Source organism: Micromonospora sp. NPDC004551 (assembly GCF_040609975.1).
Lineage (GTDB): Bacteria > Actinomycetota > Actinomycetes > Mycobacteriales > Micromonosporaceae > Micromonospora.
In genome coordinates this window covers 1-54,590 of sequence record NZ_JBEXLM010000036.1, presented here as the reverse complement: position 1 = coordinate 54,590, position 54,590 = coordinate 1, and the positions used below count along the sequence as shown (strand labels likewise).

The window sequence follows — 54,590 nt, the reverse complement described above, 5'->3', positions numbered from 1 at the left end:
CGGAAACCGGAGCCGGCGAGAGGTGGCCGTCGGCGAGCCCGACCGACGACACGCCAGCGACCGCGGCCGACGATCCGGGTGGGAGGCCGCGTTCGCTGGCGTCCCGGCTGCCCGGTCCGGGCGCCTTCGATCCCGGCCGGCGCGGCGTGCGGGCCCTCGCCGTGGTGGCCGCCGTGGTGGTCCTGGTCGCCGGGCTCTGGGCCTGGCGCTCGCGGCCGCACGCCGAGCCGGTCCGCCCGGTCGCCGCCGTCAGCGCACCGGAGACCTCCGAGCCCGCGCCCACCGGCTCCACCGGTCAGGTGGTCGTCGCGCTGGGGGGCAAGGTCCGTCGGCCCGGCCTCGTCCGCCTCCCGGCCGGTGCGCGGGTCGCCGACGCCATCGAGGCGGCCGGCGGGGCCCTGCCCGGCGTCGACGTCGCCCTGCTCAACCCGGCCCGCAAGGTCACCGACGGCGAGCTGATCCTCGTCGGCGTCACCGCCGCGCCCGGCCAGGCCGCCCCCGCCGGGCCGGCGACCGGCGGTGGCGGACCTGCGGCCGGTGGCGCCGCGCCGGGAGGCGGCCCGGTCAACCTGAACACGGCCACCCTGGCCCAGCTCGACGCCCTGCCCGGGGTGGGTCCGGTGCTCGCGCAGCGGATCCTCGACCACCGCGAGCAGCACGGCGGCTTCCGGTCGGTCTCCGACCTGCGCCAGGTCGACGGCATCGGCGACGCCCGCTACGAGCAGCTCAAGGACCTGGTGACGGTGTGAACACCGGCGAGCCGGCCCGCGATGTCGACGACAGCGAGACCGGCGGGGGAGTGCCCGACCTGCGGCTGGCCGGGCTGGCCGTGGCCGCCTGGCTCGCCGCGCTGGCCGGCCTGCACACCACCGCGACGGCCGGCGCCACGCTGGCCGCCGTCGCCGCCGGCCTGGCGCTTCTCACCGGCGCTCACCTGTGCGGCCTGCTGGGCCGCCCGGCCGCCCCGGTCCGCCGCTACGGCTGGATCGCGGTCGCCGTGCTGCTCGGGGTGGTCTGCGGCGCGACCGCCACCGCCGCCCGCGTCGCGGTCCGCGACGCCGGCCCGGTGCGGGCGCTCCTCGCCGAACGGGCCCTGGTCACCGCCGACCTGGTGCTGCGCGACGACCCCCGTCCGATCCGGGGCGTGGCCGGCCGCCCGGCCACCCTGCTGGTCCGCGCCGACCTGATCCGCCTCACCGACCCCGCCGGCCGGCAGGTCACCGGCACGGTCCGCGGCCTGGTTCTGGCGACCGATCCGGCGTGGCGCGCGCTGCTGCCGGGACAGCGGGCGACGGCCCGGGGTCGGCTGTCGGCCCCGCGGGGCGGGGACCTCACGGCCGCCGTGCTCTCGGCCACCGGGCCACCGGCGCGGCACGGTCCGGCCCCGTGGCCGCAACGGGCGGCCGGCGCGCTGCGAGCCGGGCTGCAACGGGCGTGCGCGCCGCTGCCCGACGAGCCGGGTGGCCTGCTGCCCGGCCTCGTGGTGGGGGACACCAGCCGGCTGCCGCCCGAGGTGGAGGAGGACTTCCGGGCCACCGGCATGACGCATCTCAACGCCGTGTCGGGGTCCAACGTGGCCATCGTCGTCGGGGCGGTGCTGCTGCTCGCCCGTTGGGCGCGGGCCGGTCCGCGGACGGCCGCCGCGCTGTGCGTACTGGCCCTGGTCGGGTTCGTGATCCTGGTGCGGCCCTCGCCCAGCGTGGTCCGGGCCGCCGCCATGGGGGCGATCGGGTTGGCCGCGCTCGCCACCGGGCGGTCCCGGGCCGCGCTGCCCGCCCTGGCCGCCGCGGTGACCGTGCTGGTGCTGGTCGACCCGGAGCTGGCCGGGGACCCGGGGTTCGCGCTGTCGGTCTGTGCCACCGGCGGGTTGCTGCTGCTCGCCCCCGGCTGGCGGGACGCGCTGCGCCGGCGGGGCGTACCGCCCGGGTTGGCTGAGGCGCTCGCGGTTCCGGCTGCCGCGCAGCTCGCCTGCGGCCCGGTGATCGCCGGTATCTCGGGGACGGTGAGCCTGGTCGCGGTGCCGGCGAACCTGCTGGCCGTGCCGGTGGTCGCACCCGCCACCGTGCTGGGCGTGACGGCGGCGGTGCTGTCGCCGGTCTGGCCGGCCGGTGCCGAGTTCGCCGCCTGGCTGGCGAGCTGGCCGGCCCGCTGGCTCGTGGCGGTGGCCGCGCAGGGTGCCCGGCTGCCCGCCGGGACGCTGCCCTGGCCGGGCGGGGTGACCGGCGCCCTGCTGCTGGCTGCCGTCAGCGTGGCGCTGCTCGTGGCCGTGCGGCGGCCGGTCATCCGACGGCTGGTCACCGTCGTCGTGGTCGCGGTGGTGCTCGGCACGCTGCCCGTCCGGCTGCTCGCGGCCGGTTGGCCACCACGGGGCTGGGTGGTCGTGGCGTGCGCGGTGGGGCAGGGGGACGCAGTGGTGCTGCCGGTCGCGGCCGGCCGGGCGGTGGTGGTCGACGCCGGTCCGGATCCGTCCGGCGTGGACGGGTGCCTGCGCCGGCTCGGCGTACGCGAGGTGTCCCTGCTGGTGGTCAGCCACTTCCACGTCGACCATGTGGGCGGGATCGCCGGGGTGTTCCGGGGCCGGCGGGTGGCGGCGGTGGCGACCCCGCAGTGGTCCGAGCCGCCCTACGGTGTCGCCCAGGTACGCGACGCGGCGCGCCGGGGCGGGAGCGTGCTGGCGCCGGTGCCGGCCGGCTGGCGCTGGCGGGCCGGGGCGGTGGAGCTGGTCGCCATCGGGCCGCCGTACCCGCTGCGCGGCAGCCGGTCGGACCCGAACAACAACTCGCTGGTGCTGGCCGCCACGGTGGGCGGGGTGCGGATCCTGCTGCCCGGCGACGCCGAGACCGAGGAGCAGCGGGCGTTGCTGGAAACGGTGCCGGCCGCCGTCATCCGGGCCGACGTGCTGAAGGTCGCCCACCACGGGTCGGCGTACCAGGATCCGGAGTTCCTCGCCGCGGTCCGCCCGGCGGTCGCGCTGGTCTGCGTCGGCGCCGACAACGACTACGGGCATCCCAACCCGGGTCTGCTGGCGCGGCTGACCCGGGCGGGCGCCCGGGTGCTGCGCACCGACACCGACGGCGATGTCGCCGCCGTCCGCAGCGGCGCCGGGCTGGCCGTGGTGGCCCGCGGGACCGGCCCGGGGCGGCGGCGGTGAGAGCGGTTCGGACGGCGCCCCGGCGATCGAGGGGGCTTGTTGGGATAGTTGGTAGATCGGCGCGAATGTCGGGATTTGCGCTGACTGCGGGCTGCGGCGTCACAGTCCTCGATGAGCAGGCACGATCCGGTCGGGGGCCGTGCGAATATGGGCGGCGTGACCCCCGCCAGCCTGCCCCCTATTCTGCTCGTTCTCGGCGACGAGGAGCTGCTCGCCACGCGAGCCGTCTCCGAAGCCGTCGCCCGGGCCCGCAGCGTCGACCCCGACGTGGACGTCCGGGAGTACCAGGCGGGCTCGCTGATGGTCGGGGAGATCGCCGAGATGCTCAGCCCGTCGCTGTTCGGCGGGCGGCGGGTGCTCGTGCTCCGCGCCGGCCAGGACGCCCGCAAGGACCTGGTCACCGCCCTGCTGGGCTACGCGAAGAACCCGGACCCGGACGTGCAGCTCGTGGTGCTGCACCTGGGCGCGGCCAAGGGCAAGGCGTTCGCCGACGGTCTGCGGGCGGCGGGCGCCACGGTGGTACCGGCGGCGAAGCTCAAGGGCCACCGGGAGCGGGTCGCCTTCGTCCGGGACGAGATCCGCCGCCTCGGCGGGAAGTGCACGGAGGACGCGGCCGAGACGCTGATCGCGGCGGTCGGCACCGACCTGCGGGAGCTGGCCGCCGCCTGCTCGCAGCTCGTGGCCGACACCGACGGGCGGATCGGGGCGGACACGGTGTCCCGCTACTACCGGGGGCGGGTGGAGGTGTCCGGCTTCACCGTGGCCGACGCGACGATGGTCGGCGACGTTCCGGGGGCGCTGGAGGCGCTGCGCTGGGCCCTGCACGTCGGTGTCGACCCGGTGCCGATCGCCGACGCGCTCGCCGACGGGGTGCGGACCGTGGCCCGGGTCGCGTCGGCCGGGCGGGGCAGCCCCTACCAGCTGGCCAGCAGCCTGGGCATGCCGGCGTGGAAGATCGAGCGGGCCCAGCGGCAGGGCCGGGGCTGGACGCCGGAGGGTCTGGTGGAGGCCATGCGGGCGACCGCCGAGTGCAACGCCGCGGTCAAGGGCGGCGCCGACGACCGGGCGTACGCGCTGGAGCGGGCCGTGTTCTCCGTGGCCGCGGCGCGGCAGGGTGGCGGCCGGTGACCCGAACGTGGTCGACGGTCCCCACGGGCGAGGAGCGCTACCGGCCGCTCTACGCCCGGGTCCTCGGACTGCGTTTCGTCAACCCCGGCGGGGTGCTCTGCTTCCTCTTCTTCGAGGGCGCCGTGGCGCTGGCCGTGCTGCTCGCCCTCGCCGAGCTGGTGACCTGGTGGGCGGTGCTGCTGCTGCCGGCGGCGGTGGCGGCCATGGTGAAGCTGAACGACATGGTCGCCGAGATCGTGATCCGCAGCGCGGCGCAGGTGCCGGAGCAGGAGCGGGACCGCTTCCGCCGGCAGATGGAGCCGGTGGTCGGCCGGGCCAGCGTGCCGTCCACGGCCCGGGCGCTGCCGGGCGGGGTGACGCTGGCCGGCGACCCGACGCTGCGGGCGGCCCGCCCCGTCGACCCGTCCGGGCAGGTCGGACGCCCGTCGGCCCCGATCCGGCCCGACCCCTACCGCTGACCGCGGGAGTGGGCCGCCACTGACCGCGGGAGTGGGCCGCCGCAGGAGCGGGCGCCGGAGAACGCAGACAGCCGGAAGCCCCGGGGCGTACCCCCGGGGCTTCCGGTCAGGTCTGAGGCGCTCGTCAGGCCGAGAACGAGGCGACGCGCTTGGCGATCGCCGACTTCCGGTTGGCCGCCTGGTTGGCGTGGATGACACCCTTGCTGGCAGCCTTGTCCAGCTTGCGGGTGGCCTCACGCATCAGGGTGGTGGCCTTCTCGGTGTCGCCCGCCTCGGCAGCCTCGTGGAACTTCCGAACGGCGGTCTTCAGCGACGACTTGACCGACTTGTTACGCAGCCGGCGCTTCTCGTTCTGCCGGTTGCGCTTGATCTGGGACTTGATGTTCGCCACGCGACAGCCTCGTCTTGATAGCTCGGGTTGGTCTGCATTCGCGCACGACGAGCATGCGTCATCGCCGCGCGAAAAGCCAGGTTACCAGGTCACCCCTGGACGAGCCAAAACGCCTCGGTCGCCCCGGGCGGGCCAGGGCGGGATCACGCCCAGCCCTGGCGGGTGGCGAGCCAGGCCAGGGCCTGTTCGCCGCTCCAGCGCTGGTGCGCCCGGAGGTGCGGGGAGGCGGTGGACGGGACCGCGGCGGCGCCGGTGAGGAAGTAGCCGGAGAGTGCGGCGAGGGTCACGTCCAGTGCGTCGGCGGGGGCGCCCGCCGCGGCCGGGTGGCCGGCGAAGGCCGCGTCCGCGTCGAGGCCGCTGGCGTACCCGGTGATCAGCAGGGTCACCAGGTCGAACCAGGCCGGCCCGTGGCAGAGCCAGTTCCAGTCGCAGATCCAGGCCCGGCCGACGGCGTCCAGCAGCAGGTTGTCCACCCGCAGGTCGCAGTGGGCCAGGCCGGGCGCGGCGGCGGCGTAGCCGGGGAGACGGGACTCCAGCGCGGCCAGCTCGGGCAGCGGGGCCCAGGGCGGCAGCGCCGGCGCCGGTTCGCGGCCGGCGACCACCTCGCCCCACCAGAGGATGTCGTCCCGGGCCAGGTCGGCGAGGCGCGGGAGCCCGAGCGCGGCGAGCTCCGCGGGCGGCGCGGCGAGCGCGGCCGCCACCTGGGCGTACGCGGTGAGGGCGGCGTCCAGCTCGGCCGCGTCCCAGGGCAGCCGGGGCGTGTGCCCGTCGACCGCGTCCAGGGCGAGCGCGTACCAGCCGGCCTGGGTGAGCGCCCAGCGCGGGCGGGGGACCGGCAGGCCGGCGGGGAGATGGGCCAGGACGGCGGCCTCGTGGGCGTACCAGTCGACCAGGTGCCGCTGCTCGGCCAGGGCCGCCCCCTTCACGAACACCGGCTCGCCGGCCGAGCCGTGGAGCACGGCGGCGAAGCCGCGGGTGAAGCCCGCCCCGGCCGGGCGGACCGTCACCGGGGCGCCGCCGAGCCGGTCGGCCAGCGCGTCGCGCAGCCCGGCCGGCAGCTCGGCCCACGCCGGCGGTCGGCTGTCGCCTCGTACGGCACTGGGGGCAGGGAAATCGCGCGCACCCGCCCATGCTGCCGCACCGGGACGTCGGTGTGCTCTGCCAGACTGCGAGGCCATGAGGACCGACGAGTTCTGGCAGTTGATCGACAGCGCCCGGGCCGGGGGCGGGGGCGAGGCCGCGGCGGTCGCCGCCCGCGCGGTCGCCCTGCTCGCCGAGCGGGACCCGGAGGAGATCGTCGGGTACGCCCACCACCAGCAGCGGGTGCTCGCCGCCTCCTACAAGGTCGACCTCTGGGGCGCGGCCTACCTGATCAACGGGGGCGCCTCGGACGACGGCTTCGAATACTTCCGGGGCTGGCTCATGACGCAGGGCCGGGCGGTGTTCGCCCGGGCGGTCGGCGACCCGGATTCCCTCGCGGAGCTGCCGCAGGTGCGGGCCGCCGCCCTCAGCGGCGAGGAGTTCGAGTGCGAGGACATGCTGGCGGTGCCCTGGGAGGCCTACCGGAAGGCCACCGCGGCCGAGTTGCCGGCGGACCGGGACCCGGTCCGGGCGCCGGATCTGAACGACTTCTGGGACTTCGACGACGAGGACGAGGCACGGCGGCGCCTGCCGAAGCTCGCCGCCCTCTTCGTCGAGCCGCCCGAGGAGTGACCGGAGGAGTGCCGGGGGAGCACCGGCGCGCCCCGGGCGACGTGGGAGCATAGAGGGGGCCGGCGGCGCGCCGGCCCGCTCACGTCAGCCGACCAGAACGGACCGCTGTGCCACCGACGCTCGATCCCGGCGCGAACGCTCCTGGTGCCACCGACCCGGCGCGCATCAGGAACTTCTGCATCATCGCTCACATCGACCACGGGAAGTCGACCCTGGCCGACCGGATGCTGCAGCTCACCGGCGTGGTCGACCCTCGGCAGATGCGCGCCCAGTACCTCGACCGGATGGACATCGAGCGCGAGCGCGGCATCACCATCAAGAGCCAGGCCGTGCGGATGCCGTGGACGATCCGCGAGGGCGACCGGGCCGGCGAGACCGCCGTCCTCAACATGATCGACACCCCGGGCCACGTCGACTTCACCTACGAGGTGTCCCGGTCCCTGGCGGCCTGCGAGGGCGCCATCCTGCTGGTCGACGCCGCCCAGGGCATCGAGGCGCAGACGCTGGCCAACCTCTACCTGGCGCTCGAGAACGACCTGCACATCATCCCGGTGCTCAACAAGATCGACCTGCCGGCCGCCCAGCCGGAGAAGTACGCCGAGGAGCTGGCCCACCTGATCGGCGGTGACCCGGCGGACTGCATCAAGGTCTCCGGCAAGACCGGTGAGGGCGTGCCGCACCTGCTCGACGAGATCGTCCGGCAGTTCGTGCCGCCCGTGGGCAAGGCCGACGCCCCCGCCCGCGCCATGATCTTCGACTCGGTCTACGACGTCTACCGCGGCGTGGTCACCTACGTCCGGGTCGTCGACGGGAAGATCAGCGCGCGGGACCGGATCAAGATGATGTCCACCGGCGCCGTCCACGAGCTGCTGGAGATCGGCGTCATCTCCCCGGAGATGGTCAAGGCCGACGCGCTCGGCGTCGGCGAGGTGGGCTACCTGATCACCGGCGTGAAGGACGTCCGCCAGTCCCGGGTCGGCGATACGGTCACCATCAACGCCAACCCGGCCAAGGAGGCGCTCGGCGGCTACAAGGACCCGAAGCCGATGGTCTACTCGGGCCTCTACCCGATCGACGGGTCCGACTACCCCAACCTCCGCGAGGCGCTGGACAAGCTCAAGCTGAACGACGCCGCCCTGGTCTACGAGCCGGAGACGTCGGGCGCGCTCGGCTTCGGCTTCCGCTGCGGCTTCCTCGGCCTGCTGCACCTGGAGATCATCCGGGAGCGGCTGGAGCGCGAGTTCAACCTCGACCTCATCTCCACGGCGCCGAACGTGGTCTACCGGGCCATCCAGGAGGACGGCCAGGAGATCGTGGTGACCAACCCGAGCGAGTACCCGACCGGCAAGATCGCCGAGGTGTACGAGCCGACGGTGCGGGCCACCGTGCTCACCCCGAACGACTACGTAGGCGCGGTGATGGAGCTGTGCCAGGGCCGGCGGGGCAGCCTGCTCGGCATGGACTACCTCTCCGCCGACCGGGTGGAGCTGCGGTACACGCTGCCGCTGGCCGAGATCATCTTCGACTTCTTCGACCAGCTCAAGAGCCGCACCAAGGGCTACGCCTCACTGGACTACGAGCCGTCCGGCGAGCAGGCGTCCGACCTCGTGAAGGTCGACATCCTGCTGCACGGCGAGCCGGTGGACGCGTTCAGCGCGATCGTGCACAAGGACAAGGCCTACACCTACGGCACGACGATCGCGGCGAAGCTGCGCACACTGATCCCACGCCAGCAGTTCGAGGTGCCGATCCAGGCCGCCATCGGCAGCCGGGTGATCGCCCGGGAGACGATCCGCGCCATCCGCAAGGACGTGCTCGCCAAGTGCTACGGCGGTGACATCAGCCGGAAGCGCAAGCTGCTGGAGAAGCAGAAGGAGGGCAAGAAGCGGATGAAGATGGTGGGCCGGGTGGAGGTCCCCCAGGAGGCCTTCATCGCCGCGCTCTCCTCCGACTCCGGCGACGGCAAGGCCCCCGGTAAGAAGTAGCCCCAGTCGGTCGGAACGGCCGGTGTCCCGCTCGCCCGGGGTGCCGGCCGTTTCGCGTACCCGATGAAGATTTTTCCTCGCCGGCCGGAACCGCTCCCACCTGCGTGATCACCGGCGGGCGGGCGCGTGCCCGGCGGGCGGCGCGGGAAGTGGGGCGGTTTGGGTTTTCGGCGGGTCGGGCACTTACCGGTCACGACAGGAACCACACAGACCGTGTGAAACTTCTTAGAAGGAGAAGGACCGTGGATCTCACCGTCTGGGGCATCATCACCGCGCTCGTCGTTGGTCTGATCGTCGGCGCGCTGGGCCGCCTGGTCGTTCCGGGCCGCCAGAACATGCCGATTTGGCTGCACATGCTGATCGGCGTCGGCGCCGCGCTGCTGGGCACCGTCCTGGCCCGCGCCATGGGCATCGCCACCGAGACCGCCGGTATCGACTGGATGGAGCTGCTGGTCCAGGTCGTGCTGGCCGCCATCGCCGTGGCCCTGGTGGCCGGCGTGGGTCGCCGCCGCAGCGTCTCGCGCTACTGACGCACCTCGCCACGCGCCTCAGCGGGCGCCCGACCGGCCGGTCGGGCGCCCGCTGGCGTTTGCGCATTGAACGCGGTCAGGCTGCCAATGGTCGGACGGCCGCTTTCCGTGCGCCCGAATAAGGCAAAGAAAGCCCAGCTCAGAGCCGTTGCGCGTAATTCGTCACCGGAGTCGGTTTGGATTTTCGGCGGGTCGGGAACTTAGCGGTCACGACAGGAACCACACGACATCGTGTGACTCATTCAAGAGAAGGAGGGCGACCGTGGAGCTCACCGTTTGGGGCATCATCACCGCGCTCATCGTTGGTCTGATCGTCGGCGCTCTGGGCCGCCTGGTCGTCCCGGGCCGCCAGAACATGCCGATGTGGCTGCACATGCTGATCGGCGTCGGCGCCGCGCTGCTGGGCACGATCGTCGCCCGGGCCTCGGGCTTCGCCGACACCGCCGGCATCGACTGGCGGGAGCTGCTGCTGCAGGTCCTGTTCGCCGCCATCGGCGTGGCGCTGGTGGCCGGTGTGGGTCGCCGCCGCGGCGTCTCGCGCTACTGACCCCCGGCACCGAAACGCTGCAGCGGGCGCCCGACCGACCGGTCGGGCGCCCGCTTCCATCTCCCTGAGCTGCCCGGACGGCACCCCTGCCGTCCGGGCCTTCGGCTGTTGTACGGTCGCCACGGCCGCCCGCCGCGACTACCCCCTGTTGTAAAGGAAATTTTCCTACTAAGGTGCGGCGGAGAAGGTTAGTGCCAAACGGCCCCGAGGGAGATATGGCGTGAACAGGTGGAAGCGGCTGGCCCCGGTCACCGCCATCGTGGCCTCGGCCGCGATGGTGCTGTCCGGGTGCGGTGGCTCCGGCGACGACGACAAGGCCGCGGACAACAGCAAGCTGACGGTCTGGATGATGGGTGAGGGCGGCGACGCCCAGACCAAGTTCCTCGACGGCGTCGAGGCGGAGTTCAAGAAGAAGCACCCCGAGACCGACGTCGTGGTGCAGTACATCCCCTGGCTCGAGGCGCCGAAGAAGTTCCAGGCCGCCCTCGCCGGCGGGGAGGGCCCGGACGTCACCGAGCTGGGCAACACCGAGACCCAGGGCTGGGCGGCGCAGGAGGCCCTCGCCGACGTCACGGAGAAGTTCAACGGCTGGTCCGAGGGCAAGGACATCCTTCCCGACCTGGTGAAGAACGCCCAGCTCGACGGCAAGCAGTACGGCGTCCCGTGGTACGCCGGCGTGCGCGCCATCTACTACCGCACCGACTGGTTCGCCGAGGCGGGCGTGAAGCCGCCGACCACCTGGGACGAGCTGGTCACCGCCGCGAAGACCGTCCAGGCCAAGAAGCCGGGCACCTACGGCATCGCCCTGCCCGGCAACTCCGAGCTGCCGTTCTACTCGTTCCTCTGGGCGGCCGGCGCGGAGATCGCCACCAAGGACGGCGACAGCTGGAAGTCCGGCTACAACACGCCGGAGGCGCAGAAGGCCGTCAAGTTCTGGACCGACCTGGTGACCGTGCACAAGGTGGCCCCGCCGGCCGCCGCCGCCTGGAACGAGGTCGACGCCCGCACCCAGTTCGCGACCGGCAAGGCCGCCATGGCGTTCGCCGGTAGCTGGCAGGGCGGCGCGATGAAGAAGGACAACCCGGACATCGAGAAGGTGTGGGGCACGTTCCCCATCCCCGGTCCGGACGGCAAGGCCGCGCCGGCCTTCGCCGGCGGTTCCGACATCGCCCTCTGGAAGGACAGCAAGCGGCAGGCTCTCGCCTGGGACTACCTGACCGTGCTGCTGAGCAAGCAGAAGGACCAGGAGTTCGCCAGCAGCCTCGGCTTCTTCCCGGTCTACAAGGACCTGGTCAGCGGCGGCAACTACGCCAACGACAAGGTGATGGCGGCGTTCGCCACCGCCATGCAGAACACCAAGCTGACCCCGCTCACCCCGAAGTGGGTGGAGGTGAGCCGGACCAAGACGGTGACCCAGGCCATGAACAGCTCGGTCATCAAGGGCCAGAAGACGGTCGAGAAGGCCACCGCCGACGCGGCCACCGAGATGGAAAGCATCCTCAACGCCAAGTGACCACGCTGACCGAGGCCACCGGCGAAGCCGTCGCGCGGGAGACCCCCGCGCGGCGGCGCCGCCGTGTGGACCGCCTCCCGTACCTGTTGCTCCTGCCCTGCCTGGCGATCATCGCGGTGCTGCTGCTCTGGCCGCTCGGCCAGGTCGTGATGATGTCCTTCTACAAGCTGGACAGCGTCCGGCAGCTGCGGGGGGACCGCGAGTGGCCGTGGGTGGGCCTGGCCAACTACGCGCAGATCCTCGGCGACCCGTTCTTCCGGACGGTGCTGCGCAACACCGTGCTCTTCGCCGTGGCCAACGTGGTGCTCACGATGATCCTCGGCACCCTGGTCGGGCTGCTGCTCAACAAGCTCGGCAAGAAGATGGCCACGTTCGTGGCGAGCTGCGTGATGCTGGCCTGGGCCACCCCGGCGCTGACCGGCACCATCGTCTGGAAGTGGATCTTCGACGACACCAGCGGCCTGGTGACCTGGCTGTTCAACAAGCTTCCGGACGGGCTCTCCACGGCCGTGTTCGGGCGTAGCGACTGGACCGGCTACGGCTGGTTCAACGATCCGCTGCTGTTCTTCGGCATCCTGACCCTCGTGGTGGTCTGGCACTCGTTCCCGTTCATCGCGGTCAGCGTGCTGGCCGGGCTGAAAAGCGTGCCGAGCGAGCTCCAGGAGGCCGCCCGGGTGGACGGCGCCGGCCCGTGGCGGGTCTTCTGGTCGGTGACCTTCCCGATGCTGCGGCCGGTCTTCGGCATCCTCGTGGTGCTCTCCACGATCTGGGACTTCAAGGTCTTCACCCAGCAGTTCGTGCTGGCCGGCGGCACCCAGGACCGGTCGACGTTCATGCTGTCGATCTACTCGTACGCGGAGGCGTTCTCGCCGCCGCCGAAGTACGGCCTGGGCTCCGCGATCGCCGTCATCCTCACCCTGATCCTGCTGGTGGTGACCGGCGTGTACGTCCGTATGGTGCTCCGGCAGGAGGACGAGTCGTGAAGAAGATCGCCCTCAACGGGGCCGGCCTGCTGGTCGCGCTCTTCGCGGCCTTCCCGGTCTACTGGATGGTCGCCACCTCGCTGAAGCCCAACAAGGAGATCTTCTCGGCCACGCCGCGCCCCGTGCCGGCGGAGCCGACCCTGGAGCACTACCGGGAGATCCTCACCGGCAACCTGATCCCGGGCGTGACCTTCACGGACTTCTTCCTCAACAGCGCGCTGGTCGCGGTGGCCACCGTGCTGCTGAGCGGACTGGTCGCGCTGCTCGCCGCGACGGCGGTGGCCCGGTTCCGCTTCAAGCTGCGCACCACCTTCCTGATCCTGCTGCTGGTGGTGCAGATGATCCCGCTGGAGGCGCTGGTCATCCCGCTGTTCCTGATGATCCAGCGGCTCGGGCTCTACAACACCCTGCCCAGCCTGATCCTGACCTACCTCGGCTTCTCGCTGCCGTTCGCGGTCTGGATGCTGCGCGGCTTCGTGGCCGCGGTGCCCAAGGAACTGGAGGAGGCGGCGGCGATCGACGGGGCCAGCCGGGCCCAGACCTTCCGCAAGGTGCTCTTCCCGCTGGTCGCCCCCGGCCTGGTGGCCACCAGCATCTTCTCCTTCATCACCGCCTGGAACGAGCTGATCTTCGCGTTGACCTTCATCAACGACCAGCACAAGTACACGCTTCCGGTGGCCATGACGTTCTTCTTCGGGCGGGACGACACCGCCTGGGGCTCGGTGATGGCCGCCTCGACGCTGTTCACGCTGCCGGTGGTCGTCTTCTTCCTGCTGGTCCAGCGCCGGATGGTCTCCGGCCTGGTCGCCGGGGCGGTCAAGGGCTGAGCGGTCCACCCGGCGCCGGGCGGAACCCGTTTCCCGGCGCCCGGTGGCGGCCCCTAGGCTGACCGCCATGACGGGCAGGCTGGCGGCGGTGAACATCGGCGGGGTGACCGAGGCGGCATGGGCGGGCGACCCGAGCGGCCGCAGCGGCATCGACAAGCGGCCGGTCGACGGCCGGGTGGCGATCCGGTTCGGCGGGGTCACCGGTGACTTCATCGGCGAGCGGGCCCACCACGGCGGCCCCGACCAGGCGGTCTACGCGTACGCCGAGGAGGACGCCGGCTGGTGGGCCGGCGAGCTGGGCCGGGCGCTGCGGCCGGGCGCCTTCGGCGAGAACCTCACCACCTGGGCGGTGGACGTCACCGGCGCCGTGATCGGCGAGTGCTGGGCGGTGGGCTCCGCCGTCCTCCAGGTCACCAAGCCACGTACGCCGTGCCGCACCTTCGCCGGCTTCTGGGGCATGCCCGACCTGATCAAGCGGTTCACCGAGCACCGGGCGCCCGGGGCGTACCTGCGGGTGCTGCGCGAGGGCGACGTGGGCGCGGGCGATCCCGTCGAGGTGGTCGACCGGCCGGCGCACGGTGTGACGATCGGCGAGGTGTTCCGGGCGACCACGCTGGAGCCGGAGCTGCTGCCGCGCCTGCTCGACGTGCCGGACCTGCCGGAGTCGCTGCAGGCGAAGGTGCGCCGCCGGCTGGGGCGGGTCGCCTGACCGACGGGTCAGGCCGCGGCGAAGACCTCGGCCAGCACCTGGGTCGCGGGATCGCCCTTCACCCGGGCCCAGGTGCCCTGCTCGGCCGTCCACTCCAGGCCGCCGAAGCGGACCCGCTTCACCCCGTGGTCGTCGGCGTGGGAGACCAGCCAGTGGGCGTACCGCCAGCCGTTGCGGGTGTCGGCGGCCGGCACGGTCAGCCCGGTCAGGTCGGTGCCCGAGTTCAGCTCCGGGAGACCCCAGTCCAGGGCCAGGCTCTGCATCAGGGCGCTGGCGGCGGCCGGGCCGCGCATCGTCGGCGTCGGGCCGACCGTGCACGCCACCGCCCCGGTCGCGTTGCCGAGCAGGGCCCGGGTGAGCACCTGCGACTCGTCCGCCCACTTCTCGTACGCCTCGGGGTAGGCCGACCGCTGCACCCGCTGGGCGGCCTCGGTGACCCGCAGCTTCTCCCAGCCCTTGACCTTCTTCAGCGCGGCGTAGAACTTCGTCGCCGCGTAGCGCGGGTCGCGGATCTCCTCGGGGGTGCCCCAGCCCTGGCTCGGGCGCTGCTGGAACAGGCCGAGCGAGTCCCGGTCGCCATGCGCGATGTTGCGCAGGTGTGACTCCTGGTAGGCCGTCGCCAGCGCCACGACCACGGCCCGCTCAGGCATCTTGCGCTGCACGCCGATCGCCGCGATGGTGGCCGCGTTGGCCATCTGGTCGGCGCTGAGCACGACCTCGCCGTCGGCCTGGACGGTGCAGGTCCGGCTCGCCGTCGGCAGCCGCAGGTGGTGCCCGAACTGCTTCGCGACGAACCACACGCCGAGCAGGGCCAGCACCGCCACCACCACACCCGATGCCACGATCGCCGCTCGCGCTCGCACCCGCACCCCCTGTCCCGACAGCCCGCCAAGCGTACGTCGTTCACTCCCGTGTCCGGGTCGGCCGACCGGACGGCTCCCGCTGCGTCACCGCCCCGGCACGCGCCGCTTCCGGGGGCCCCGACCTCAGTCTCCGGCGGGCACCCAGGCCGCGGGCCGCTTCTCCCGGAACGCGAGTACGCCCTCCCGGCCCTCCTCGGAGAGGAAGTACCCGGTCGAGAGGGTCGCCAACTCGGCGATCTCGGCCCGCAGGTCGGTGGCGGCCGGCCGCCGCAGCAGCTCCTTGGCCCCGGCGAGGGCCTTCGGGGCGCCCTTCACGAGCGAGGCGCAGTAGCGCTCCACCGCGGCGTCCAGCCCGTCCGCCGGCACGGCCGCGGTGACCAGGCCGATCTCGGCGGCCCGCCGGCCGTCGAAGGTGTCGCCGGTCAGGTACAGCTCGGCGGCGGCCCGGGGGTGCAGCCGCGGCAGCACGGTCGCTGAGATCACCGCGGGGATCACCCCGATCCGGACCTCGGTGAAGGCGAACGTGGCCTCCTCGGCGCAGACCGCCAGGTCCGCGGCGGCGATCAGGCCCAGCCCGCCGGCCCGCGCCGGCCCGGCCACCCTCGCGAGCACCGGCTTCGGGCACTCCCGCACCGCGACCAGCACGTCGCCCAGCATCCCGGCCGGCACCGACCCGCTGGCGTACGCGGCGGCGGTCTCCTTCAGGTCGGCGCCGGAGCAGAACACCGGGCCGGTGTGGTCCAGCACGATCGCCCGGACCGCGTCGTCGGCCACCGCCGCGGCCAGCCCGGCCAGCAGCTCGGTCATCAGCGGGGTGGAGAGCGCGTTGCGGTTGTGCGGGCTGTCCAGGGTGAGGGTGGTCACCCCACGGGCCGTGGCGACCCGCACGAGAGCGTCCGGAGAGGTCATGCCGGGCACACTAGTGGCCATGCCCGGCGTCCTTCCAGAAGGCGAACCCATCCCGCGCGACGGGGCGCTGCCCGCTGCCGCCCGCCGCGCCGTCGGCGCGCGCGGCTTCGGCGTGTACGTGCACGTCCCGTTCTGCGCCAGCCGGTGCGGCTACTGCGACTTCAACACCTACACGGCGGCCGAGCTGGGCGGCGGTGCCAGCCGCGAGACCTACGCCGACACCGTGCTGGCCGAGCTGGCCCTCGCCGGCCGGGTGCTCGGCGACTCCCCGCCGCCCCGGGTCGACACCGTCTTCGTGGGCGGGGGCACCCCCACCCTGCTCGCGGCCGACGACCTGGCCCGGATCCTCGACGGCATCGACCGGACCTGGGGGCTGGCCGCCGACGCCGAGGTGACCACCGAGGCCAACCCCGAGACGGTCACCCCGGAGTCGCTCAAGACGCTGCGGGCCGCCGGCTACACCCGGATCTCGCTGGGCATGCAGTCCGCGGCCCCCGGGGTGCTGGCGATCCTCGACCGGCAGCACAGCGCCGGCCGGGCCACCGCCGCCGCGCTGGAGGCGCGGGACGCCGGGTTCGACCACGTGAACCTGGATCTGATCTACGGCACCCCGGGGGAGAGCGCCGAGGACTTCGCCGCCTCGCTGGACCAGGTGGTCGCGGCGGGGGTGGACCACGTCAGCGCGTACGCCCTGATCGTGGAGGACGGCACCCGGCTGGCCGCGCGGATGCGCCGCGGCGAGCTGCCGTACCCCAGCGACGACGTGGCGGCGGACCGCTACCTCGCGGCGGAGGCGGCCCTCGGCGCGGCCGGCTTCTCCTGGTACGAGGTCTCCAACTGGGCCCGCTCCGACGCGGCCCGGTGCCGGCACAACCTGCTCTACTGGACCGGTGCCGACTGGTGGGGCCTGGGCCCGGGGGCGCACAGCCATGTCGGCGGGGTGCGCTGGTGGAACGTGAAGCACCCGACCGCGTACGCCCAGCGGCTGGCCGCCGGGGAGTCCCCGGGCCTGGCCCGGGAGGTGCTCACGCCGGACGAGGCGCACATGGAGGACGTGATGCTGCGGCTGCGGCTCGCCACGGGTCTGCCCCTGTCCGGGCTCGACGAGGCGGGCCGGGCGGGCGCCGAACGGGCTCGCGCCGACGGCCTGCTGGACCCCGGGGCGTACGCCGCGGGACGGGCGGTGCTCACCCTGCGCGGCCGGCTGCTCGCTGACGCGGTCGTGCGCGACCTGCTGCCCTGACCGGACCGGCCGGCCCCCCGGGAGGGAGCCGGCCGGGGCGGGTCACTTGATCAGGCTGGCCGACATCGGGTAGCGGTAGAGCTGCCCCTCGTTGGCCTTCACCCCGGCCAGGATGCCGAAGATGATGCCGACGAGCATCGCGCCGAAACCGATCACGAAACCGATCAGGATGCAGGCGAGGATCCAGCCGACCAGCGCGATGATCGACCAGATGAGCTGGAAGTTCAGCGCGGCGATCGCGTGCGCGCGGACGGTCGGCGACTGGTTGCCGCGGGCGAGCAGGGCGATCAGCGGGGCCACCCAGCCCAGTACGCCGCCGCCGACGAACATCCCGGCCGCCCCGCCGAAGTGCGCGACGAGGGCCCAGGTCTTGTCGTCGTTGTTGGCGTAGCCGGCGGGCGGCCCGTAGGCCCCGCCGCCCGGGTAGCCGGCGCCCGGCGCCCCGTAGCCGCCCGGCGGGGGATAGCCGCCCGGGGGCGGGTAGCCGCCCGACGGCGGCTGGCCTCCGGGAGGCGGCGGATAGCCACCGGGCGGGGGATAGTCGCCCCCCGCCGGTGCCCCGGACAGTGGTGCGGTGGGAGGCTCGGCGGCCGACGACGAGCCGAACGGCGCCGACGGCGGGGTCGGCTCCGGCGGCGGTGCGCCGGAGTCCCCCGCTCCGGGAGGGCGAGGAGGTTCAGTCATGGACGTCACGGTAGGTCCCGGAGGCAAGAGCGCACCAGAGCGAGATCGCCCGGGATGTCCGGCTGTTCGGCTCTGGCGGGCCGACTGTGCGGCGGGCCGCACCCGCGGTGCGCCGCTGATCATCGCGTCGGCGGGCCCGCCGACGTAGACTGGCACTCGCTACAGTCGAGTGCCAGACGCCCGGCGGATGCCGCGCGCCGGGGCGGACGAGGTGCGTCAGGAGGTGTGGAGATGGGTCTCGACGACCGCAAACTCGCCGTGCTGCGCGCGATCGTCGAGGACTACGTCGCCACGCAGGAGCCGGTCGGCAGCAAGGCCCTGGTCGAGCGCCACCAGCTGGGCGTCTCCCCGGCGACCGTCCGCAACGACATGGCGGTGCTGGAGGAGGAGGGCTACATCCGGCAGCCGCACACCAGCGCCGGCCGGGTGCCCACCGACCGCGGCTACCGCCTCTTCGTCGACCGGCTCTCCCGGGTCAAGCCGCTCAGCCCGGCCGAGCGCCGGGCGATCGAGCGCTTCCTGGTCGGCGCCGTCGACCTGGACGACGTGGTGCACCGCACGGTCCGCCTGCTCGCCCAGCTCACCCGGCAGGTCGCCGTGGTGCAGTACCCGAGCCTGGCCCGTTCCAAGGTGCGCCACCTGGAACTGGTGCCGATCTCCACCACCCGGCTGATGGTCGTCATGATCGCCGATACCGGCCGGGTCGAGCAGCGGCTGGTCGAGCTGCCCGGGCCGGTGGCCGCCGAGGACGTGACCGACCTGCGCCGGGTGGTCAACGAGAAGCTGGTCGGCAGCCGGCTCTCGGACACCCCGCCACTCGTGCAGGCCCTCGTCGACGAGTCCACCCCGCAGCTGCGCCCGGCCATGGCCACCCTCTCCAGCGTGCTGCTGGAGACGCTGGTCGAGCGGCACGAGGAGCGCATCGCGCTGGCCGGCACGGCCAACCTGACCCGGGGCGGCCTGCTCGACTTCCAGGGTTCGCTGCGACCGATCCTCGAGGCGCTCGAGGAGGAGGTCGTGCTGCTCAAGCTGATCGGGGAGGCCGAGCCGAGCACCACCCGGGTGCTCATCGGCGACGAGAACGAGATCGACAACCTGCGCGCCGCCTCGGTGGTCAGCACCGGGTACGGCCCGGGCAGCACCATCGTGGGTGGTCTCGGCGTGCTCGGCCCGACCCGGATGGACTACCCCGGCACCATCGCCACGGTGAGGGCCGTGGCACGCTACGTGGGCGAACTGCTGGCCCAGAACTGACCAGTCAGGGCCGTCGGCCGGCTCCGGCCGACGACCGGCGCAACGCGAGACGAACATGAGGACACCGAACGCAGTGGCCAGGGACTACTACGGCATTCTCGGCGTGAGCCGGGACGCCTCCGACGACGAGATCAAGCGCGCCTACCGCAAGCTGGCGCGGCAGTTCCACCCGGACGTCAATCCGGACCCGGAGGCACAGGAGAAGTTCAAGGACATCAACGCCGCGTACGAGGTCCTCTCGGACGATCGGAAACGGCAGATCGTCGACCTGGGCGGCGACCCGCTCGCCCCGGGCGGCGGTGGCGCGGGTGCGGGTGGTCCGGGCGGGGCCGGCCCGTTCGTCGGCTTCCAGGACATCATGGACGCCTTCTTCGGCGGGGCGGCCGGCGGCAGCCGCGGCCCGCGGCCGCGCACCCGGCCGGGCGCCGACGCCATCCTGCGGCTGGAGCTGGACCTGAACGAGACGGCGTTCGGCGTCGAGGCGCCGATCACCGTCGACACCGCGGTGCTGTGCACCACCTGCTCCGGCGCCGGCACCGCGGCCGGCACCCACCTGGCCACCTGCGAGGCGTGCGGCGGCCGGGGCGAGGTGCAGTCGGTGCAGCGGACCTTCCTCGGCCAGGTGGTCTCCGCCCGGCCGTGCACGGTCTGCCAGGGCTACGGCACGACCATCCCGCACCCCTGCCCGACCTGCGCGGGCGACGGCCGGGTGCGCACCCGGCGCTCGCTCACCGTGAAGATCCCGGCGGGCGTCGAGGACGGCATGCGGATCCGGCTGGCCCAGCAGGGCGAGGTCGGCCCCGGTGGCGGCACCGCCGGCGACCTCTACGTCGAGATCCACGAGCGGCCGCACGACGTCTACTCCCGCAAGGGCGACGACCTGCACTGCCGGGTCACCGTGCCGATGACGGCGGCCGCGCTCGGCACCCGCCTGACCATCAAGACCCTCGACAGCGAGGAGACGGTCGACGTCAAGCCGGGCACCCAGCCGGGCAGCACGCTGCGGCTGCGTGCCCGGGGCGTGCCGCACCTGCGCGGCACCGGCCGGGGCGACCTCTACGTCCACCTCGACGTGCGGACCCCGACCAAGCTCGACGCCGACCAGGAGCGGATGCTGCGCGACTTCGCCAAGACCCGTGGTGAGGAGGTCGCCGAGCTGACCAAGCAGGGCGGCTTCTTCTCCCGGATGCGCGACGCCTTCAACGGGCACGCCTGAGGTGTCGGCGCCGCTGTTCCTGGTCGAGGCGCTGCCCACCGGTGACACGCTGACGCTGGACGGCCCCGAGGGGCATCACGCGGCCACCGTGCAGCGGCTGCGCGTCGGCGAGGAGCTGCTGCTGGCCGACGGGCGGGGCGGCACGGCCGGCGCGGTGGTCACCGCCGTCGGCCGGGGCACCCTCGATCTCCGGGTCACCTCCCGGGGGTACGCCGACGCGTCCGTCCCCCGGCTCGTCGTGGTGCAGGGCATCGCCAAGGGCGACCGGGGCGAGCTGGCCGTGCAGGCGATGACCGAGGTCGGGGTGGACGAGATCGTCCCGTGGGCGGCGTCCCGCTCGGTGACCCAGTGGCGGGGTGACCGGGGCGCACGCGCCCGGGAGAAGTGGGCGGCGACCGCCCGGGAGGCGGCCAAGCAGGCCCGGCGCCCGTGGCTGCCGGTGGTGGCGGGCACGCCCGACGAGTCCACCGCCACGGTGGCGCGGCGGATCGCCGGCGCGGCCGCCGCGTTCGTCCTGCACGAGGAGGCCGAGGAGCGGCTGACCACCGCCGCGCTGCCCGAGACCGGCGAGATCGTGCTGGTGGTGGGCCCGGAGGGCGGTATCGCCGACACCGAGCTGTCCGCCTTCGAGGAGGCCGGTGCCCGTCCGGTCCGCCTGGGCCCGTCGGTGCTCCGTACGTCGACGGCCGGCGTGGCCGCCCTGAGCGTCCTGTCCACCCGCCTGTCCCGCTGGTGAACGGAACGCCGCCTGCACTCTCGTTGTTGATCAAGAGGTTTGCGTCAGGATCCGGCCGGATTCCGACGCAAACCTCTTGATCAACTCGGACGGGCGGCCCGGGCGGCCCGGGCGGCCCGGGCGGTGGGCGCGGTGGGCCGTCAGGTGCGGAGGTAGGACGCGCCGTTCAGGTCGACGATGGTGCCGGAGGCCCATTCCGCCTCGGGGCTGGCCAGCCAGTGCACCGCCGCGGCGATCTCCTCGGGGCGGGCCACCCTGTTGAACGGGGACTGGGCGCGGATCGCGTCGCCCCGCTCGCCGCTGAGGTGGGTGGTGGTCATGTCGGTCGCCACGAAGCCCGGCGCGACCGTGGCCACCGCGATGCCGTACGGGGCCAGGGCCAGCGCCAGCGACTGGCCGAGCGCGTTCAGCCCCGCCTTGCTCGCCCCGTACGCGGGCTGCTCCGGCTCACCCCGGAAGGCGCCCCGGGACGACACGTTCACGATCCGGCCGCCCCGCTCGCGCATGTGCTGCGCAGCGCACCACGTGACGTTCGCGGCGCCGGTCAGGTTGGTCTCCAGGACCAGCCGCCACTGCTCCCGCCACTGGTCGTAGGTGTTGCCGAACACCGGGTGCGGCAGGTCGCGGGGGCCGTAGACGCCGGCGTTGTTGACCAGGACGTCGAGGCCGCCCAGGCGCTGCGCCGCCTCGTCCACCATGGCCCGGACGGCCTCCGGGTCGGCCAGGTCGGCGCGGACCACCACGTGCCCGTCGCCGGGCAGGTCCGCCCGCAGCGCCTCGGCCAGGTCGGCGGAGTCCCGGTGGTGGATCGCCACCCGGTCCCCGCCCGCCGCGAACGCCCGCGCCACCGCGCTCCCGATGCCCCGCGAGGCCCCCGTCACCAGCACCGCCCGAGAAGTCACGCGGCACATCATGCCTCAGCCGGTACGGGACGACTTACCATGCCCCGATGGGAACCGACTGCCTGTTCTGCCGGATCGTCGCCGGGGAGATCCCGGCCACCATCGTCCGTGAGACCGCCACCACCCTGGCCTTCCGGGACATCGACCCGAAAGCGCCCACGCACGTGCTGGTGATCCCGAAGGAGCACTACGCGGACGTGGTCACCCTGGCCGAGGGCGACCCGGCGCTCGCCGGTGAGCTGCTGGGCACGGCCGCCGTGGTGGCCGAGGAGGAGGGCCTCACGGTGGACGGCTTCCGGCTCATGTTCAACACCGGACCGTACGGCGGCCAGGAGGTCTTCCACGTGCACGCGCACCTGCTCGGCGGGGGACCGCTCGGCCCGATGCTCTGCCGCTGACGCGCTGCCTAGACTGCCCTCATGATCACGGTGCATGACCGGCTCGGCCGGATGGTGCGGCAGGCGCAGGCCCACGGGCGGATCCCGGCGGTCTCGGTCGCCCTGCACCGGGCCGACCGGCCGCTCTGGACCTGCGCGGCCGGCGGGACCGGCAACGACACCCCGCTCGGGGCGGACACGGTCTTCCGGATCGGCTCGGTCACCAAGACCTTCACGGCCGTGCTGGTCATGCAGTGCCGCGACGACGGGCTGCTCGACCTGGACGACCCGATCGGGCGGCACCTCGACCTGCCGGCGCACGGCGAGCTGACCGTACGCCGGCTGCTGTCGCACACCGCGGGCCTCCAGCGCGAGCCGCACGGTGACGTCTGGGACAGCCTGCGCGCGCCCGACGTCAGCGAGCTGCTCGCCGACCTGGCCCGGGTGGAGCGGGTGCTGCCCACCGGTCGGCGCTACCACTACTCCAACCTCGGCATGGCCCTGCTCGGCGAGATGGCGGCCCGGCTGCGCGGCGGCACCTGGGCCGAGGTGCTGGCCGAGCGGGTGCTCGCCCCGCTCGGGCTGACCGCCACGGGCACCACGCCCGGCGACCGGGCGGCGACCGGGTTCCTGGTCGACGCGTACTCCGACGAGGCCCGGCCGGAGCCGCCGACCGACTTCGGCGCGGTGGCCCCCGCCGCGCAGCTGTGGAGCACCGCACCGGACATGGCGCGCTGGGCGGCCTTCCTGGCCGACCCGGCCGCGCTCGACCCGGCCGGCGCGGTGCTCGCGCCGGCCACCCTCGACGAGATGCGCTGGCCGCTGACCACCACCGACGAGACGCTCTGGACCGGCGGCTTCGGCCTCGGGCTGATCCTGGTGCCGCAGCCGGGGCGGGTGCTGCACGTGGGGCACGACGGGGCGATGCCCGGCTTCCTGGCCGCCGTCTACGGCCGGCGCGGCGGGGACGGCACCGCCGGCGCGATGGGCTGCGCGGTGCTGGGCTCCTCCGGCACCGGCGTGGAGGTCTTCGAGCTGACCCACCGGCTGCTCGCCGCCGCCGCCGAGCACGACCCGGCCGACATCGAGCCGTGGCGCCCCGGCGCGCCCGCCCCGGAGCACCTGCGCGGCCTGCTGGGCCGCTGGTGGGGCGAGGGTTTCGAGTACGTCTTCTCCTGGCACGACGGGACGCTGCGGGCCCGGGGCGCGGACGACCCGGCCGGCAAGCCGCCCGCCGTGTTCGCGCCGCTGCCGGACCGGCCGGACGTGTTCCGCACGGTCGCCGGCCGGGAGGTCGGCGAGCTGCTCCGGCTGACCCGGGACGAGCGCGGCGCGGTGGTGCGGATGCACTGGGCCACCTACCGCTTCAGCCGGCACCAGGAGACCTTCGAGGGGTACGACTTCCGCGCCGGTGACTGATCTTCCAGCGCCGGAAATGGGCACGGTGCCGCGGGTGTTGACCCGATACGATGGGAGTCACGACCGCCGCGCCAGCAGGGCCCGGCGCCGAGTTCGAGAGCAGGTGGCGTAGGGCCCGACGGCCCGATCTATGACCGGCACCCCACCTCCCGGCCCGCCCCGGGTGCAGACCAGGATCACGGTTCCCGACCAGAAGATCATGGTGAACCTGCTCGGCGCGGGCGACGAGATCCTGCGGCTCGTCGAACGCTCGGTCAACAGTGACGTCCACGTGCGGGGCAACGAGATCACCATCACCGGCGCGCCCGCCGACAACGCCCTCGCCGAGCGCCTCTTCAGCGAGCTGCTCGAACTGATCGAGAAAGGCGAGACCCTGACCACTGACGCCGTCCGGCGTACCGTCGGCATGCTCGAGCAGGGCGGCACCGAGCGGCCCGCCGAGGTCCTGACGCTCAACATCCTCTCCCGGCGCGGCCGCACCATCCGTCCCAAGACGCTGGGGCAGAAGCGCTACGTCGACGCCATCGACGCGCACACCATCGTCTTCGGCATCGGCCCGGCCGGCACGGGCAAGACCTACCTGGCCATGGCGAAGGCCGTCCAGGCGCTCCAGGCCAAGCAGGTCAACCGGATCATCCTGACTCGGCCGGCGGTCGAGGCGGGGGAGCGGCTGGGCTTCCTGCCCGGCACCCTGAACGAGAAGATCGACCCCTACCTGCGGCCGCTCTACGACGCGCTGCACGACATGCTCGACCCGGAGTCGATCCCGAAGCTGATGGCCGCGGGCACGATCGAGGTCGCGCCGCTGGCGTACATGCGGGGCCGCACCCTGAACGACGCGTTCATCATTCTCGACGAGGCGCAGAACACCACGCCCGAGCAGATGAAGATGTTCCTCACCCGGCTCGGCTTCAATTCCAAGATCGTGGTCACCGGTGACGTCACCCAGGTGGACCTTCCCGGCGGCACGACGAGCGGCCTGCGGGTGGTCCGGGAGATCCTGGGCAACGTCGAGGACGTGCACTTCGCCCAGCTGTCCAGCTCCGACGTGGTCCGCCACAAGCTGGTGGGCGAGATCGTCGACGCGTACGCCCGCTGGGACGCCGAGCGGGAGAGCCAGCAGGCGCAGAGCGTGCACGCCGTGCCCGGGCGGACCGCCCAGGGCGGCCGGGCCGGCCGGCGCCGCTAATCCACCAGAGGAAGACAGTTGTCCATCGAGATCGCCAACGAGTCCGGCGCCGACGTCGACACCGACGCCGTGCTCGCCGTCGCCCGGCACGCCCTCGACGAGATGGGGGTCAACCCCCTCGCCGAGCTCTCCGTGCTGCTGGTCGACATCGAATACATGTCGGAGCTGAACCACCGCTGGATGGGTGGCGACGGCCCGACCGACGTGCTCGCCTTCCCCATGGACGAGGGCAGCGTCGACCACGGCCCGGGGGAGACCGCCCCGGCCGGCGGTGAGCCGGCCCTGCTCGGCGACATCGTGCTCTGCCCGGAGGTGGCGGCCAAGCAGGCGGCCACCGCCGGGCACTCCACCGCCGACGAGCTGCACCTGCTCACCGTGCACGGTGTGCTGCACCTGCTCGGCTACGACCACGCCGAGCCGGAGGAGGAGCGGGAGATGTTCGATCTCCAGGCCCGACTGCTGGCCAGCTGGCGGTCGACCCGGTCGCAGTGATGACCACCCTGGCGGCCGGCGGCGCGCCCGCCGGCCTGCCCGACCTCACACTCCTCGCCGTCGCGGCGGGGCTGGTGGTGCTCGCCGGCCTCATCGCGATGACCGAGGCCGCGCTGGCCGCCGTCTCACCGGCCCGGGCCGCCGAGCTGGCCCGGGACGGCGCGCGCGGCGCGCGTACCCTCCAGGCGGTCGCCGGCGACGTGGTCCGCCACCTCAACCTGCTGCTCCTGCTCCGGCTGCTGGCCGAGCTGACCGCCACCACGCTGGTCGCGCTGGTGGCGGTGGACACCTTCGGCGCCGGCTGGCGGGCCGCCCTGGTCACCGCCGGGGCGATGACCGTGGTCAGCTTCGTGGTGGTCGGCGTCGCGCCGCGCACCCTCGGCCGGCAGCACGCCTACGCGGTGGGCCGCGCGGTCGCGCCGCTGGTGCGCTGGCTGGGCCGGGCGCTCAACCCGCTGGCCTCGCTGCTCATCCTGATCGGCAACGCGGTCACCCCGGGGCGCGGCTTCCGGGAGGGGCCGTTCGCCACCCAGGTCGAGCTGCGTGAGCTGGTGGACCTGGCCGAGCAGCGCGGCGTGGTCGAGCACGGCGAGCGGCAGATGATCCACTCGGTCTTCGCGCTCGGCGACACCATCGCCCGCGAGGTGATGGTGCCGCGGACCGAGATGGTGTGGATAGAGGAGGGCAAAACCCTCGCGCAGGCGCTGGCGCTCTTCCTGCGGTCCGGCTTCTCCCGGATCCCGGTGATCGGCGAGAACGTCGACGACGTGCTCGGCGTGCTCTACCTCAAGGACCTGATCCGGCGGATCCAGGGCGCCCCGGAGGCCCGGCAGATGCCGGTGGCCGAGCTGATGCGGCCGGCGACCTTCGTGCCCGAGTCCAAGCCGGTCGACGACCTGCTCTCGGAGATGCAGGCGGCCCGCAACCACCTGGTCATCGTCGTCGACGAGTACGGCGGCACCGGCGGCCTGGTCACCATCGAGGACATCCTGGAGGAGATCGTCGGTGAGATCACCGACGAGTACGATGTCGAACGCCCGCCGGTCGAGCGCCTGGCGGACGGTGCCGTGCGGGTGACCGCCCGGCTGCCGGTGGAGAATCTGGGCGAGCTGTTCGACACCGAACTGCCCACCGACGAGGTGGAGACGGTCGGTGGCCTGCTCGCCCAGGCGCTCGGCCGGGTGCCGATCCCCGGCTCCGGGGCCGAGGTGGCCGGCCTGCGGCTGATCGCCGAGGGCACCACCGGGCGGCGCAACCGGATCGACACCGTGCTGGTCAGCCGGGTCGAGCCGGGCGGCGCGCCGGACAGCGCGGGGCGCGGCGAGCAGGCCGATCCCCGCGGCAACCAGAACCGTTCCGAGGAGAGGCAACCCGCCGATGCCTGAGTCACCCGCCGTGCCGGCGGCCCGGCCCACCCCGTCCGACCCGGCCGAGCTGAGCGCCGAGGACGGCAAGCTGGTCGTCCTGGCCCGGGGCGCGCGGGGCCGGGTCGGCGCCGTGGAGGGCGCGGCGGTCCGTGACCAGGACGGCCGGACGTACGCGGCGGCCAGCGTGGCGCTGCCGTCGCTGACCCTGACCGCGCTCCAGCTCGCGGTCGCCTCGGCGGTGGCCGCCGGCGCGAGCCGGCTGGAGGCCGCCGTGGTGGTGACCGAGGCGTCGACGCTGGACGGCGCGGGGCACGCCGCCGTCCGCGACCTCGCCGCCGACGCGCCGATCCACGTGGCCGCGCCGGACGGCACCGTCCTGGGCACGGTGGTCGAGTGAGCGACGAGCAGCGTCCCTACCGGGCCGGTTTCGGCTGCTTCGTCGGGCGGCCGAACGCGGGCAAGTCGACGCTGACCAACGCGATCGTCGGCACCAAGATCGCCATCACCTCGAACAAGCCGCAGACCACCCGGCACATCATCCGGGCCGTGCTGCACCGTCCCGAGTCGCAGCTCGTCCTGGTCGACACCCCGGGCCTGCACCGTCCCCGCACGCTGCTCGGCGAGCGGCTCAACGACCTGGTGCGCGAGACCTGGAGCGAGGTCGACGTGATCGGGCTCTGCATCCCGGCGAACGAGCCGATCGGGCGGGGCGACCGGTTCATCACCGGCGAGCTGGCCGAGCTGCGGGCCACCGTGCTGGCCGTGGTCACCAAGACCGACCTGGTGGACAAGAAGCGGCTGGCCGAGCAGCTGCTCGCCGTGAGCGAGCTGGGCGAGTTCGCCGACGTGGTGCCGGTGAGCGCCGTCTCCGGGCACCAGGTGGACACCCTGGTCGACGTGATGACCGGCTACCTCCCGGAGTCGCCGCAGCTCTACCCGGACGACATGCTCACCGACGACCCGGAGCAGGTGCTCGTGGCCGAGCTGGTCCGCGAGGCCGCCCTGGAGGGCGTCCGGGACGAGCTGCCGCACTCCATCGCCGTGGTCGTCGAGGAGATGATCGCCGAGGGCGGCCTCACGAAGATCTACGCGGACGTGTACGTGGAGCGACCGAGCCAGAAGGCGATCGTGATCGGTCACCGCGGCAGCCGGCTCAAGCACGTCGGCACCACGGCCCGCCGGCAGATCGAGGAGCTGCTCGGCACCCGGGTCTACCTGGACCTGCACGTCCGGGTCGCGAAGGACTGGCAGCGCGACCCGAAGCAGCTGCGCAAGCTCGGCTTCTGACCCCGTACGCCCGAACCGCCGGTCCCGATCCCCGGGGTCGGCGGTCCGCGTTCCGAGGCCCGCCGCGGCGGTCCGGATCGGTCTGGTTTATGGGATGTTTCACTTTTGACCCGGGCCCGCGCACCGTTTCGTCCGGCGGGGTCGGAGGGTAGGGAAGCGCTATCCCCTGCCCCCGACGCCCCCGCGAGCTGATGCGTAACCGATACCTCGACCTGCTCCGCTCCCTGGCCATCGTGCGCGTCGTCGTCTACCACGTCACCGGATGGGCGACGCTGACCCTGATCTTCCCGGCGATGTCGGTGATGTTCGCACTCGCCGGCTCGCTGATGGCCGCGTCGCTGGACCGCCGCGGCGTACCGGCCGTCGGGCGCCGCCTGCGCCGGCTGCTGCCGTCGCTCTGGGTGCTCGCCGCGGTTTTCGTGCCGGCCATGCTGCTCACCGGGCTGCCGCTCACCCCGAAGGTGCTGCTCTGGCTCTTCCCGGTCAGCGACCCACCGGCCAACTACTGGGGCGCCCTGGCGCTGAGCCCGATCTGGTACCTGCGGGACTACCTCTGGTTCGTGCTGGCCTCGCCGGTGGCCCTGTGGCTGTTCCGCCGGGCCCCGCTGCCCACCCTGCTGGCCCCGTACGCGCTGCTCGCGGCGATCGAGTTCGGCGTGCTGGCGAACCCGCCGGCCGTGCTGCGCGAGTTCGGCCTGTACTTCGGCGCCTGGCTGCTCGGCTTCGCCCATCACGACGGGCTGCTGCGCCGGGTGGCCGACCGGGTGCTCGTGCCGCTCGCGGTCGCGCTCGGTGTGGCCGGGTTGGCCTGGACCTTCACCCACCCCGGCCCGCGCGGCCACGACCTGAACGACATCCACCTGGGCAACGCGCTCTGGTCGGCGGCGTTCATCCTGGTGGCGATCGGCCGGGCGCCGGCCGGGGCGGCCTGGGTCGACCGCACCCCGGTGCTGGGCCGGGTGGTCACCGTGCTGAACCGGCGCGCGCTGACCGTCTACCTCTGGCACATGCCGTTCGTGGTGGCGCTCACCCCGCTGGTCGACGTGGTCGGCTGGTCGCACCAGGACCTTCTCGGGCTGGCGATCCGGGTGGCGCTGGTGTTCGCGCTGGTGGGTGTGGTCACCCTGCTGGTCGGCTGGGTCGAGGACCTGGCCGCCCGGCGTACCCCGGAACTGGTGCCCGGCCGGCCCCGGCGGACCGTGGCCGAGCGGGCGGCGGCCGCACCGGCCAGCCCGGCGCCCGCCGGTGCGGGCGGCGAGCTGGCGGCCGCGGGCGCCCGGGTGCCGGCGCCGCGCGCGCCCGGGCGGTCCGACCGCGTCCCGGGCTGACCGCCTCAGCGGCTGGTGAGCGTCACGTTGCCGCTGGTGGCGGTGACGTCGAGCAGCAGGGTGGCGCCGGGGTCGTTCGGCACGGCGAGGTTGGTGTCGCCCGACTTGGCGTCCGCCCGCACCCGGTACCGGCCCTGTGGCACGGTCAGGTCGACGTCGCCGCTGGTGGCGTGCAGCCGGGCCGCGGCCGGCTGGTCCAGCTCGACGACGAGGTTGCCCGAGGTGGCCTCCGCGTCCACGCCGGCGGCGAGCCGGCGGGCGCTGATGTCGCCGGAGGTGGCGCGCAGCCGGACCGGGCCGGTCGCGTCGACCACGTCGATGTTTCCCGAGGTGGTGGTGGCACGGACCTCGCCGCGCGCCTCGGTGACGCTGATGTCGCCGGAATGCAGGGTGAAGTCCACGGGGCCGACCCGATGCAGCGTGACGTTGCCGGAGCCGGTCTCGCCGCGCACCGTCACCCCCTCGGGGGCGGTCACCTCCCAGGAGACCGTGCACCGGGGGCCGCAGTCGCTCGGCAGCGTCAGCTCGTCGCCCTTGATCTCGTAGCGGCTGTTGGGCTCCCCGCCCTGGTAGCGGACGATCCGCTTGATCCGCACCTGGTCGGCCCGGCCGGTGGCCCGGATCGTCACGTCGCCCGCGCCGCCGGCCGGCACGGTGATCCGGGTGATCTTCACGCTCTCGGTCTGGTCGTAGTCGAGGCGGCGGAAGGAGAGGGTGTCACACCCGGCGAGGACGATCAGGGTTGCGGCCGCGGTGGCGGCGACGGCGGTCCGGTGCAGAGCCATGCCAGGACGCTACGGCCGAGCCTGCGGACGGCGCATCCGGGTTCGACCGCCGATCCACCCCGAGGAGACCCTGAGATCGCACCCCGAGGGAGAATGGGCCGATGGCCGGATACCGCCGACAGCTCTACCGCGACGACGCGGTGGTGCTGCGCGTGCAGAAGCTGGGGGAGTCCGACCGGATCATCACCCTGCTCACCCGCCGGCACGGCCGGCTGCGCGCCGTGGCCCGGGGGGTCCGGCGCACCACCAGCAAGTTCGGCGCCCGGCTGGAGCCGTTCGGGCACGTCGACCTCCAGCTCGCCGGCGACCCCAAGGGCAACCACGGCAGCTCGCTGCACACCATCAGCCAGGCCGAGGGGATCGACCTCTACGGCAAGCGGTTCCTGGGCGACTACCCCCGCTACACGGCGGCCAGCGCGATCGCCGAGACCGCCGAGCGGCTCACCCCGATCGAGCGGGAACCCTCGCTGCGGCTGTTCCAGCTCACCCTCGGCGCGCTGCGCTCGCTGGCCATCGGCGAGCACGCCACCACCCTGGTGCTCGACGCCTACCTGCTGCGCGGCATGGCCTTCGCCGGCTGGGCGCCGGCCCTGACCGCGTGCGCGGTCTGCGGCACCCCGGGGCGGCACCGGGCGTTCTCCGTGCCGGCCGGCGGCGCCGTCTGCCCGGACTGCCGGCCCCCCGGCGCCGCCCACCCGGCCCCGGCCACCATCGCGCTGATGTCCGCGCTGACCACCGGCGACTGGGCGTACGCCGACGCCACCGAGACCCCCGTGCGCCGCGAGTGCAGCGGCCTCGTGGCGGCGCACCTCCAGTGGCACCTGGAACGCGCGCTACGCTCGCTGCCGCTGGTCGACCGGGGTGCCCCGGCGCCCGGCGCGGTCCCGCCGCCCGGCGGCGCGGGGCCGGGTGTGGTCCCGCCGCGCACCGGCGCCGGGCCCGCCGCCGCTGGTGTGAACAGGGAGATTACCGAGTGATCCGATCGATGAGGGCCGGCCGGCGCGAGCCGGTGCCACCGACTCCGCACCCCTCCGGCGCCCGGCCGCCGGCGCTGCCTGCCGAGGCGCTGCCGAAGCACATCGCCGTGGTGATGGACGGCAACGGCCGCTGGGCCAAGGAGCGCGGGCTGCCCCGGACCAAGGGTCACGAGCAGGGCGAGCACAGCCTCTTCGACACCATCGAGGGGGCCATCGAGCTGGGCATCCCCTACCTGTCGGCGTACGCGTTCTCCACCGAGAACTGGCGGCGCTCCCCGGACGAGGTCCGCTTCCTCATGGGCTTCAACCGGGACGTCATCCGTCGCCGCCGGGATCAGCTCGTCGACCTGGGCGTCCGGGTGGTCTGGTCGGGCCGGGCCGGGCGGCTCTGGAAGAGCGTCATCTCCGAGTTGCAGACGGCCGAGGAGATGTCCCGGGGCAACTCGACGCTGACCCTCCAGTTCTGCGTCAACTACGGCGGCCAGGCGGAGATCGCCGACGCGGCCGCCGCGATCGCCCGCGACGCGGCCGCCGGGCGGATCGACCCGGGCAAGGTCACCGAGAAGACCATCGCGAAATACCTCTACCACCCGGAGGTCCCCGAGGTGGACCTCTTCCTCCGCCCGTCCGGCGAGCAGCGCACCTCCAACTTCCTGCTCTGGCAGACCGCCTACGCGGAGCTGGTCTTCCTCGACACGCTCTGGCCGGACTTCGACCGCCGGCACCTCTGGTACGCGTGCGAGCTCTACGCCCAGCGGGACCGCCGCTTCGGCGGCGCGCTGCCCAACCCGGTGGCCCCCGGCGCCTGAGGTCGCGCTTACCGACGCCGCCTGCTGGGTATCAATCGGACAGCAGGCAGATTGCGGAGGTGAACCCACATGATTCAGAAGCGGATTGCCCAGTGGGCGGTCATGGCGGTCGCCGTGCCGCTGGCGGCGGCCGGCGCGCGCCGGCTCAGCCACACCCTGGAGGCCCGTCGCGGCCCGACCGGGGTGAGCCGACTGCTCACCAAGGGCGCCGACATGCTGCGGCCGCAGAAGGCCAAGCGCCGTCGGTTCTGGTGACGTCGACGGCCCGCCAGGGCGGGCCGTGACGCGGGCGCCCCGCATCCGGCTTTCCGGCCGGGAGCGGGGTGCCCGCGCGTACGATCGGCGCGAGGGCGCGCCGCCCGGACGCGCCCGCCACGGGGGTGGGGGATGCACGATCTCCGGTTCAAAATGATCATGGCGTTGAACGCGGCGGACCTGGGCAGCCCGATCTGCGAGCAGGTCGCCGAGATCTGCGCGGAGATCGCCGAGCAGCACTGCGCCGAACTCGGCCACACGCCCGCCGTACGCGCCGGGGAGATCGCCGAGCTGAGCACCGGCGAACCGGCGCTCACCTGGGCGCCGGCCGAGACCGGGCAGCGGGCCTGGTGACGGCGACGGCGCCCGCTCCGGCGGTGGACGTCCGCCGGGCCGGGGACCGCTTCTTCACCCGGTTGTCCTGGCTCGACTCCAAGCACTCCTTCTCGTTCTCCCGGCACTACGACCCGGCCAACACCCACCACGGGCTGCTGCTGGTCAACAACGACGACGTGGTGCACCCGGGCACCGGTTTCGAGACCCACCCGCACCAGGACATGGAGATCGTGACCTGGGTGCTGCGCGGTTCGCTGGTCCACCAGGACTCCACCGGGCACTCCGGCGTCATCTATCCGGGCCTCGCCCAGCGGATGAGCGCCGGCACCGGCATCCTGCACTCGGAGAAGAACGACTCCTGGCGGCTGGAGAACACGGCCCCGCACCACGACCCGGTCCACTTCGTGCAGATGTGGGTGCTCCCCGACGAGGAGGGGATCGACCCGGGCTACGAGCAGCTCGAGATCGGCGACGAGTTGCTGCGGGGCGGCCTCGTGCCGGTCGCCTCCGGGATGGACCGCTACGACGGCGCCTCCGCGATCCGGATCCGCAACCGGTACGCCACCCTGCACGCCGCTCGGCTCGCTCCCGGCGACACGGTGAACCTGCCCGACGCGCCCTTCCTGCACCTCTATGTGCCCAGCGGTGCCGTGACGCTGGAGGCTGCCGGACGGCTCGACGAGGGCGACGCGGCCCGGATCACGATGGCCGGTGGTCAGCGGGTGACGGCCGACGAGCCGGCCGAGATCCTGGTCTGGGAGATGCACGCCACGCTCGCCTGAGCGCGCTCACGCCTCCACTTCGGAGCGGTCGCCCGCCCAGAGCGTGTGGAAGGACCCCTCCCGGTCCACCCGGTGGTAGGTGTGCGCGCCGAAGTTGTCCCGCAGCCCCTGGATCAGCGCCGCCGGCAGCCGCTCGGCGCGCAACGCGTCGAAGTAGGCCAGCGACGACGAGAAGGCCGGGGTGGGCACCCCCGCCCGGGCGGCGTCCGCCACCACCCGCCGCCAGGCCGGGACCCCGGCGCCGACCCGGTCGGCGAACCAGGGGGCGACCAGCAGCGTGGGCAGGTCCCCCTCCGCGTCGTACGCCTCCCGGATCCGGTCCAGGAAGCGGGCCCGGATGATGCAGCCGCCCCGCCAGATGGTGGCCGTGCCGCCCAGGTCGATGTCCCAGTCGTACTCCTGGCTGCCGGCGCGGATGTGGTCGAAACCCTGCGCGTACGCGACGATCTTGCTGGCCAGCAGCGCGCGCCGGACGTCCTCGACGAACGTGTCCCGGTCGTCCACCTGCCACTTCTCGCCCGCGTCGGGGAACGCGCGGCGGGCGGCGGCGCGCTGGTCGGCGTGCCCGGAGAGCGACCGCGCGAAGGTGGCCTCGGCGATGCCGGTGATCGGGATGCCGAGGTCCAGCGCGCTCTGCACGGTCCACCGGCCGGTGCCCTTCTGCTCGGCCTGGTCGAGCACCACGTCGACGAAGGGCCGGCCGGTCGCCGTGTCGGTGTGCCCGAGCACGGCGGCGGTGATCTCGATGAGGAAGGACTCCAGCTCGCCGCCGTTCCACTCCCGGAAGATGTCCGCGATCTCCGCCGGGCTCGCCGACAGGCCGGCCCGCAGCAGGTCGTACGCCTCGGCGATGAGCTGCATGTCCGCGTACTCGATGCCGTTGTGGACCATCTTCACGAAGTGGCCGGCGCCGTCCGGTCCGATGTGCCGGCAGCACGGGACGCCGTCCACCTGGGCGGCGATCCGCTCGAAGATCGGGCCGAGCTTCCGGTAGGACTCGGCGGAGCCGCCCGGCATGATGCTCGGCCCGTGCAGCGCGCCCTCCTCGCCGCCCGAGACCCCGGTGCCGACGAAGTGCAGCCCGTGCCCGCGCAGCGCCTCCTCCCGGCGGCGGGTGTCGGCGAAGTGCGCGTTGCCGCAGTCGACGACGATGTCGCCCTCCTCCAGCAGCGGGACGAGTTCGTCGATCACCGCGTCGGTGGGTGCGCCGGCCTTCACCATGACGATCACGGCGCGGGGGCGTTCCAGCGCGGCCACGAAATCGGCCATCGACTCCGCCGGCACGAACGCGCCCTCGTCGCCGTGCTCGGCCACGAGGCTGCGGGTGCGCTCCGGCGAGCGGTTGTGCAGGGCCACGGTGAAGCCGTTGCGGGCCAGATTCCGGGCCAGGTTGCGGCCCATCACCGCCAGGCCGGTGACCCCGATCTGCGCCGTCGCCTGCTGTGCCATGCGTACCGCCACCCCTCGTCTCCGGTGCCCGTTCTGCGACCGTATCGCGGCCGGTGCGGCGCGGGGCCGGGACGTCGACGCCGGGTGAGGGTGCGGTGGCGGTGCGTTCCGGGCCCGGTGGCGGTAATTCGGGTGCGGGGCGGCACGGCGGTGGGTTAGCGTGCTGGCATGCGTAACTGACGCCCACCTCTCGCAGGCCCGGTCCACCGTGCGTACCGCCGTGGACCGTGCGCCCCGGGCGTCCGCATCCTCCCGTCACCGTCGGTGGCGTGGCGTTCCTGGCCGGACCCGCCCGGGCTGTTCCCCGCTCGCCGTGCCCACGGGTGCCCGACAGTCAGGAGGCAGCGTATGCCCGCCAAGCGCAGTCCGAAGAAGTCCCACAAGCCCGCGCCGTCCCCGGTGGACCTCACCCCGCCGGATCTCGACGCGCTCACCGTGGCGCCCGCCGCCCCGGTGACCCTGCCCGGTCGCGCCGACGCCCCGCCGCCCCCGCCGAAGGCCGGCCCGCCGGCCGGTCGGGACGCCCGGCTCGCCGGGCGCAGCCAGCGCGCCGGTCAGACCCGGTTCTACGCCTTCCGGCGCAGCTGAGATCGTCGGGTGCGGTTGTCGTCGTTCCGGCGACGACAACCGCACCCGAAGCTCCCGCTCGCCCCTCAGGCCGCGGCGGCCGCCGGGGTCGCCGTCCCGGCCGGCGCCTCGGCAGCGCGCCGCCGCGCGACGCCGAGGGCCAGGCCCACGAAGCCGGCCACCATGAGCGCGCTCACCGCCAGCTTCACCACGACGCCCGAGCCGACCAGGTCCAGCACCTGCCCGGCGGTGAGCAGCAGCGGTACCCAGAGGGCCACGAGGCGGGCCCGCCAGGCGCCGAAGGCCAGCACGAGCAGGCCGACCAGCCAGCCGAGCAGCCACACCGCGAACGAGGCCATCACGAACGGATCCCCGTCGATCGCGGTCGTCACCGGACGGACGGCGTCGGCGTCCACGCCGCCGCCGGCCAGGGCCCCGAAGAACGCGTTGTACTGCCACAGGTGGACGGTAGAGAAGTAGAGCCCGAGCAGCGCCGTGGCGCCGCCGATCATGGCCGCCACCGGCTTGCGCCGGTGCAGCGTGGCGGCCAGCCCGAGCGTCGCCGGCAGCAGCAGCAGGTGGGCCAGCGCGAACAGCACCGTCTCCACCCGCCACGCGCCCAGGTTCCCGGCGGCCACCGCCACGTTCCCGGCGGTGTCGGCCACGTCGTCCGGGAACATCACCCAGTAGAAGGCGTTCGCGACGCCGTACGCCACGCCGCCGCCGAGCAGGGCGCCCGCCGTGAGCCGCCGGCCCGTCCGCCCTCCGGTGCTGTCGTCCATCAGTGTCTCCTCTCGAAGTCGTGGGAGGGACGCTAGGAGCCGCACCCGGACCGGGTCGTCGGCGCGGAAGTTGATCCCCGGGTGGAGAGTCGGCGGCCGTCGCTACACCCGTGGGTGGACGCGGCGAGCCACCCGCCGTGGCTACCCTTCCGGCATGTCTGCCGTCCTCGCCGTCCGGGGCCGGTGGCGCGGGGTCGCCACCGCGCTCGCCGGGGCCGCGCTGTTCGCGTTCGGCCTGGCCGAGCTGTACGTTCCGCTGGCCGGCTACGTCGAGGGGGAGGGGCCGGACCTCGCCGCGCTCTCCGGCGGCTGGCTCGCCGTCCTCACCGTGCTGCTGGTCGGCTACGGCCTCGCGGTGGCCGGCTGCACGTCGTACCCCCGGACGGCCGCCGTCGTCGCCGGGGCCTGCTTCACCGCGCAGAGCTTCACGCCCGTCCTGCCGGAATGGCCGGTCGTGCCGCTGCTGGCGCTGGTGGCGGCCACCTTCGCCTGTGTCGCGGTGGGCGGCCGGGCCGCCGTCGCGGTCGGTGTGGCCGGCTACCTCCTCCCGCTCGGGATCGAGAACGCCGCGGCCGGCGACTCCGACTGGGTCTTCATCCTGTTCGTGGGGCTCGCCGTGCTGGGTCCCGGGTACGCCGTGCGGATGCGGCGGGCGCAGGCGGCCCGGCTGGTGGCGCTGGCGGCCGAGCGGGAGGCCGCCGCCCGGACGGACGAGCGGCTGCGGGTGGCCCGCGAACTGCACGACATCGTGTCGCACGGCGTCTCGGTGATGGTGTTGCAGGCCGCCGCGGCGCAGGCGGTGCTCGACTCGGACGCGGGCCAGGCCCGCGCGTCCCTCGACGCCGTGCAGGAGGTCGGGCGCGAGGTGGTCACCGAGCTGCGCCGGTTGCTGGTCATCCTCCGCGGCGCGGAGGCGGCGCCGGAGGGACTGCCGTCGTTGCGGCGGATCGACGCGCTGACCTCCGGGGTGACCCTGGCCGGCGGGCGGGTCGAGGTGACCGTCACGGGTGATCTCGCCGCGATTCCCGCCGCCGCCGATGTCAGCGGGTACCGGATCCTCCAGGAGGCGCTGACCAACGCCACCCGGCACGCGCCGGGCGCGACCGTCCGCGTCTCGATCGAGGTGGGCGGCGACGATCTCCGGCTGCACGTGGTGGACGACGGCACCGGCCGGGCCCGGCGGGACGCGGGCACCGGGCACGGCCTGACCGGCATCCGCGAGCGGGTGGAGCTGTTCGGCGGCACGGTGAGCGCCGGGCCCCGCCCCGGGGGCGGCTTCGAGGTGCGCGTCACGCTGCCCTTCGACGCCGAGGCGTCGGCCGGCGCACTGGCCACGGCGGGGTTCACCGGATGACCCGGGTCCTCATCGCCGACGACGAGGCGCTGGTGCGCGGCGGGCTCCGCCTGATCCTCAGCGCCCAGCCGGACCTCGACGTGGTCGCCGACGCGGCCGACGGCGAGGAAGCCGTGCAGCTGGCGGCCCGGCTCGCGCCCGACGTGGTGCTCATGGACATCCACATGGCGCCGGTGGACGGGATCGCCGCCACCGAGCGGATCCTGGCGGCACGCGGCGACACCCGGATCATCATGCTGACCACCTTCGACCTGGACGAGTACGTCTACCGGGCGCTACGGGCCGGCGCCTCCGGCTTCATGCTCAAGACCACGCCGCCCCGGGAGCTGGCCGAGGCGGTGCGGACCGCGGCCCGGGGCGACGCCCTGCTCTCCCCGTCGATCACCCGTCGCCTGATCGACCACTACACCGCGACCGCGTCGGTGGTTCCCGACCCGGGCCTCGCCGGGCTGACCGTGCGGGAGACCGAGGTGCTGCGGATGATGGCCCTCGGCCTGTCCAACCGGGAGATCGCCGACCAGCTCTTCGTCGGCGAGGCGACCGTGAAGACGCACGTCAACCGCATCTTCGCCAAGCTCGGGGTGCGGGACCGGGTGCAGGCGGTGGTGCTGGCGTACCGGAGCGGGCTGGCCCAGCCGCGCCGGTAGCGGGGCTCAGCCGATCAGCGGACGGAACGTGCCCAGCACCACGCTGACCGTCAGCGCCGCCCCGGCGATCGTCGCCGCGCCCGCGACCAGCAACGCGTCCGCCCGGGTGAAGCGCTGGCGGCGGGCGACCGTACGCGGGGTGCCGGCGTCGAAGCCCCGGGCGTCCATGGCGACGGCCAGCCGGGTGCCCCGCCGGATCGCCCCCACCAGCAGCGCGAACGCCGTCGACCCGAACAGCCGCAGCTTGGCCAGCGGGTTGCGGCCGGCGTCCACGCCCCGGGCCCGGCGGGCCATGCTGATCATCCGCCACTCCTGCTCCAGCAGCGGCACCAGCCGGAACGCGGCCAGCGCGCCGATGGCGAACCGGGCGGGCGCCTTCGCGTTCTGGATCAGCGCGTCGGCCAGGTCGGTGGGGTCGGTGGTGGCGAAGACCAGGATCCCGGGCAGCGCCACGGCGAGCATCCGCAGCACCAGTCCCAGCGCGGTGACCAGCACACCCTCGGTGACCAGGACCGGACCGGCCTCGACCAGCACCCGGCCGGAGCGGTCGGCGGCGAAGAGCACCAGCGTGACCAGGATGCCGGCGGCGCCGGCCAGCAGCGGCCAGGCCCGGCGGGCCAGCACCCGGTAGCGGACGCCGAACAGCGGCAGCACCGCCAGCTCGACGGCGATGGCGATGGCGGGGGCCACCGGGTCCAGGGTGGCCACCAGGACCAGGGTGAAGACCAGCGCGGCGGCCAGCTTCGCCACCGGGTTCCGCCGGGCCAGCGGCGCCCCGGCCACCGCGACCGGCTCCACGTCGATCATCGGCGCTCCAGGGTGATGGTCCGGTCGGCCAGTGCGGCGACGAAGTCCGTGTCGTGGGTGACCGCGACGACGCCGTGGCCGGCGTCGCGCAGGTCGGCCAGGAGATCGACCAGCTCCCGCCAGGTCCGCCGGTCCTGGCCGAAGGTGGGCTCGTCGCAGATCAGCAGGCGGGGCGCGGTGGCCAGGGCGGTCGCCACGCTCAGCCGCCGCGCCTCCCCGCCCGAGAGGGTGTACGGGTTGGCGCCCGCCAGCCGGTCCAGCCGCAGCCGCTCCAGCAGCGCGTCCACGGTGGTTGTCACGGCCGCCTCGGGCTGCCCGGTGCGGCGCGGGCCGAGGGCCAGCTCGTCCCGGACGGTGCTCGTGACGAACTGGTGTTCCGGGTCCTGGAAGACCGAGCCGATCCGGCCGGCCAGGGCGGGCGCCCGCCAGCGGTGCGGGGGAGTGCGCGCGTCCCGGCCGGCGAGGGCGGGGGTGGCGGCGACCGTACCGGTGCCGGGGCGGAGCAGGCCGCCGAGGAGCAGGGCCAGGGTGGACTTGCCGGCGCCGTTCGGGCCGAGCACGGCGAGCGCCTCGCCGGCGCGTACCCGGAGGTCGGTGGGGGCCAGCCGGGGCGGCAGGCCGAGCCGGTCGGCGGTGAGCAGCACGTCGCCGGGCGGCGTGGTGGCGTGCCGGGGCGGCACGGTGCGGCCCGGCACCCAGACCCCGGCGGCGGCGAGCGCGTCGCCGTGCGCGGCGAAGACCGCGTCGGGCGGGCCGTCGGCGCGTACCCCGCCGCCGGGTTCCAGCACGACGACCCGGTCGACCAGCGGCAGCGCCTCGGCGACCCGGTGCTCGACGAGGATCAGCGTGGTGTCCGCGTCGAGGGCGTCGGCGACGGCCCGGCGGATCAGGTCGGCGCCGGCCGGGTCGAGGTTGGCGGTCGGCTCGTCGAGCAGCAGCAGCCCCGGCCGCAGGGCGAGCGTCCCGGCCAGCGCCAGCCGCTGCTGCTCGCCCCCGCTCAGCGCCGCGGTGGGCCGGTCCCGGTCGTACGGGAAGCCGACCCGGTGCAGCGCCTCGTCCACCCGGGGCCAGATCTCCCCGGCGGGTACGCCCCGGTTCTCCAGCCCGAACGCCACGTCGTCGCCGCAGCGGGCCATCACCAGCTGGGTCTCCGGGTCCTGGAAGACGATGCCCACACGTTCCCGTGCCTTGCGCGGGTCGAGCCCGTCGATCTCGACGGTGCCCTCCTGCTCACCGGAGTCCTCGGGCAGCAGGCCGGCCAGCGCCGCCAGCAGGGTGCTCTTCCCGGCCCCGGAGGGCCCGAGCAGCAGAACCCGCTCCCCGACCTCGACGCGCAGGTCGACCCCGCGCACCGCCCAACCGCGGCGCCCCGCATGCCGCCACCCGAACCCCCGCAGCTGAACGGCACCCACGCGCCACCTCCTCTCGGCCCAGCTTGGTTGATCAAGAGGTTTGCGTCCGGAAAACGGCTTCCGCTGACGCAAACCTCTTGATCAACGCGGTCTCGGTTCTGTGCTCAGACCAGGGCTCGTTCGCGGCCGGCCGGGAAACGGTCCAGGACGCCGGTGTTGGCCAGGGCGCGGGTCAGGAGCCAGGCGCCGGCGCCCGCGATCACCGTGGCGCTCACGATGGTCAGGAGGGCGTACGGCAGGCGGTAGTCGACCAGGTCGTAGGCCTTGTTCCAGTAGACGAAGTCGAAGATGGCCGCGGTCAGGCCGGTCAGCGCGCCGGCCAGCAGGGCGGCCGGCAGCCGGTACGCGCGGTAGCGGAAGGCGGCGAAGGCCAGCTCGGCGCCGAGGCCCTGCATCAGGCCCTGCACGATGACGATGCCGCCCCACTGGCTGCCCAGCAGCGCCGAGATGATCGCCGCCAGCAGCTCGCAGTAGAGCGAGGCGCCGGGCTTACGGATGACCAGCCCGCCGAGCACGGCCGGGACCAGCCAGACGCCGTAGATGAGTGTCTGCGCGGGCGGGAAGAAGGCGAAGGCGGCGTCCGTGGCGCCCCAGAGCAGCCCCCAGGCCCAGAAGATGACGCCGAAGGCGACGGCGATCACCGAGGCGACGACGATGTCGACGGTGCGCCAGCGGTTGCTGTCGGTGTGGTTCATGGCTGACTCCCAGTTCAGGTGAGGAACCAGGAGAAGACGCACGCCGCGCCCGGTGGTCACCGGACGGCGGCGCGGCTGGAGGTCGACCGAACTCCCTGCGCTGGCATTACCCAGATCAGGTTCGAGGGTCTGCGGGCACCGGCCCGCACTCTCAGCGCTGTGCGCTCCCCTGTCGGATGTGAAGTTGTCTCGTCGCAGACGCTAGCACCGACCCCGCCGCCCGGCCCAGCAGGGCGATCGCCCGTTAGGGTGGCGGCCATGCGGGTCGAGGTGCGAGGTCTGACGTTCGAGGTACGCACCGGCGGCCCCGAGGCCGGCGAACCCGTCCTGCTGCTGCACGGCTTCCCGCAGCACTCCGGCGAGTGGGACGAGGTCACCCCCGCGTTGCACGCGGCCGGGCTGCGCACGTACGCGCTCGACCAGCGCGGCTACTCGCCGGGCGCCCGGCCTGCGGACGTCGGGGCGTACCGGATCCCGGAGCTGGTGGCCGACGCGGCCGCCGTGCTCGACGCGCTCGGGGCGACCAGCGCCCACCTGGTCGGTCACGACTGGGGCGCGATCGTGGCGTGGGGCCTGGCGGCGGCGCACCCGGAACGGGTCCGCACGCTGACCGCGGTGTCGGTGCCGCACCCGGCGGCCATGGGGCACGCGCTCGCCACCGACCCGCGGCAGAAGGCCCGTTCCTCCTACATCGCCCTGTTCCGCAAGCCGGGCAAGGCGGAGAAGGTGCTCCTCGCGTTCCGGGCGGCGACCCTGCGCCGGATGCTCGGCGGGGTGGGTGACGCCGGACGGGTGGCCCGCTACGCCGACCCGATGCGCGAGCCCGGCGCGCTGACCGCGGCCCTGAACTGGTACCGGGCCATGACCGGGGCGGACATGAAGGCCGTCGGGCCGGTGGGCGTGCCGACCACGTTCGTCTGGAGCGACGGGGACGTGGCGATCGGGCGCACGGCCGCCGACGCGTGCGCCGCCCACGTCACAAGCGACTACCGCTTCGTGGTGCTGCCCGGCGTCACCCACTGGATCCCGGACGAGGCGCCGGGCCCGCTGGCCGCGGCGATCCTCGCCCGCGCCGGCCGATGATCGCGACCATCCCGCCGGCCCGGCCGCACACCCGCGCGTCGCTCGCCGCCCAGCTCCGCGACCTCGGCGTACGCCCCGGCGGGACCGTGCTGGTGCACGCCTCCCTGCGCCCGCTGGGCTATCTCTGCGGCGGCCCCGAGGCGGTGCTGCTCGCCCTGCGCGACGTGCTCGGCCCGGCCGGCACGGTGGTGGTGCCCACCCACACGCCGGACAACAGCGACCCGGCGGAGTGGAACAACCCGCCGGTGCCGGGGGACTGGTGGCCGGTCATCCGCGACGAGCTGCCCGGCTTCGACCCGGCGGTGACCCCGAGCCGGTTCATGGGCGCGCTGGCCGAGCTGGTCCGCACCTGGCCGGGTGCGCTGCGCAGCGGCCATCCACACGTCTCGTTCGCCGCGCTCGGACCGGCAGCCGGGCGGGTCGTCGCCGGCCACGCGCGCGCCGACATGCTGGGCGAGGGCTCGCCGCTGGCCCGCCTCTACGACCTCGACGCCGACGTGCTGCTGCTCGGCGTGGACCACGGCAGCAACACCTCCCTGCACCTGGCCGAGTACCGGCAACCCGCGCCGCCCCGGCAGCGCTGCGGCGCGGCGGTGCTCACCGCCGGCGGCGGCCGGGAGTGGGTGTGGTGGGACGACGTGCGCCTGGACGACGAGGGTTTCACCCGGCTCGGCGCCGACCTGGAGGCCACCGGAGCGGTGCGGCTCGGGCCGGTCGGCGACGGGACGGGCCGGTTGATGAGGCAGCGGGCGGCGGTCGACTTCGCGGTCGAGTGGCTGGCCCGGCACCGACGGACGGAGGAAGCATGACGGTGAGTTCCGAGGCGTACCTGGCGGTGGTGACCGAGACCATCGGCCGGGTGGCCGCCGACCAGCGGGAGAACGTGGCCCGGGCGGCGGACCTGATCGCCGCGTCGTTGCGCGACGACGGGGTGGTGCACGCGTTCGGCACCGGCCACTCGGAGGCCCTCGCCATGGAGATCGCCGGCCGGGCCGGCGGGCTGGTCCCCACCAACCGGATCGCCCTGCGCGACCTGGTGCTGTACGGCGGCGAGCCGGCCGACGTGCTCGGCCCGAAGCTGGAACGCGAGCCGGCCGTGGCGCACCGCCTCTACGAGCTGGCCCCGGTCCGGCCGCAGGACGTGTTCGTGCTGGCCTCCAACTCCGGCGTGAACGGGGCCATGGTCGAGTTCGCCGCCATTGTGAGGGAGCGCGGACACGGGCTGGTGGCCATCACCTCGGCGCAGCACTCGGCGCGGATGAGCTCCCGCCACCCGTCCGGGCGCAAGCTCGCCGACTTCGCCGACGTGGTGCTGGACAACGGCGCCCCGTACGGCGACGCCACCCTGCCGCTGCCCGGTGGCGGCGCGGTCGGCGCGGTCTCCTCGATCACCGCCGCGCTGCTGGCCCAGCAGATCGTCGCGGAGGTGGTCGCCCGGCTGCTCGCGGCGGGGGAGCGCCCCCCGGTCTACCTGTCCGCCAACATCACCGGCGGCGACGAGCACAACGCCGCGCTGGAGGCCCGGTACGCGGGCCGCATCCGCCGCGGGGCCTGAACCCGTTTCACGCTCGGGCCGACGGGGCACAGCTGAGCTGCCGGTGGGAGGCCCCCACCGGCAGTACCGTCTTCCCTGGAGGTGATGGGTGTCCAAGGAAACCGAGAAGCAGCGCTGGCAGCGCAACTTCGCCGACCTGCTCCAGGAACTGCGGGTGGCGCAGACCGGGGTGCAGATCCTGTTCGCCTTCCTGCTGACCCTGCCGTTCAGCAACGGTTTCGCCCGGACCAGCGGCTTCCAGAAGGACGTCTACATCGTCGCGTTGCTGTCCGCCGCCGCGGCCACCGCGATGATCATTTCCCCGGTCGCCTTCCACCGGGCGCTGTTCCGCCAGGGCCGCAAGCCGGAGCTGGTCCGCTTCGCGCACCGGATGGCCACCGGCGGTCTCGGCTTCATGCTGATCTCGATGGTCAGCGCGGTCCTGCTGGTCACCGACTTCGTGCTGAGCCGCCCCATCGCCTTCGTGCTGAGCGGGGTCACCGGGGTCTGGTTCCTGGTCTTCTGGGTGATCCTGCCGTTCGCCCGGCGCAACTGGGGTGACGAGGACATCGACGACGAGGACGACGACCCGCCGGCCCTGGCCGGCGACTGACCGCCCCGGTCCCGCCAAATCGGACGTGCGCGCGAGGCTACCCCTGGGTAACACCCGGGGGTAGCGTCGTTTCCGAGGCACGTCGACGCAGCCGGACCGAGGTCTCCAGGAGGCAGCCGTGACCACGACACAGAACAGCCGGCCCGACCCCGCCGGACACGGCGGCCCGACCGGGCGGGTGGCGCCCATCGACGACCCACCGCAGCCGGCCGTGGACGGGGCCGGGCCGCTGCCCGCCGAGGCCGGCCAGGTCTCCGAGAAGGAGGCGCGGCAGGTCGCCGAGGCGGCCCGCGAGTCGGCCTGGGACCGGCCCAGCTTCGGCAAGGAACTGTTCCTCGGCCGCTTCCAGCTCGACCTGATCAACCCCTGGCCGCGCCTCGACCCGGCCGAGGCGGCGCGGGCCGAGGAGTTCCTCGCCGCGTTCGGGGCGTACCTGGACTCCGAGGTGGACGGTACGGCCATCGAACGGGACGCGCGGATCCCCGACGAGGTGTTCCACGGGCTGGCCCGGCTCGGCGCCTTCGGCATGAAGATCGACCGGAAGCACGGCGGCCTCGGGCTGAGCAACCTGCATTACTGCCGGGCCCTGATGCGCGCCGGCTCGGTGAACCCGTCGATCGGCGCGCTGCTCTCGGCGCACCAGTCGATCGGCGTGCCGCAGCCGCTGAAGATGTTCGGCACCCCCGAGCAGAAGGAGCGCTTCCTGCCCCGGCTGGCCGCCGGCGAGGTCTCCGCCTTCCTGCTCACCGAGCCGGACGTCGGCTCCGACCCGGCCCGCCTGGCCACCACGGCCGAGCCGACCGAGGACGGCACCGGCTACCGGCTCAACGGCGTGAAGCTCTGGGCCACCAACGGCACGGTCGCCACCCTGCTGGTGGTGATGGCCCGGGTGCCGGCGGCCGAGGGACGGCGCGGCGGCATCACCGCCTTCGTGGTGGACGGCGACAGCGAGGGCATCACCGTCGAGCGACGTAACGCCTTCATCGGCCTGCGTGGCCTGGAGAACAGCCTCACCCGGTTCCACGACGTCTTCGTGCCCAAGGAGAACGTGATCGGCGGCGAGGGCAAGGGCCTGAAGATCGCGCTGACCACGTTGAACACCGGCCGGCTCTCACTGCCGGCCATGTGCGTGGGCGCCGGCAAGTGGGCGCTGAACGTGGCCCGGGAGTGGGCCGCCGACCGGGTCCAGTGGGGCCGGCCGGTCGGCGAGCACGAGGCGGTCGCCAAGAAGCTCGCCTTCATGGCCGCCACCACGTACGGCATGGAGTCCATGCTCGACCTCTGCTGCCTGCTCGCCGACGACGACCGCAACGACATCCGCATCGAGGCCGCGCTGGTGAAGCTCTACGCCAGCGAGATGGCCTGGAAGATCGCCGACGAGCTGATCCAGATCCGGGGCGGGCGCGGCTACGAGACCGCCGACTCCCTGGCCGCCCGGGGCGAGCGTCCGGCCGCGGTCGAGCAGCTCCTGCGGGACCTGCGGATCAACCGGATCTTCGAGGGCTCCACCGAGATCATGCACCTGCTGATCGCCCGCGAGGCGGTCGACGCGCACCTCTCGGTGGCCGGCGACATCATCGACCCGGACGCCGGTCTGGGCCGCAAGGCGAAGGCCGGCGCTCGGGCCGGCGTCTTCTACGCGAAGTGGTTGCCCACGCTGGCCGTCGGCAAGGGCCAGGCGCCCGGGGCCTTCCACGAGTTCGGCCCGCTCGCCGGGCACCTGCGGCACGTCGAGCGCACCTCCCGCAAGCTGGCCCGGTCCACCTTCTACGCGATGTCCCGCTGGCAGGGGAAGATGGAGCGCAAGCAGGCGTTCCTCGGCCGGGTGGTGGACATCGGCGCGGAGCTGTTCGCGATGTCGGCGGTCTGCGTCCGGGCCACGGCCGAGCGCGCCGAGCACCCGGAGAACGTCGAGCTGGCCGACCTGTTCTGCCGGCAGGCCCGGCTGCGCGTCGACGAGCTGTTCACCGGGCTGTGGTCCAACACCGACGCGGTGGACGTGGCCGCCGCCAAGCGGATCATCGCGGGCCGCTACGCCTCGATCGAGGAGGGCGTCGTCACCCCGCCCGCCGACCAGCCGTGGGTGGCCCGCTGGCAGCCCGGCCCGTCGACGGCGCAGGACGTCCGCCGCCGCATCCCGCCCGCGCCGTGACGGTCGCCGGCCCCCGCCGGGCGCGGCGGGGGCCCGCCGTCAGCGGGCGACCGCCCAGGCGATCACCCCGGCCAGGATGAGGCCGTTCAGCCCGGCCAGCACCAGGTACGCGGCCGGGGGGATCCGGCGGCCCTTGCGGACGAAGCTCACGAGCACGCCCGCGTAGATCAGCAGCAGGACCGCGACGACGATCAGGAAGTACAGCACCGGCACACCTTACCGGCCGGTGCGCAGCCCGAGTCCGCGCAGCTCCAGCGCGGCGAGCGCGTCGACCGTCTCGTCGTCGCCGCGGCGCCACGCCTCGGCCACGTCCGGCGCGATCCGGTTCAACTTGGCGAGGGGCTGCCCGGCGAGCGCGCGCAGCGCCAGCAGGTCCCGCCCGGCCGGGGCGGCGGCGAGGGCCTTGGCCGCGCCGGCCCGGCGCATCCAGCGCACCCGCAGGGGCAGCCAGCCGAACAGCACCAGGCCGAGCGGGAACACCAGCACCGCGACGGCCAGCGCCAGCGCCAGCTGGCCGACCAGCTCCTGCTGGTCGCGGCCGGCCTCGGCGACCGCGCGGGCGGCCTCGGCGGCCTTGGTGAAGGGCGCGGTCAGCTCGTCGCCGACCAGCGGCACCCGGCCGACCTTGCCGCCGGCGTCGGCCAGGTTGTCGGCGAGCCCGCCGCCGGCCCCCTCCAGCTTCTGCCCGGGTACGGCGAGTTTCTCGACCAGGTCGTGCACCCAGAGCGCGAAGCGGATCGCCGCGTACACCCAGACGACCACGAGCAGATCGGTGAGGAGCTGACGGAGTGCGGTCGGAAAACGGTCGGCGTAGATCTTCACGCCGGACAGCGTGCCACGGCCCGGCCGCGCGGGCACGGGTCGGATTTGTCAGCCGGCGCAGCCCGGACAGGTGCCGAAGATCTCCAGGGTGTGGCTGACCTGCACGTACCCGTGCTCGGCGGCGACCCGCTCGGCCCAGCTCTCCACCGCCGGGCCGGCCACCTCCACGGTCCGGCCGCAGGCCCGGCAGACCAGGTGGTGGTGATGGCCCTCGCTGCACCGGCGGTAGAGGTGCTCGCCGCCCGGCGGGCGCATCACGTCGATCTCGCCGGCGTCGGCCAGCCCCTGGAGGGTGCGGTAGACGGTCGTCAGCCCGACCCGTTCGCCGCGCTGGCGCAGCATGGCGTGCAGGTCCTGGGCGCTGTGGAAGCCGTCGACCTCGGCCAGCAGGGCGCTCACCGCGGTCCGCTGCCGGGTGTTGCGCAGTGCCCCCTCGGTCACGACGGCCCCTCCCCGGCGTGGCTGACGGCGTCCGCCACGATGTGCGCCACGTGCTCGTCCACGAGCGCGTACGCGATCTCCCGGCCGCGCCGCGAGCCGCGCACCACGCCGGCGCCGCGCAGCACCCGCAGGTGCTGGGAGACCAGCGGCTGCGGGGCGCCGAGCTTCTCGACCAGCTCGTGCACGCAGCGCTCGCCCTCGGCCAGCTCGCTCACGATCGCCAGCCGGATCGGCGCCGACAGCGCGCGCAGCAGGTCACCCGCGCCCTCGAAGGCGTCGTACCCGTTCGTGACCGTCACCCCGTAACGGTAACCAATGCCAGCAGCGCCGGCCGGAACGGCCTCACCGCAGCACCACCTCGTGCTCCGGCGGCTCGGCCACCGGCACGGCGGCCGGGCGCGTCCGCCGGCGCAGCGCCCGCCGCCCGGCCGCCAGCAGCGCCACCACCAGGAACGAGCCGATCGCCAGCAGCACCACCGAGGCGCCGGGCGCGGTGTCCGCGGTGGCGGCCACCCACACGCCGGCACCGGCCGCGAACAGCCCGAGCGCCATGGCCGCCGCCATGGTGGCCCGGAAGCCACGGGTCACCTGCTGCGCGGTGGCCACCGGCACCACCATGAGCGCGCTGATCAGCAGCACCCCGACCGCCCGCATGGCGATGGTCACGGTCACCGCGGTGCCGACCGCGAGGAGCATGTTCAGCGCCCGCACCGGCAGGCCGGACACCCGGGCGTACTCCTCGTCGTGGCAGACCGCAAAGAGCGCCGGCCGCAGCACGAGCATGGTCACCAGGATCGCCACGCCGAGCACTCCGATGGTGACCAGGTCGGCCGGCGACGTCGTGGTCAGCGACCCGAAGAGGTACGCGTTGAGCGACCCGCTGCTGGCGTCGGAGAGCCCGACCAGCATCACACCCCCGGCGATGCCGCCGTAGAACAGCAGCGCCAGGGCCAGGTCCCCGGAGGTGCGCCCGCGCGAGCGGACCAGCTCGATCACGATGGCGCCCAGCGTGGCCGCGACGACCGCGACCAGCACGGGGGAGCGGTTGAGCAGCAGCCCGGCGCCGACGCCGGTGAGCGCCACGTGGCCGATGCCGTCGCCGATCAGCGCCAGCCGGCGCTGCACCAGGTAGATGCCGAGCGCCGGGGCGGCCAGCCCGATGACCAGCGCGCCGACCAGGGCGCGCAGCATGAAGTCGTACTGGAAGAGGTCCATCACATGCTCCACAGCCCGGCGGGCTCCTCGTCGCAGTGGGGGTGCACGTGGTCGTGACCCGGCTCGGCGTGGTGACCGGCCGGCTCCGGCACCGCGCCGTCGTGGCAGATGCCGCCCTGATGGACGACGACGGCCCGGCTGATGAGCGGGCGCAGCGGCCCCAGCTCGTGGGCGACCAGCAGCACGGTGCCGCCGCCGTCGCGGAAGGCCCGCAGCGCATCGGCGAACGCCTCCTGGCTGGCCGCGTCCACGCCGGCGGTCGGCTCGTCGAGCACCAGCAGCTCCGGCCGGCCGGCCAGGGCCCGGGCGATCAGGGTGCGCTGCTGCTGGCCGCCGGAGAGGGTGGCGACCGGGTCGCCGGCCCGGTCGGCCAGCCCGACCGCGCGCAGCGCCGCGGCTACCGCCTCACGGTCGGCCCGCCCCGACGGGCGCAGGACGCCCCGGCGGGCCAGCCGCCCGGACGCGACCACCTCGCCGACGGTGGCGGGTACGCCGCTGCCCGCGCCGAGCCGCTGCGGGACGTACCCGATGCGGTGCCACTGCCGGAAGCGGCGCTGCGGCGTGCCGAAGAGGGTGACCGACCCGGCGCCCAGCGGCACCAGGCCGAGCACGGCGCGGATCAGGGTCGACTTGCCGGAGCCGTTGGCGCCGAGCACGGCGACCACCTCGCCGGCGGTGACGGTCAGTGAGACGTCGCGCAGCACCGCCCGGCCGTCGTAGCCGACGGCGGCGTGCGTGACGTGGATGACGGGTTCGGTCATGAGCAGTCCAAGGCGGTCCGCAGGGTCTGGAGGTTGGCGCGCATGGCCGACAGGTAGTCGCCGTCGGCGGGCGGGCCCTCGATCGGGTCGAGCACGGCGGTCATCGCCCCGACCTCCCGGGCCACCGTCTCGGCGATCTTGGGGCTGACCAGCGTCTCGAAGAAGATGGTGGTGGCCGCGTGCTCCCGGGCCTCCTTCGCCACCTCGGCGAGGCGCTGCGGGGAGGGCTCGGCGTCGGGGCTGAGGCCGGTGATGCCGACCTGTTCGAGCCGGTAGTGCTCGGCCAGGTAGCCGAAGGCGGTGTGGCTGGTCACGATCTCCCGGCGCTGGCAGGTGGCCAGGCCCCGGGTGTAGTCGGCGTCGAGCCCGGTCAGTTCGGCGCGCAGCGCCGCCGCCCGGGCGGTGAAGTCGGCGGCCCGGTCCGGGTCGACCGTGCCGAGCCGCTCGGCGAGCCGGTCACCGACGGTGGCCAGCCGGGTCGGGTCCAGCCAGAGGTGGGGGTCCTTGCCGCCGGACTCCTCCTCGTGGCCGCCCTCACCCTCGTGCTGGTGGCCGCCCGCGGCGGCGTCGAGCAGCGGCTGTACGCCCGCCACGTCGAACGCCCGGTCACCGCCGTTCTGCTCGACCGCCTCGTCCACGGCCGGCTGGAAGCCGGACAGGTAGACGATCAGCTCGGCGTCGACCACCTGGCCGACCTGGCGCGGGTTGAGCTCCAGATCGTGCGGCTCGGCGCCGGGCTTGGCCAGGCTGGTGACCGTGACGGCGTCGCCGCCGATCTTCTCGGCGAGGAACTGGAGGGGATAGAACGCGGCCACCACGTCGACCCGGTCCGGGTCGCTCCCACCGCCCCCCTCCGAGCAGGCGGCCAGGCCACCCAGGGTGAGCAGGGCGGCGGTGGCGGCGGCGAGCGCGCGAGGGGCTGAGCGGACGGTCATGCACCTACTGTCCGCGATAACGAAATTGATTGTCAAAAACGCATGATTGCATGTCAGCGCAGGTCAACGGTCAGAGCAGCTTCGCCAGCGCGATCGCGATCAGCAGGGTCAGCATCAGCAGCCGCAGCACCCGCGTCGCCGGGGCCTGCACCGGCCAGGTGACGGTCATCAGCCAGACCAGCCCGCCGGCCAGCGCCAGCAGCAGCAGACCCCCCGCCGCGCCCGGCGCGAAGAGCCCGACCAGCACCAGGACCAGCGCGGCCAGGAACACCGTCGTCGGGTTGAGCCGGGCCAACCGGGACAGCACGGGGGTCTGCGTACGCTGCATGCCACAGACTCTACGAGGAGGAACCCGGTGCTGGTCACCAACCGGTTCGTGGTGGACGCCGACGTGGCGGACGAGTTCACCCGAGAGGCGCACGCCGCGCTCGCCGCCCTCGCCGCCCGCCCCGGCTACCTGCGCGGCGAACTGCTCCGGGCGCTGGACGACCCGGCCCACTGGTGCCTGGTCACCGAGTGGGAGTCGGTCGGGGCCTACCGGCGGGCGCTCGGCGGCTTCGACGTCAAGGTCACCGCCGTGCCGCTGCTCGCCCGGTCGGTGGACGAGCCCTCGGCGTACGAGACACTGGCCAGTGCCGCGCCGGACGGCGAGATCGTCGTGGCGGCCAGTGATCGGGCCGCAGGTCCTTACCGCTGAGGCCGGGGGCACTACCCTGGCGCGTATGAGCGCTCCCGGGCCGGCCGCCCCACCACCCCCGCCCGTGCCCGGCGTCCCCGCGCCGCCGCCCGGTGTGCCGCCGGTGTCGCCGGGCGAGCCGGGTGTCCCCGCGCCGCCGCCGGGCCCTGGGGTCGCCCCGCCGTTCGCCGCCCCGCCCACCGAGGGCGGCCGGGCCCGGCTCTGGCTCGGCCTGGGTGTCGGCGCGCTCGCCGTGCTGCTCTGCTGCGGCGGGGGCGGCGCGGCTGTGGTCGGGCTCGCCGTGAGCAACGTGCAGGCCGTCGAGGAGCAGGGCAAGGCGGTCACCGACGACTACTACCAGGCGCTCGTCGTCAAGGACTGGTCCAAGGCGTACGACCAGCTCTGCGACGACGCCCGGCGGCGCGAGTCCCGGGCGGAGTTCGAGCAGCGGGTGGCCACCGAGCCGCAGATCTCCGGCTACCGGGTGGGCGAGGTCGACACAGCGACGCTGACCGTGCCGGTGGACGTGACCCTGGCCGGCGGCCGGCGGGAGGCGCAGACCGTCACGCTGGCGCCGGACCAGCAGACCGGCGGCATGGAGGTGTGCGGGGTGAGCTGACGGGGCCCCGGTATTCTGCTGGGCTCGGGACCGTGGTGGTCGTACCGTTGTCCCGAACCGTCCGGAACCACTCACATCGCCCCCGCCGACCGCCAGCCGGCGTAGGAGGAAACATGCCAGCCGACCGTATCGACTCCGTCGTCAGCCTCGCCAAGCGCCGGGGCTTCGTCTTCCCCTCCAGTGAGATCTACGGGGGAACCCGGTCGGCCTGGGACTACGGTCCGCTCGGCGTCGAGCTCAAGGAGAACGTCCGCCGGCAGTGGTGGAAGACCATGGTCCAGCAGCGCGACGACGTCGTCGGCCTGGACTCCGCGGTCATCCTGGCCCGCAAGGTCTGGGAGGCCAGCGGCCACATCGCCGAGTTCGTCGACCCGCTCACCGAGTGCCAGTCCTGCCACAAGCGGTTCCGCGCCGACCACCTCGAAGAGGCGTACGAGGCCAAGCACGGCAAGCCGCTCACCTCGCTGACCGAGCTGAACTGCCCGAACTGCGGCAACAAGGGCACCTTCACCGAGCCGAAGATGTTCAACGGCCTCATGAAGACCTACCTGGGCCCGGTGGAGAGCGACGAGGGCCTGCACTACCTGCGCCCGGAGACGGCCCAGGGCATCTTCGTCAACTACAAGAACGTGGAGACGGTCGCCCGCAAGAAGCCGCCGTTCGGCATCGCGCAGACCGGCAAGTCGTTCCGCAACGAGATCACCCCGGGCAACTTCATCTTCCGGACCCGCGAGTTCGAGCAGATGGAGATGGAGTTCTTCGTCGAGCCGGGCACCGACGAGAAGTGGCACGAGTACTGGCTCGCCGAGCGCTGGAACTGGTACCTCGACCTGGGCCTCTCCGAGGACAACCTGCGCTTCTACGAGCACCCCAAGGAGAAGCTCTCCCACTACTCGAAGCGCACGGTCGACATCGAGTACCGGTTCCAGTTCGGCGGCACCGAGTTCGCCGAGCTGGAGGGCATCGCGAACCGCACCGACTTCGACCTGTCCACGCACAGCAAGCACTCCGGCGTCGACCTGTCGTACTTCGACCAGACCAAGGGCGAGCGGTGGATGCCGTACGTCATCGAGCCGGCCGCCGGCCTCACCCGCGCGGTGCTGGCGTTCCTGCTCGAGGCGTACGACGAGGACGAGGCCCCGAACACCAAGGGCGGCGTGGACAAGCGCACCGTCATGCGCTTCGACCCGCGGCTGGCCCCGGTCAAGGTGGCGGTGCTGCCGCTGTCCCGCAACGAGGCGCTCTCGCCGAAGGCCAAGCAGCTCGCCAGCGACCTGCGCAAGCGCTGGGTGGTCGAGTTCGACGACTCGCAGGCCATCGGCCGCCGCTACCGCCGGCAGGACGAGATCGGCACCCCGTTCTGCGTCACCGTCGACTTCGACACCCTCGACGACAACGCGGTGACCGTGCGGAACCGGGACACCATGACCCAGGAGCGCGTCTCCCTGGACCAGGTCGAGCGCTACCTGATCGAGCGCCTGCCGGGCTGCTGACGCTGGTCACGGGGCCCCGGCCGGTCGGCCGGGGCCCCGTACACTTGTGCGGTGACCGCCCCGACCCTGCCCGCGCTGCGCCCGCTGACCCTCGGCCCGCACGAGGTGTGGCCGCCCGTGGTGCTCGCGCCGATGGCCGGGATCACCAACGTCGGCTTCCGCCGGCTCTGCCGTGAGCAGGGCGGCGGCATCTACGTCTGCGAGATGATCACGACGCGGGCGCTGGTCGAGCGGAACCCCAAGACGCTCCGCATGATCGCCTTCGGCGCGGACGAGCACCCCCGCAGCCTCCAGCTCTACGGCACCGATCCGGAGATCACCGCCGCCGCCGTGCGGATCGTGGTCGAGCGGAACCTCGCCGACCACATCGACCTGAACTTCGGTTGCCCGGTCCCCAAGGTCACCCGGCGCGGCGGCGGGTCGGCCCTGCCGTGGCGGCGCCGGCTGTTCGCCCGGCTGGTCCGGGCCGCGGTGGACGCCGCGTCCCCCGCCGGGGTGCCGGTCACCGTGAAGATGCGCAAGGGCATCGACGACGACCACCTGACGTACGTCGAGGCCGGCCTCGCCGCCCAGGACGCCGGCGTCGCCGCGGTCGCCCTGCACGGGCGTACGGCCGCGCAGCGCTACTCGGGCACCGCCGACTGGGACGCCATCGCCACCCTCAAGCAGGCGCTCGACGTGCCGGTGCTCGGCAACGGCGACATCTGGGAGGCCGATGACGCGCTGCGGATGGTCGCCCACACCGGTGTCGACGGCGTGGTGGTCGGGCGCGGCTGCCTGGGCCGGCCCTGGCTGTTCGCCGACCTGGAGGCCGCCTTCAACGGGCGCACCGGGCGGCGGCTGCCGAACCTGGGCGAGGTGGCGGCGACCATGCGCCGCCACGCCGAGCTGCTGGTCGACCAGTTCGTGGCCGGCGCCCGCAACCCGGCCCGGGGCGAGCGCGACGGCTGCACCGACTTCCGCAAGCACGTCGCCTGGTACCTGAAGGGCTTCCCGATCGGCAGCGAACTGCGCCGCTCGCTCGCCATGATCGAGAGCCTGGCCCAGCTCGACGACCTGCTCGGCAAGCTCGACCCGACCGTGCCGTTCCCGGTGGAGACCCTGGGCCAGCCGCGTGGCCGGACCAACTCCCCGGGCAAGGTCGCGCTCCCCGACGGCTGGCTGGCCAGCCGCGACGACGACACCCCGCCGGACGGCGCCGAGCTGGACGACTCCGGCGGCTGACACGACACGACGAAAGGGCCCGACCCCATCGGGGGTCGGGCCCTTTCGTGTTGCTGTCCTGCTGTGATCGTCAGGAGGCGCTGTAGCCGCGGGTGGCGATCCAGTCGGCGAGGTTGTCGACGCTGATGCGGTAGGAGGCCATGTTCGGGTCGGCCGAGTCGGCG

General features: G+C 73.9%; 60 protein-coding genes, 2 pseudogenes and 1 riboswitch. Of the genes and pseudogenes, 41 read left to right on the top strand and 21 right to left on the bottom strand.

The window, feature by feature from the left end:
- Nucleotides 1–107: 107 nt before the first annotated feature.
- The 4 genes and pseudogenes from ABZW14_RS29890 to ABZW14_RS29875 all read left to right on the top strand — a co-directional run.
- Nucleotides 108–749, top strand: a pseudogene (locus ABZW14_RS29890) (ComEA family DNA-binding protein); the annotation flags it as partial.
- 50 nt (nt 750–799) lie between these two features.
- The gene (locus ABZW14_RS29885) at nt 800–3,151 is read left to right on the top strand and encodes a ComEC/Rec2 family competence protein (RefSeq protein WP_355353028.1); all 2,352 of its coding nucleotides are present in this window, start codon (nt 800–802) and stop codon (nt 3,149–3,151) included.
- Between the two features lie 147 nt (nt 3,152–3,298).
- Nucleotides 3,299–4,279, top strand: a complete 981-nt coding sequence (holA, locus tag ABZW14_RS29880; protein WP_355352996.1) for a DNA polymerase III subunit delta — start codon at nt 3,299–3,301, stop codon at nt 4,277–4,279.
- Nucleotides 4,276–4,737, top strand: a complete 462-nt coding sequence (locus ABZW14_RS29875; protein ID WP_355352993.1) for a hypothetical protein — start codon at nt 4,276–4,278, stop codon at nt 4,735–4,737. The genes holA and ABZW14_RS29875 overlap by 4 nt, the downstream gene beginning before the upstream one ends.
- A gap of 124 nt (nt 4,738–4,861) precedes the next feature.
- Here ABZW14_RS29875 and rpsT read toward each other — a convergent pair whose 3' ends face one another.
- Both rpsT and ABZW14_RS29865 read right to left on the bottom strand, forming a co-directional pair.
- A complete protein-coding gene (gene rpsT / locus ABZW14_RS29870) occupies nt 4,862–5,128 on the bottom strand; it encodes a 30S ribosomal protein S20 (protein WP_355352990.1) in 267 nt (88 codons plus the stop codon).
- A 143-nt stretch (nt 5,129–5,271) separates the two neighbouring features.
- Nucleotides 5,272–6,186, bottom strand: coding sequence for an aminoglycoside phosphotransferase family protein (locus ABZW14_RS29865; protein WP_355353025.1), 915 nt, complete (start codon nt 6,184–6,186; stop codon nt 5,272–5,274).
- A gap of 118 nt (nt 6,187–6,304) precedes the next feature.
- Between ABZW14_RS29865 and ABZW14_RS29860 the strand changes: the two genes are divergently transcribed.
- The 8 genes from ABZW14_RS29860 to ABZW14_RS29825 all read left to right on the top strand — a co-directional run bounded on the left by ABZW14_RS29860 (nt 6,305) and on the right by ABZW14_RS29825 (nt 13,935).
- Complete coding sequence (locus ABZW14_RS29860; protein WP_355352987.1) at nt 6,305–6,841, top strand: DUF4240 domain-containing protein; 537 nt, start codon at nt 6,305–6,307, stop codon at nt 6,839–6,841.
- A gap of 107 nt (nt 6,842–6,948) precedes the next feature.
- Nucleotides 6,949–8,826, top strand: coding sequence for a translation elongation factor 4 (gene lepA, locus ABZW14_RS29855; protein ID WP_355352984.1), 1,878 nt, complete (start codon nt 6,949–6,951; stop codon nt 8,824–8,826).
- A 242-nt stretch (nt 8,827–9,068) separates the two neighbouring features.
- Nucleotides 9,069–9,356 carry a GlsB/YeaQ/YmgE family stress response membrane protein gene (locus ABZW14_RS29850; protein WP_355352981.1) on the top strand — a complete coding sequence of 96 codons (288 nt, stop codon included), beginning with the start codon at nt 9,069–9,071 and terminating at the stop codon, nt 9,354–9,356.
- Between the two features lie 262 nt (nt 9,357–9,618).
- Nucleotides 9,619–9,903 (top strand): GlsB/YeaQ/YmgE family stress response membrane protein, encoded by a 285-nt coding sequence (locus ABZW14_RS29845; protein WP_091269914.1) that lies wholly within the window; start codon nt 9,619–9,621, stop codon nt 9,901–9,903.
- 220 nt (nt 9,904–10,123) lie between these two features.
- Complete coding sequence (locus ABZW14_RS29840) at nt 10,124–11,416, top strand: sugar ABC transporter substrate-binding protein (protein WP_355352978.1); 1,293 nt, start codon at nt 10,124–10,126, stop codon at nt 11,414–11,416.
- The gene (locus ABZW14_RS29835) at nt 11,413–12,399 is read left to right on the top strand and encodes a sugar ABC transporter permease (protein WP_355352975.1); all 987 of its coding nucleotides are present in this window, start codon (nt 11,413–11,415) and stop codon (nt 12,397–12,399) included. The genes ABZW14_RS29840 and ABZW14_RS29835 overlap by 4 nt, the downstream gene beginning before the upstream one ends.
- Complete coding sequence (locus tag ABZW14_RS29830; RefSeq protein WP_355352972.1) at nt 12,396–13,226, top strand: carbohydrate ABC transporter permease; 831 nt, start codon at nt 12,396–12,398, stop codon at nt 13,224–13,226. The genes ABZW14_RS29835 and ABZW14_RS29830 overlap by 4 nt, the downstream gene beginning before the upstream one ends.
- A gap of 67 nt (nt 13,227–13,293) precedes the next feature.
- Nucleotides 13,294–13,935 carry an MOSC domain-containing protein gene (locus ABZW14_RS29825; RefSeq protein WP_355352969.1) on the top strand — a complete coding sequence of 214 codons (642 nt, stop codon included), beginning with the start codon at nt 13,294–13,296 and terminating at the stop codon, nt 13,933–13,935.
- An 8-nt stretch (nt 13,936–13,943) separates the two neighbouring features.
- Here ABZW14_RS29825 and ABZW14_RS29820 read toward each other — a convergent pair whose 3' ends face one another.
- Nucleotides 13,944–14,804, bottom strand: coding sequence for a hypothetical protein (locus ABZW14_RS29820; protein ID WP_355352966.1), 861 nt, complete (start codon nt 14,802–14,804; stop codon nt 13,944–13,946).
- A 117-nt stretch (nt 14,805–14,921) separates the two neighbouring features.
- On the bottom strand, nt 14,922–15,707 hold the full coding sequence (locus ABZW14_RS29815) for an enoyl-CoA hydratase-related protein (RefSeq protein ID WP_355352963.1): 786 nt from the start codon (nt 15,705–15,707) through the stop codon (nt 14,922–14,924).
- Nucleotides 15,708–15,726: 19 nt separating this feature from the next.
- Here ABZW14_RS29815 and hemW point away from each other — a divergent pair, with 19 nt between their 5' ends.
- Nucleotides 15,727–16,950, top strand: coding sequence for a radical SAM family heme chaperone HemW (gene hemW, locus ABZW14_RS29810; RefSeq protein WP_355352960.1), 1,224 nt, complete (start codon nt 15,727–15,729; stop codon nt 16,948–16,950).
- Between the two features lie 42 nt (nt 16,951–16,992).
- On the opposite strand, the gene ABZW14_RS29805 is transcribed toward hemW, so the two are convergent.
- A complete protein-coding gene (locus ABZW14_RS29805) occupies nt 16,993–17,634 on the bottom strand; it encodes a DUF4870 domain-containing protein (RefSeq protein WP_355352957.1) in 642 nt (213 codons plus the stop codon).
- A gap of 231 nt (nt 17,635–17,865) precedes the next feature.
- Between ABZW14_RS29805 and hrcA the strand changes: the two genes are divergently transcribed.
- The 3 genes from hrcA (at nt 17,866) to ABZW14_RS29790 (ending at nt 20,840) form a co-directional block, all read left to right on the top strand.
- Nucleotides 17,866–18,888 (top strand): heat-inducible transcriptional repressor HrcA, encoded by a 1,023-nt coding sequence (hrcA, locus tag ABZW14_RS29800; protein WP_355352954.1) that lies wholly within the window; start codon nt 17,866–17,868, stop codon nt 18,886–18,888.
- A gap of 73 nt (nt 18,889–18,961) precedes the next feature.
- Entirely contained in the window at nt 18,962–20,104 is a 1,143-nt protein-coding gene (dnaJ, locus tag ABZW14_RS29795; protein WP_355353022.1) for a molecular chaperone DnaJ, read from the top strand.
- Nucleotide 20,105: 1 nt separating this feature from the next.
- On the top strand, nt 20,106–20,840 hold the full coding sequence (locus ABZW14_RS29790) for a 16S rRNA (uracil(1498)-N(3))-methyltransferase (protein ID WP_355352951.1): 735 nt from the start codon (nt 20,106–20,108) through the stop codon (nt 20,838–20,840).
- A gap of 140 nt (nt 20,841–20,980) precedes the next feature.
- Here the strand turns inward: ABZW14_RS29790 and ABZW14_RS29785 are convergent, their stop codons facing one another.
- Complete coding sequence (locus ABZW14_RS29785) at nt 20,981–21,742, bottom strand: SDR family oxidoreductase (RefSeq protein WP_355352948.1); 762 nt, start codon at nt 21,740–21,742, stop codon at nt 20,981–20,983.
- Between the two features lie 47 nt (nt 21,743–21,789).
- Here ABZW14_RS29785 and ABZW14_RS29780 point away from each other — a divergent pair, with 47 nt between their 5' ends.
- The 8 genes from ABZW14_RS29780 (at nt 21,790) to ABZW14_RS29745 (ending at nt 29,201) form a co-directional block, all read left to right on the top strand.
- Nucleotides 21,790–22,140 (top strand): histidine triad nucleotide-binding protein, encoded by a 351-nt coding sequence (locus ABZW14_RS29780; protein WP_355352945.1) that lies wholly within the window; start codon nt 21,790–21,792, stop codon nt 22,138–22,140.
- A 21-nt stretch (nt 22,141–22,161) separates the two neighbouring features.
- Complete coding sequence (locus tag ABZW14_RS29775; RefSeq protein WP_355352942.1) at nt 22,162–23,538, top strand: serine hydrolase domain-containing protein; 1,377 nt, start codon at nt 22,162–22,164, stop codon at nt 23,536–23,538.
- A gap of 130 nt (nt 23,539–23,668) precedes the next feature.
- Nucleotides 23,669–24,727 (top strand): PhoH family protein, encoded by a 1,059-nt coding sequence (locus ABZW14_RS29770; RefSeq protein WP_355352939.1) that lies wholly within the window; start codon nt 23,669–23,671, stop codon nt 24,725–24,727.
- 18 nt (nt 24,728–24,745) lie between these two features.
- A complete protein-coding gene (ybeY, locus tag ABZW14_RS29765) occupies nt 24,746–25,219 on the top strand; it encodes an rRNA maturation RNase YbeY (RefSeq protein WP_355352936.1) in 474 nt (157 codons plus the stop codon).
- On the top strand, nt 25,195–26,604 hold the full coding sequence (locus ABZW14_RS29760; protein ID WP_355353019.1) for a hemolysin family protein: 1,410 nt from the start codon (nt 25,195–25,197) through the stop codon (nt 26,602–26,604). The genes ybeY and ABZW14_RS29760 overlap by 25 nt, the downstream gene beginning before the upstream one ends.
- On the top strand, nt 26,597–26,983 hold the full coding sequence (locus ABZW14_RS29755) for a cytidine deaminase (protein WP_154228179.1): 387 nt from the start codon (nt 26,597–26,599) through the stop codon (nt 26,981–26,983). Before ABZW14_RS29760 ends, ABZW14_RS29755 begins: the two co-directional genes overlap by 8 nt.
- Nucleotides 26,980–27,873, top strand: a complete 894-nt coding sequence (era, locus tag ABZW14_RS29750; RefSeq protein ID WP_355352932.1) for a GTPase Era — start codon at nt 26,980–26,982, stop codon at nt 27,871–27,873. The genes ABZW14_RS29755 and era overlap by 4 nt, the downstream gene beginning before the upstream one ends.
- Before the next feature lie 191 nt (nt 27,874–28,064).
- Nucleotides 28,065–29,201 carry an acyltransferase gene (locus ABZW14_RS29745; protein WP_355352929.1) on the top strand — a complete coding sequence of 379 codons (1,137 nt, stop codon included), beginning with the start codon at nt 28,065–28,067 and terminating at the stop codon, nt 29,199–29,201.
- 5 nt (nt 29,202–29,206) lie between these two features.
- Here ABZW14_RS29745 and ABZW14_RS29740 read toward each other — a convergent pair whose 3' ends face one another.
- Nucleotides 29,207–29,986: a DUF4097 family beta strand repeat-containing protein gene (locus ABZW14_RS29740; RefSeq protein WP_355352926.1), complete on the bottom strand. Its 780-nt coding sequence runs from the start codon at nt 29,984–29,986 to the stop codon at nt 29,207–29,209.
- 101 nt (nt 29,987–30,087) lie between these two features.
- Here ABZW14_RS29740 and recO point away from each other — a divergent pair, with 101 nt between their 5' ends.
- The 5 genes from recO to ABZW14_RS29715 all read left to right on the top strand — a co-directional run bounded on the left by recO (nt 30,088) and on the right by ABZW14_RS29715 (nt 33,145).
- Nucleotides 30,088–30,963 carry a DNA repair protein RecO gene (gene recO / locus ABZW14_RS29735; RefSeq protein WP_355352923.1) on the top strand — a complete coding sequence of 292 codons (876 nt, stop codon included), beginning with the start codon at nt 30,088–30,090 and terminating at the stop codon, nt 30,961–30,963.
- An 8-nt stretch (nt 30,964–30,971) separates the two neighbouring features.
- Nucleotides 30,972–31,772: an isoprenyl transferase gene (locus tag ABZW14_RS29730; protein WP_355353016.1), complete on the top strand. Its 801-nt coding sequence runs from the start codon at nt 30,972–30,974 to the stop codon at nt 31,770–31,772.
- Between the two features lie 69 nt (nt 31,773–31,841).
- A complete protein-coding gene (locus ABZW14_RS29725; RefSeq protein ID WP_091269936.1) occupies nt 31,842–32,027 on the top strand; it encodes a hypothetical protein in 186 nt (61 codons plus the stop codon).
- Nucleotides 32,028–32,159: 132 nt separating this feature from the next.
- Nucleotides 32,160–32,381, top strand: coding sequence for a thioredoxin reductase (locus ABZW14_RS29720; protein ID WP_091269966.1), 222 nt, complete (start codon nt 32,160–32,162; stop codon nt 32,379–32,381).
- Nucleotides 32,378–33,145 carry a pirin family protein gene (locus tag ABZW14_RS29715; protein ID WP_355352919.1) on the top strand — a complete coding sequence of 256 codons (768 nt, stop codon included), beginning with the start codon at nt 32,378–32,380 and terminating at the stop codon, nt 33,143–33,145. The genes ABZW14_RS29720 and ABZW14_RS29715 overlap by 4 nt, the downstream gene beginning before the upstream one ends.
- 6 nt (nt 33,146–33,151) lie before the next feature.
- Here ABZW14_RS29715 and gndA read toward each other — a convergent pair whose 3' ends face one another.
- Complete coding sequence (gndA, locus tag ABZW14_RS29710; protein WP_355352916.1) at nt 33,152–34,594, bottom strand: NADP-dependent phosphogluconate dehydrogenase; 1,443 nt, start codon at nt 34,592–34,594, stop codon at nt 33,152–33,154.
- A 348-nt stretch (nt 34,595–34,942) separates the two neighbouring features.
- On the opposite strand from gndA, the gene ABZW14_RS29705 reads away from it, so the two are divergent.
- The gene (locus ABZW14_RS29705; RefSeq protein WP_355352913.1) at nt 34,943–35,182 is read left to right on the top strand and encodes a hypothetical protein; all 240 of its coding nucleotides are present in this window, start codon (nt 34,943–34,945) and stop codon (nt 35,180–35,182) included.
- Nucleotides 35,183–35,247: 65 nt separating this feature from the next.
- Here the strand turns inward: ABZW14_RS29705 and ABZW14_RS29700 are convergent, their stop codons facing one another.
- Nucleotides 35,248–35,943, bottom strand: a complete 696-nt coding sequence (locus ABZW14_RS29700; protein WP_355352910.1) for a hypothetical protein — start codon at nt 35,941–35,943, stop codon at nt 35,248–35,250.
- A gap of 154 nt (nt 35,944–36,097) precedes the next feature.
- Between ABZW14_RS29700 and ABZW14_RS29695 the strand changes: the two genes are divergently transcribed.
- Together ABZW14_RS29695 and ABZW14_RS29690 are read left to right on the top strand one after the other, a co-directional pair.
- The gene (locus tag ABZW14_RS29695; protein ID WP_355352907.1) at nt 36,098–37,297 is read left to right on the top strand and encodes a sensor histidine kinase; all 1,200 of its coding nucleotides are present in this window, start codon (nt 36,098–36,100) and stop codon (nt 37,295–37,297) included.
- On the top strand, nt 37,294–37,944 hold the full coding sequence (locus tag ABZW14_RS29690; protein ID WP_355352904.1) for a response regulator transcription factor: 651 nt from the start codon (nt 37,294–37,296) through the stop codon (nt 37,942–37,944). The genes ABZW14_RS29695 and ABZW14_RS29690 overlap by 4 nt, the downstream gene beginning before the upstream one ends.
- Before the next feature lie 6 nt (nt 37,945–37,950).
- Here the strand turns inward: ABZW14_RS29690 and ABZW14_RS29685 are convergent, their stop codons facing one another.
- From ABZW14_RS29685 to ABZW14_RS29675, 3 genes are all read right to left on the bottom strand, one after another.
- Entirely contained in the window at nt 37,951–38,751 is an 801-nt protein-coding gene (locus ABZW14_RS29685) for an energy-coupling factor transporter transmembrane component T (protein ID WP_355352901.1), read from the bottom strand.
- Nucleotides 38,748–40,163: an ABC transporter ATP-binding protein gene (locus ABZW14_RS29680; RefSeq protein WP_355352898.1), complete on the bottom strand. Its 1,416-nt coding sequence runs from the start codon at nt 40,161–40,163 to the stop codon at nt 38,748–38,750. The genes ABZW14_RS29685 and ABZW14_RS29680 overlap by 4 nt, the downstream gene beginning before the upstream one ends.
- A 104-nt stretch (nt 40,164–40,267) precedes the next feature.
- Nucleotides 40,268–40,858, bottom strand: coding sequence for an ECF transporter S component (locus ABZW14_RS29675; RefSeq protein ID WP_355352895.1), 591 nt, complete (start codon nt 40,856–40,858; stop codon nt 40,268–40,270).
- 74 nt (nt 40,859–40,932) lie between these two features.
- Nucleotides 40,933–41,039, bottom strand: a riboswitch (TPP riboswitch).
- 77 nt (nt 41,040–41,116) lie between these two features.
- Between ABZW14_RS29675 and ABZW14_RS29670 the strand changes: the two genes are divergently transcribed.
- The 5 genes from ABZW14_RS29670 to ABZW14_RS29650 all read left to right on the top strand — a co-directional run bounded on the left by ABZW14_RS29670 (nt 41,117) and on the right by ABZW14_RS29650 (nt 46,240).
- Nucleotides 41,117–41,941 carry an alpha/beta hydrolase gene (locus ABZW14_RS29670; protein WP_355352892.1) on the top strand — a complete coding sequence of 275 codons (825 nt, stop codon included), beginning with the start codon at nt 41,117–41,119 and terminating at the stop codon, nt 41,939–41,941.
- Nucleotides 41,938–42,750 (top strand): AAC(3) family N-acetyltransferase, encoded by an 813-nt coding sequence (locus tag ABZW14_RS29665; protein ID WP_355352889.1) that lies wholly within the window; start codon nt 41,938–41,940, stop codon nt 42,748–42,750. The genes ABZW14_RS29670 and ABZW14_RS29665 overlap by 4 nt, the downstream gene beginning before the upstream one ends.
- A complete protein-coding gene (locus ABZW14_RS29660; RefSeq protein ID WP_355352886.1) occupies nt 42,747–43,496 on the top strand; it encodes an SIS domain-containing protein in 750 nt (249 codons plus the stop codon). Before ABZW14_RS29665 ends, ABZW14_RS29660 begins: the two co-directional genes overlap by 4 nt.
- A gap of 88 nt (nt 43,497–43,584) precedes the next feature.
- The gene (locus ABZW14_RS29655; protein ID WP_355352883.1) at nt 43,585–44,088 is read left to right on the top strand and encodes a DUF6328 family protein; all 504 of its coding nucleotides are present in this window, start codon (nt 43,585–43,587) and stop codon (nt 44,086–44,088) included.
- 178 nt (nt 44,089–44,266) lie between these two features.
- Entirely contained in the window at nt 44,267–46,240 is a 1,974-nt protein-coding gene (locus tag ABZW14_RS29650) for an acyl-CoA dehydrogenase family protein (protein WP_355353013.1), read from the top strand.
- 39 nt (nt 46,241–46,279) lie between these two features.
- Here ABZW14_RS29650 and ABZW14_RS29645 read toward each other — a convergent pair whose 3' ends face one another.
- The 8 genes from ABZW14_RS29645 to ABZW14_RS29610 form a co-directional block, all read right to left on the bottom strand.
- Complete coding sequence (locus tag ABZW14_RS29645; RefSeq protein WP_167537054.1) at nt 46,280–46,447, bottom strand: hypothetical protein; 168 nt, start codon at nt 46,445–46,447, stop codon at nt 46,280–46,282.
- A gap of 9 nt (nt 46,448–46,456) precedes the next feature.
- Nucleotides 46,457–47,062 (bottom strand): hypothetical protein, encoded by a 606-nt coding sequence (locus tag ABZW14_RS29640; RefSeq protein WP_355352880.1) that lies wholly within the window; start codon nt 47,060–47,062, stop codon nt 46,457–46,459.
- A gap of 48 nt (nt 47,063–47,110) precedes the next feature.
- Entirely contained in the window at nt 47,111–47,503 is a 393-nt protein-coding gene (locus tag ABZW14_RS29635; RefSeq protein WP_091269948.1) for a Fur family transcriptional regulator, read from the bottom strand.
- Nucleotides 47,500–47,802 (bottom strand): metalloregulator ArsR/SmtB family transcription factor, encoded by a 303-nt coding sequence (locus tag ABZW14_RS29630; protein ID WP_262282078.1) that lies wholly within the window; start codon nt 47,800–47,802, stop codon nt 47,500–47,502. The genes ABZW14_RS29635 and ABZW14_RS29630 overlap by 4 nt, the downstream gene beginning before the upstream one ends.
- Before the next feature lie 43 nt (nt 47,803–47,845).
- Complete coding sequence (locus ABZW14_RS29625; protein ID WP_355352876.1) at nt 47,846–48,718, bottom strand: metal ABC transporter permease; 873 nt, start codon at nt 48,716–48,718, stop codon at nt 47,846–47,848.
- Nucleotides 48,718–49,479 carry a metal ABC transporter ATP-binding protein gene (locus tag ABZW14_RS29620; RefSeq protein ID WP_355352873.1) on the bottom strand — a complete coding sequence of 254 codons (762 nt, stop codon included), beginning with the start codon at nt 49,477–49,479 and terminating at the stop codon, nt 48,718–48,720. Before ABZW14_RS29620 ends, ABZW14_RS29625 begins: the two co-directional genes overlap by 1 nt.
- Nucleotides 49,476–50,414: a metal ABC transporter substrate-binding protein gene (locus ABZW14_RS29615; protein ID WP_355352870.1), complete on the bottom strand. Its 939-nt coding sequence runs from the start codon at nt 50,412–50,414 to the stop codon at nt 49,476–49,478. Before ABZW14_RS29615 ends, ABZW14_RS29620 begins: the two co-directional genes overlap by 4 nt.
- Before the next feature lie 70 nt (nt 50,415–50,484).
- Nucleotides 50,485–50,742, bottom strand: a complete 258-nt coding sequence (locus tag ABZW14_RS29610) for a DUF6703 family protein (protein ID WP_355352867.1) — start codon at nt 50,740–50,742, stop codon at nt 50,485–50,487.
- A gap of 27 nt (nt 50,743–50,769) precedes the next feature.
- Between ABZW14_RS29610 and ABZW14_RS29605 the strand changes: the two genes are divergently transcribed.
- The 4 genes from ABZW14_RS29605 to dusB all read left to right on the top strand — a co-directional run bounded on the left by ABZW14_RS29605 (nt 50,770) and on the right by dusB (nt 54,426).
- Nucleotides 50,770–51,111 (top strand): antibiotic biosynthesis monooxygenase family protein, encoded by a 342-nt coding sequence (locus ABZW14_RS29605; protein ID WP_355352864.1) that lies wholly within the window; start codon nt 50,770–50,772, stop codon nt 51,109–51,111.
- Nucleotides 51,112–51,136: 25 nt separating this feature from the next.
- Entirely contained in the window at nt 51,137–51,709 is a 573-nt protein-coding gene (locus ABZW14_RS29600) for a hypothetical protein (RefSeq protein ID WP_355352861.1), read from the top strand.
- Between the two features lie 113 nt (nt 51,710–51,822).
- Nucleotides 51,823–53,202, top strand: coding sequence for a glycine--tRNA ligase (locus tag ABZW14_RS29595; protein ID WP_355352858.1), 1,380 nt, complete (start codon nt 51,823–51,825; stop codon nt 53,200–53,202).
- A gap of 51 nt (nt 53,203–53,253) precedes the next feature.
- Nucleotides 53,254–54,426, top strand: coding sequence for a tRNA dihydrouridine synthase DusB (dusB, locus tag ABZW14_RS29590; RefSeq protein WP_355352855.1), 1,173 nt, complete (start codon nt 53,254–53,256; stop codon nt 54,424–54,426).
- A 70-nt stretch (nt 54,427–54,496) separates the two neighbouring features.
- Here the strand turns inward: dusB and ABZW14_RS29585 are convergent.
- Nucleotides 54,497–54,590, bottom strand: a pseudogene (locus ABZW14_RS29585) (phytochelatin synthase); the annotation flags it as partial.

What these genes read in the sequence shown, in the direction of transcription:
- ABZW14_RS29625 (WP_355352876.1), bottom strand. Translation starts at nt 48,718, where the DNA reads ATGGACCTCTTCCAGTACGACTTCATGCTGCGCGCCCTGGTCGGCGCG.
- ABZW14_RS29695 (WP_355352907.1), top strand. Translation starts at nt 36,098, where the DNA reads ATGTCTGCCGTCCTCGCCGTCCGGGGCCGGTGGCGCGGGGTCGCCACC.
- ABZW14_RS29725 (WP_091269936.1), top strand. Translation starts at nt 31,842, where the DNA reads ATGATTCAGAAGCGGATTGCCCAGTGGGCGGTCATGGCGGTCGCCGTG.
- ABZW14_RS29685 (WP_355352901.1), bottom strand. Translation starts at nt 38,751, where the DNA reads ATGATCGACGTGGAGCCGGTCGCGGTGGCCGGGGCGCCGCTGGCCCGG.
- ABZW14_RS29745 (WP_355352929.1), top strand. Translation starts at nt 28,065, where the DNA reads ATGCGTAACCGATACCTCGACCTGCTCCGCTCCCTGGCCATCGTGCGC.
- ABZW14_RS29615 (WP_355352870.1), bottom strand. Translation starts at nt 50,414, where the DNA reads ATGACCGTCCGCTCAGCCCCTCGCGCGCTCGCCGCCGCCACCGCCGCC.
- ABZW14_RS29755 (WP_154228179.1), top strand. Translation starts at nt 26,597, where the DNA reads ATGCCTGAGTCACCCGCCGTGCCGGCGGCCCGGCCCACCCCGTCCGAC.
- hemW (WP_355352960.1), top strand. Translation starts at nt 15,727, where the DNA reads ATGCCCGGCGTCCTTCCAGAAGGCGAACCCATCCCGCGCGACGGGGCG.
- ABZW14_RS29620 (WP_355352873.1), bottom strand. Translation starts at nt 49,479, where the DNA reads ATGACCGAACCCGTCATCCACGTCACGCACGCCGCCGTCGGCTACGAC.
- ABZW14_RS29595 (WP_355352858.1), top strand. Translation starts at nt 51,823, where the DNA reads ATGCCAGCCGACCGTATCGACTCCGTCGTCAGCCTCGCCAAGCGCCGG.
- ABZW14_RS29730 (WP_355353016.1), top strand. Translation starts at nt 30,972, where the DNA reads ATGAGGGCCGGCCGGCGCGAGCCGGTGCCACCGACTCCGCACCCCTCC.
- ABZW14_RS29860 (WP_355352987.1), top strand. Translation starts at nt 6,305, where the DNA reads ATGAGGACCGACGAGTTCTGGCAGTTGATCGACAGCGCCCGGGCCGGG.
- ABZW14_RS29690 (WP_355352904.1), top strand. Translation starts at nt 37,294, where the DNA reads ATGACCCGGGTCCTCATCGCCGACGACGAGGCGCTGGTGCGCGGCGGG.
- hrcA (WP_355352954.1), top strand. Translation starts at nt 17,866, where the DNA reads ATGGGTCTCGACGACCGCAAACTCGCCGTGCTGCGCGCGATCGTCGAG.
- gndA (WP_355352916.1), bottom strand. Translation starts at nt 34,594, where the DNA reads ATGGCACAGCAGGCGACGGCGCAGATCGGGGTCACCGGCCTGGCGGTG.
- ABZW14_RS29600 (WP_355352861.1), top strand. Translation starts at nt 51,137, where the DNA reads ATGAGCGCTCCCGGGCCGGCCGCCCCACCACCCCCGCCCGTGCCCGGC.
- recO (WP_355352923.1), top strand. Translation starts at nt 30,088, where the DNA reads ATGGCCGGATACCGCCGACAGCTCTACCGCGACGACGCGGTGGTGCTG.
- ABZW14_RS29705 (WP_355352913.1), top strand. Translation starts at nt 34,943, where the DNA reads ATGCCCGCCAAGCGCAGTCCGAAGAAGTCCCACAAGCCCGCGCCGTCC.
- ABZW14_RS29740 (WP_355352926.1), bottom strand. Translation starts at nt 29,986, where the DNA reads ATGGCTCTGCACCGGACCGCCGTCGCCGCCACCGCGGCCGCAACCCTG.
- ABZW14_RS29805 (WP_355352957.1), bottom strand. Translation starts at nt 17,634, where the DNA reads ATGACTGAACCTCCTCGCCCTCCCGGAGCGGGGGACTCCGGCGCACCG.
- ABZW14_RS29815 (WP_355352963.1), bottom strand. Translation starts at nt 15,707, where the DNA reads ATGACCTCTCCGGACGCTCTCGTGCGGGTCGCCACGGCCCGTGGGGTG.
- ABZW14_RS29660 (WP_355352886.1), top strand. Translation starts at nt 42,747, where the DNA reads ATGACGGTGAGTTCCGAGGCGTACCTGGCGGTGGTGACCGAGACCATC.
- ABZW14_RS29670 (WP_355352892.1), top strand. Translation starts at nt 41,117, where the DNA reads ATGCGGGTCGAGGTGCGAGGTCTGACGTTCGAGGTACGCACCGGCGGC.
- ABZW14_RS29665 (WP_355352889.1), top strand. Translation starts at nt 41,938, where the DNA reads ATGATCGCGACCATCCCGCCGGCCCGGCCGCACACCCGCGCGTCGCTC.
- ABZW14_RS29770 (WP_355352939.1), top strand. Translation starts at nt 23,669, where the DNA reads ATGACCGGCACCCCACCTCCCGGCCCGCCCCGGGTGCAGACCAGGATC.
- ABZW14_RS29675 (WP_355352895.1), bottom strand. Translation starts at nt 40,858, where the DNA reads ATGAACCACACCGACAGCAACCGCTGGCGCACCGTCGACATCGTCGTC.
- ABZW14_RS29775 (WP_355352942.1), top strand. Translation starts at nt 22,162, where the DNA reads ATGATCACGGTGCATGACCGGCTCGGCCGGATGGTGCGGCAGGCGCAG.
- ABZW14_RS29610 (WP_355352867.1), bottom strand. Translation starts at nt 50,742, where the DNA reads ATGCAGCGTACGCAGACCCCCGTGCTGTCCCGGTTGGCCCGGCTCAAC.
- holA (WP_355352996.1), top strand. Translation starts at nt 3,299, where the DNA reads ATGGGCGGCGTGACCCCCGCCAGCCTGCCCCCTATTCTGCTCGTTCTC.
- ABZW14_RS29780 (WP_355352945.1), top strand. Translation starts at nt 21,790, where the DNA reads ATGGGAACCGACTGCCTGTTCTGCCGGATCGTCGCCGGGGAGATCCCG.
- ABZW14_RS29825 (WP_355352969.1), top strand. Translation starts at nt 13,294, where the DNA reads ATGACGGGCAGGCTGGCGGCGGTGAACATCGGCGGGGTGACCGAGGCG.
- ABZW14_RS29720 (WP_091269966.1), top strand. Translation starts at nt 32,160, where the DNA reads ATGCACGATCTCCGGTTCAAAATGATCATGGCGTTGAACGCGGCGGAC.
- ABZW14_RS29700 (WP_355352910.1), bottom strand. Translation starts at nt 35,943, where the DNA reads ATGGACGACAGCACCGGAGGGCGGACGGGCCGGCGGCTCACGGCGGGC.